The 54171-nt window shown below is 64.4% G+C and carries 57 protein-coding genes and 1 pseudogene (1 of these 58 running past the window's edge); 36 read left to right on the top strand and 22 right to left on the bottom strand.

All coding sequences use genetic code 11. The features are described from left to right. The 7 genes from FCK22_RS09575 to FCK22_RS09545 all read left to right on the top strand — a co-directional run. Nucleotides 1–621, top strand: partial view of a S49 family peptidase gene (locus FCK22_RS09575; RefSeq protein WP_067265546.1) — the 3' portion only. Its footprint begins 177 nt before the window's first position; 621 of the gene's 798 nt are visible here — the last part of the coding sequence; its start codon lies off the left edge, out of view; its stop codon occupies nucleotides 619–621. Between the two features lie 167 nt (nucleotides 622–788). After that, nucleotides 789–1748, top strand: a complete 960-nt coding sequence (locus tag FCK22_RS09570; RefSeq protein WP_231886374.1) for a calcium/sodium antiporter — start codon at nucleotides 789–791, stop codon at nucleotides 1746–1748. Nucleotides 1749–1760: 12 nt separating this feature from the next. Further along, nucleotides 1761–2540: an SDR family oxidoreductase gene (locus tag FCK22_RS09565; RefSeq protein WP_067265548.1), complete on the top strand. Its 780-nt coding sequence runs from the start codon at nucleotides 1761–1763 to the stop codon at nucleotides 2538–2540. 285 nt (nucleotides 2541–2825) lie between these two features. Continuing rightward, nucleotides 2826–4694 (top strand): excinuclease ABC subunit UvrC, encoded by a 1869-nt coding sequence (gene uvrC / locus FCK22_RS09560; protein WP_067265551.1) that lies wholly within the window; start codon nucleotides 2826–2828, stop codon nucleotides 4692–4694. Nucleotides 4695–4779: 85 nt separating this feature from the next. Further along, nucleotides 4780–5445, top strand: coding sequence for a CDP-diacylglycerol--glycerol-3-phosphate 3-phosphatidyltransferase (gene pgsA, locus FCK22_RS09555; RefSeq protein ID WP_067265553.1), 666 nt, complete (start codon nucleotides 4780–4782; stop codon nucleotides 5443–5445). Further along, entirely contained in the window at nucleotides 5445–5690 is a 246-nt protein-coding gene (gene moaD / locus FCK22_RS09550) for a molybdopterin converting factor subunit 1 (RefSeq protein WP_067265555.1), read from the top strand. Before pgsA ends, moaD begins: the two co-directional genes overlap by 1 nt. 3 nt (nucleotides 5691–5693) lie before the next feature. Continuing rightward, nucleotides 5694–6137, top strand: a complete 444-nt coding sequence (locus tag FCK22_RS09545) for a molybdenum cofactor biosynthesis protein MoaE (RefSeq protein WP_067265558.1) — start codon at nucleotides 5694–5696, stop codon at nucleotides 6135–6137. Nucleotides 6138–6146: 9 nt separating this feature from the next. Here the strand turns inward: FCK22_RS09545 and FCK22_RS09540 are convergent, their stop codons facing one another. The 4 genes from FCK22_RS09540 to ubiA are packed head-to-tail and all read right to left on the bottom strand — an operon-like array spanning nucleotide 6147 to nucleotide 9835. Continuing rightward, on the bottom strand, nucleotides 6147–6542 hold the full coding sequence (locus tag FCK22_RS09540; protein ID WP_067265561.1) for a VOC family protein: 396 nt from the start codon (nucleotides 6540–6542) through the stop codon (nucleotides 6147–6149). Between the two features lie 23 nt (nucleotides 6543–6565). Next, nucleotides 6566–6889, bottom strand: a complete 324-nt coding sequence (locus tag FCK22_RS09535) for a hypothetical protein (protein ID WP_007118939.1) — start codon at nucleotides 6887–6889, stop codon at nucleotides 6566–6568. Then, nucleotides 6876–8801, bottom strand: a complete 1926-nt coding sequence (locus FCK22_RS09530; protein WP_067265563.1) for an OmpA family protein — start codon at nucleotides 8799–8801, stop codon at nucleotides 6876–6878. The genes FCK22_RS09535 and FCK22_RS09530 overlap by 14 nt, the downstream gene beginning before the upstream one ends. A gap of 59 nt (nucleotides 8802–8860) precedes the next feature. Then, nucleotides 8861–9835 carry a 4-hydroxybenzoate octaprenyltransferase gene (gene ubiA / locus FCK22_RS09525; RefSeq protein WP_067265566.1) on the bottom strand — a complete coding sequence of 325 codons (975 nt, stop codon included), beginning with the start codon at nucleotides 9833–9835 and terminating at the stop codon, nucleotides 8861–8863. A 12-nt stretch (nucleotides 9836–9847) separates the two neighbouring features. Between ubiA and FCK22_RS09520 the strand changes: the two genes are divergently transcribed. The 3 genes and pseudogenes from FCK22_RS09520 (at nucleotide 9848) to FCK22_RS09510 (ending at nucleotide 12580) form a co-directional block, all read left to right on the top strand. Continuing rightward, entirely contained in the window at nucleotides 9848–10567 is a 720-nt protein-coding gene (locus tag FCK22_RS09520) for a 16S rRNA (uracil(1498)-N(3))-methyltransferase (protein WP_067265568.1), read from the top strand. A gap of 16 nt (nucleotides 10568–10583) precedes the next feature. After that, on the top strand, nucleotides 10584–11114 hold the full coding sequence (locus FCK22_RS09515) for a hypothetical protein (RefSeq protein ID WP_067265571.1): 531 nt from the start codon (nucleotides 10584–10586) through the stop codon (nucleotides 11112–11114). Nucleotides 11115–11210: 96 nt separating this feature from the next. Beyond that, nucleotides 11211–12580 (top strand): annotated as a pseudogene (locus FCK22_RS09510) (glutamate--cysteine ligase). 34 nt (nucleotides 12581–12614) lie between these two features. On the opposite strand, the gene plsY reads toward FCK22_RS09510, so the two are convergent. The 4 genes from plsY to FCK22_RS09490 all read right to left on the bottom strand — a co-directional run bounded on the left by plsY (nucleotide 12615) and on the right by FCK22_RS09490 (nucleotide 16293). Beyond that, a complete protein-coding gene (plsY, locus tag FCK22_RS09505; RefSeq protein ID WP_067265575.1) occupies nucleotides 12615–13223 on the bottom strand; it encodes a glycerol-3-phosphate 1-O-acyltransferase PlsY in 609 nt (202 codons plus the stop codon). Then, complete coding sequence (pyrC, locus tag FCK22_RS09500) at nucleotides 13223–14503, bottom strand: dihydroorotase (protein ID WP_067265578.1); 1281 nt, start codon at nucleotides 14501–14503, stop codon at nucleotides 13223–13225. The genes plsY and pyrC overlap by 1 nt, the downstream gene beginning before the upstream one ends. Before the next feature lie 252 nt (nucleotides 14504–14755). Beyond that, the gene (locus FCK22_RS09495; RefSeq protein ID WP_067265581.1) at nucleotides 14756–15289 is read right to left on the bottom strand and encodes a hypothetical protein; all 534 of its coding nucleotides are present in this window, start codon (nucleotides 15287–15289) and stop codon (nucleotides 14756–14758) included. Between the two features lie 56 nt (nucleotides 15290–15345). Next, complete coding sequence (locus FCK22_RS09490; RefSeq protein WP_067265620.1) at nucleotides 15346–16293, bottom strand: aspartate carbamoyltransferase catalytic subunit; 948 nt, start codon at nucleotides 16291–16293, stop codon at nucleotides 15346–15348. Between the two features lie 109 nt (nucleotides 16294–16402). On the opposite strand from FCK22_RS09490, the gene FCK22_RS09485 reads away from it, so the two are divergent. The 3 genes from FCK22_RS09485 to moaB are packed head-to-tail and all read left to right on the top strand — an operon-like array spanning nucleotide 16403 to nucleotide 18313. Continuing rightward, complete coding sequence (locus tag FCK22_RS09485) at nucleotides 16403–17167, top strand: uracil-DNA glycosylase (protein ID WP_067265582.1); 765 nt, start codon at nucleotides 16403–16405, stop codon at nucleotides 17165–17167. Continuing rightward, nucleotides 17160–17774: a LysE family translocator gene (locus FCK22_RS09480; RefSeq protein WP_067265585.1), complete on the top strand. Its 615-nt coding sequence runs from the start codon at nucleotides 17160–17162 to the stop codon at nucleotides 17772–17774. The genes FCK22_RS09485 and FCK22_RS09480 overlap by 8 nt, the downstream gene beginning before the upstream one ends. Next, nucleotides 17771–18313: a molybdenum cofactor biosynthesis protein B gene (gene moaB, locus FCK22_RS09475; protein ID WP_067265589.1), complete on the top strand. Its 543-nt coding sequence runs from the start codon at nucleotides 17771–17773 to the stop codon at nucleotides 18311–18313. The genes FCK22_RS09480 and moaB overlap by 4 nt, the downstream gene beginning before the upstream one ends. Nucleotides 18314–18322: 9 nt before the next feature. Here moaB and FCK22_RS09470 read toward each other — a convergent pair whose 3' ends face one another. Beyond that, nucleotides 18323–19135, bottom strand: coding sequence for a protein-disulfide reductase DsbD domain-containing protein (locus tag FCK22_RS09470; protein ID WP_067265592.1), 813 nt, complete (start codon nucleotides 19133–19135; stop codon nucleotides 18323–18325). A gap of 164 nt (nucleotides 19136–19299) precedes the next feature. Between FCK22_RS09470 and FCK22_RS09465 the strand changes: the two genes are divergently transcribed. Continuing rightward, entirely contained in the window at nucleotides 19300–19854 is a 555-nt protein-coding gene (locus FCK22_RS09465; protein WP_067265595.1) for a YqgE/AlgH family protein, read from the top strand. Here FCK22_RS09465 and FCK22_RS09460 read toward each other — a convergent pair. Continuing rightward, entirely contained in the window at nucleotides 19851–20792 is a 942-nt protein-coding gene (locus FCK22_RS09460; protein ID WP_067265597.1) for an L-threonylcarbamoyladenylate synthase, read from the bottom strand. The genes FCK22_RS09465 and FCK22_RS09460 overlap by 4 nt on opposite strands. A 158-nt stretch (nucleotides 20793–20950) precedes the next feature. On the opposite strand from FCK22_RS09460, the gene FCK22_RS09455 reads away from it, so the two are divergent. From FCK22_RS09455 to FCK22_RS09435, 5 genes are all read left to right on the top strand, one after another. Then, nucleotides 20951–22678 (top strand): acyl-CoA dehydrogenase, encoded by a 1728-nt coding sequence (locus FCK22_RS09455; protein ID WP_067265600.1) that lies wholly within the window; start codon nucleotides 20951–20953, stop codon nucleotides 22676–22678. Further along, complete coding sequence (locus FCK22_RS09450) at nucleotides 22678–23754, top strand: MBL fold metallo-hydrolase (RefSeq protein ID WP_067265603.1); 1077 nt, start codon at nucleotides 22678–22680, stop codon at nucleotides 23752–23754. The genes FCK22_RS09455 and FCK22_RS09450 overlap by 1 nt, the downstream gene beginning before the upstream one ends. A gap of 3 nt (nucleotides 23755–23757) precedes the next feature. Then, complete coding sequence (locus FCK22_RS09445) at nucleotides 23758–24222, top strand: DUF6173 family protein (protein ID WP_067265605.1); 465 nt, start codon at nucleotides 23758–23760, stop codon at nucleotides 24220–24222. Between the two features lie 150 nt (nucleotides 24223–24372). Then, nucleotides 24373–24507 (top strand): aa3-type cytochrome c oxidase subunit IV, encoded by a 135-nt coding sequence (locus tag FCK22_RS09440; protein WP_067265607.1) that lies wholly within the window; start codon nucleotides 24373–24375, stop codon nucleotides 24505–24507. 33 nt (nucleotides 24508–24540) lie between these two features. Further along, complete coding sequence (locus tag FCK22_RS09435) at nucleotides 24541–25149, top strand: hypothetical protein (RefSeq protein ID WP_067265609.1); 609 nt, start codon at nucleotides 24541–24543, stop codon at nucleotides 25147–25149. A 9-nt stretch (nucleotides 25150–25158) separates the two neighbouring features. Here the strand turns inward: FCK22_RS09435 and FCK22_RS09430 are convergent, their stop codons facing one another. Beyond that, nucleotides 25159–25485, bottom strand: a complete 327-nt coding sequence (locus FCK22_RS09430) for an AzlD domain-containing protein (RefSeq protein ID WP_067265610.1) — start codon at nucleotides 25483–25485, stop codon at nucleotides 25159–25161. Further along, entirely contained in the window at nucleotides 25482–26207 is a 726-nt protein-coding gene (locus FCK22_RS09425) for an AzlC family ABC transporter permease (protein ID WP_067265612.1), read from the bottom strand. The genes FCK22_RS09430 and FCK22_RS09425 overlap by 4 nt, the downstream gene beginning before the upstream one ends. A gap of 49 nt (nucleotides 26208–26256) precedes the next feature. Here FCK22_RS09425 and FCK22_RS09420 point away from each other — a divergent pair, with 49 nt between their 5' ends. From FCK22_RS09420 to FCK22_RS09410, 3 genes are read left to right on the top strand one after another with little or no spacing between them, the layout of a single operon-like run. Beyond that, nucleotides 26257–27147: a formate dehydrogenase accessory sulfurtransferase FdhD gene (locus FCK22_RS09420; protein WP_067265613.1), complete on the top strand. Its 891-nt coding sequence runs from the start codon at nucleotides 26257–26259 to the stop codon at nucleotides 27145–27147. Nucleotides 27148–27151: 4 nt separating this feature from the next. Beyond that, entirely contained in the window at nucleotides 27152–27712 is a 561-nt protein-coding gene (mobA, locus tag FCK22_RS09415; RefSeq protein ID WP_169306072.1) for a molybdenum cofactor guanylyltransferase, read from the top strand. A 37-nt stretch (nucleotides 27713–27749) separates the two neighbouring features. After that, a complete protein-coding gene (locus tag FCK22_RS09410) occupies nucleotides 27750–29513 on the top strand; it encodes a bifunctional molybdopterin-guanine dinucleotide biosynthesis adaptor protein MobB/molybdopterin molybdotransferase MoeA (protein WP_136720394.1) in 1764 nt (587 codons plus the stop codon). Between the two features lie 9 nt (nucleotides 29514–29522). On the opposite strand, the gene FCK22_RS09405 is transcribed toward FCK22_RS09410, so the two are convergent. Together FCK22_RS09405 and greA are read right to left on the bottom strand one after the other, a co-directional pair. Then, nucleotides 29523–30506, bottom strand: a complete 984-nt coding sequence (locus FCK22_RS09405) for a hypothetical protein (protein ID WP_067268549.1) — start codon at nucleotides 30504–30506, stop codon at nucleotides 29523–29525. Nucleotides 30507–30604: 98 nt separating this feature from the next. Continuing rightward, nucleotides 30605–31075, bottom strand: coding sequence for a transcription elongation factor GreA (gene greA / locus FCK22_RS09400; RefSeq protein ID WP_136720393.1), 471 nt, complete (start codon nucleotides 31073–31075; stop codon nucleotides 30605–30607). A gap of 365 nt (nucleotides 31076–31440) precedes the next feature. On the opposite strand from greA, the gene FCK22_RS09395 reads away from it, so the two are divergent. The 3 genes from FCK22_RS09395 (at nucleotide 31441) to FCK22_RS09385 (ending at nucleotide 35835) form a co-directional block, all read left to right on the top strand. Then, complete coding sequence (locus tag FCK22_RS09395) at nucleotides 31441–33093, top strand: electron transfer flavoprotein-ubiquinone oxidoreductase (RefSeq protein WP_067268539.1); 1653 nt, start codon at nucleotides 31441–31443, stop codon at nucleotides 33091–33093. A gap of 163 nt (nucleotides 33094–33256) precedes the next feature. Beyond that, the gene (locus FCK22_RS09390) at nucleotides 33257–34966 is read left to right on the top strand and encodes a tetratricopeptide repeat protein (protein WP_067268541.1); all 1710 of its coding nucleotides are present in this window, start codon (nucleotides 33257–33259) and stop codon (nucleotides 34964–34966) included. After that, nucleotides 34963–35835: a 4-(cytidine 5'-diphospho)-2-C-methyl-D-erythritol kinase gene (locus tag FCK22_RS09385; protein WP_067268543.1), complete on the top strand. Its 873-nt coding sequence runs from the start codon at nucleotides 34963–34965 to the stop codon at nucleotides 35833–35835. The genes FCK22_RS09390 and FCK22_RS09385 overlap by 4 nt, the downstream gene beginning before the upstream one ends. On the opposite strand, the gene FCK22_RS09380 is transcribed toward FCK22_RS09385, so the two are convergent. Then, nucleotides 35832–36830, bottom strand: a complete 999-nt coding sequence (locus FCK22_RS09380; protein ID WP_067268550.1) for a polyprenyl synthetase family protein — start codon at nucleotides 36828–36830, stop codon at nucleotides 35832–35834. The two genes, FCK22_RS09385 and FCK22_RS09380, sit on opposite strands and share 4 nt — an antisense overlap. A gap of 55 nt (nucleotides 36831–36885) precedes the next feature. On the opposite strand from FCK22_RS09380, the gene FCK22_RS09375 reads away from it, so the two are divergent. The 3 genes from FCK22_RS09375 (at nucleotide 36886) to FCK22_RS09365 (ending at nucleotide 38130) form a co-directional block, all read left to right on the top strand. Next, nucleotides 36886–37101 (top strand): DUF2007 domain-containing protein, encoded by a 216-nt coding sequence (locus FCK22_RS09375; RefSeq protein WP_040700850.1) that lies wholly within the window; start codon nucleotides 36886–36888, stop codon nucleotides 37099–37101. Further along, nucleotides 37098–37865, top strand: a complete 768-nt coding sequence (locus tag FCK22_RS09370) for a methyltransferase domain-containing protein (protein ID WP_067268544.1) — start codon at nucleotides 37098–37100, stop codon at nucleotides 37863–37865. Before FCK22_RS09375 ends, FCK22_RS09370 begins: the two co-directional genes overlap by 4 nt. Nucleotides 37866–37965: 100 nt before the next feature. Beyond that, entirely contained in the window at nucleotides 37966–38130 is a 165-nt protein-coding gene (locus tag FCK22_RS09365; protein WP_082852182.1) for a DUF465 domain-containing protein, read from the top strand. Nucleotides 38131–38298: 168 nt separating this feature from the next. On the opposite strand, the gene phbB is transcribed toward FCK22_RS09365, so the two are convergent. From phbB to FCK22_RS09350, 3 genes are all read right to left on the bottom strand, one after another. Beyond that, the gene (phbB, locus tag FCK22_RS09360) at nucleotides 38299–39021 is read right to left on the bottom strand and encodes an acetoacetyl-CoA reductase (protein WP_067268545.1); all 723 of its coding nucleotides are present in this window, start codon (nucleotides 39019–39021) and stop codon (nucleotides 38299–38301) included. 75 nt (nucleotides 39022–39096) lie between these two features. Beyond that, the gene (locus tag FCK22_RS09355; protein WP_067268551.1) at nucleotides 39097–40272 is read right to left on the bottom strand and encodes an acetyl-CoA C-acetyltransferase; all 1176 of its coding nucleotides are present in this window, start codon (nucleotides 40270–40272) and stop codon (nucleotides 39097–39099) included. A 163-nt stretch (nucleotides 40273–40435) separates the two neighbouring features. Further along, nucleotides 40436–41206, bottom strand: coding sequence for an EAL domain-containing protein (locus FCK22_RS09350; protein ID WP_231886461.1), 771 nt, complete (start codon nucleotides 41204–41206; stop codon nucleotides 40436–40438). Nucleotides 41207–41383: 177 nt separating this feature from the next. Here FCK22_RS09350 and FCK22_RS09345 point away from each other — a divergent pair, with 177 nt between their 5' ends. The 5 genes from FCK22_RS09345 to FCK22_RS09325 all read left to right on the top strand — a co-directional run bounded on the left by FCK22_RS09345 (nucleotide 41384) and on the right by FCK22_RS09325 (nucleotide 45720). After that, nucleotides 41384–41953, top strand: a complete 570-nt coding sequence (locus FCK22_RS09345) for a DNA-3-methyladenine glycosylase I (protein ID WP_067268548.1) — start codon at nucleotides 41384–41386, stop codon at nucleotides 41951–41953. Nucleotides 41954–42123: 170 nt separating this feature from the next. Next, nucleotides 42124–42744 (top strand): 30S ribosomal protein S4, encoded by a 621-nt coding sequence (rpsD, locus tag FCK22_RS09340; RefSeq protein ID WP_067262232.1) that lies wholly within the window; start codon nucleotides 42124–42126, stop codon nucleotides 42742–42744. A 182-nt stretch (nucleotides 42745–42926) separates the two neighbouring features. After that, nucleotides 42927–44009 carry a histidinol-phosphate transaminase gene (gene hisC, locus FCK22_RS09335; protein WP_067262230.1) on the top strand — a complete coding sequence of 361 codons (1083 nt, stop codon included), beginning with the start codon at nucleotides 42927–42929 and terminating at the stop codon, nucleotides 44007–44009. Then, nucleotides 44009–44929, top strand: coding sequence for a prephenate/arogenate dehydrogenase family protein (locus tag FCK22_RS09330; protein ID WP_067262228.1), 921 nt, complete (start codon nucleotides 44009–44011; stop codon nucleotides 44927–44929). Before hisC ends, FCK22_RS09330 begins: the two co-directional genes overlap by 1 nt. 26 nt (nucleotides 44930–44955) lie before the next feature. After that, entirely contained in the window at nucleotides 44956–45720 is a 765-nt protein-coding gene (locus FCK22_RS09325; protein ID WP_067262227.1) for an extensin family protein, read from the top strand. A 7-nt stretch (nucleotides 45721–45727) separates the two neighbouring features. Here the strand turns inward: FCK22_RS09325 and FCK22_RS09320 are convergent, their stop codons facing one another. Then, nucleotides 45728–46735: a DUF2125 domain-containing protein gene (locus FCK22_RS09320; protein WP_067262226.1), complete on the bottom strand. Its 1008-nt coding sequence runs from the start codon at nucleotides 46733–46735 to the stop codon at nucleotides 45728–45730. Between the two features lie 66 nt (nucleotides 46736–46801). Between FCK22_RS09320 and FCK22_RS09315 the strand changes: the two genes are divergently transcribed. From FCK22_RS09315 to FCK22_RS09305, 3 genes are all read left to right on the top strand, one after another. Further along, on the top strand, nucleotides 46802–47332 hold the full coding sequence (locus tag FCK22_RS09315) for a gamma-glutamylcyclotransferase (protein WP_067262222.1): 531 nt from the start codon (nucleotides 46802–46804) through the stop codon (nucleotides 47330–47332). Nucleotides 47333–47403: 71 nt separating this feature from the next. After that, the gene (locus FCK22_RS09310) at nucleotides 47404–48603 is read left to right on the top strand and encodes a biopolymer transporter ExbB (RefSeq protein ID WP_067262221.1); all 1200 of its coding nucleotides are present in this window, start codon (nucleotides 47404–47406) and stop codon (nucleotides 48601–48603) included. Next, nucleotides 48603–50540: a peptidoglycan -binding protein gene (locus tag FCK22_RS09305; RefSeq protein WP_067262220.1), complete on the top strand. Its 1938-nt coding sequence runs from the start codon at nucleotides 48603–48605 to the stop codon at nucleotides 50538–50540. Before FCK22_RS09310 ends, FCK22_RS09305 begins: the two co-directional genes overlap by 1 nt. 15 nt (nucleotides 50541–50555) lie before the next feature. Here FCK22_RS09305 and FCK22_RS09300 read toward each other — a convergent pair whose 3' ends face one another. The 3 genes from FCK22_RS09300 to FCK22_RS09290 all read right to left on the bottom strand — a co-directional run. Next, entirely contained in the window at nucleotides 50556–51509 is a 954-nt protein-coding gene (locus tag FCK22_RS09300) for a M23 family metallopeptidase (RefSeq protein ID WP_067262219.1), read from the bottom strand. Further along, nucleotides 51506–53827, bottom strand: coding sequence for an ATP-dependent Clp protease ATP-binding subunit ClpA (gene clpA, locus FCK22_RS09295; protein ID WP_067262217.1), 2322 nt, complete (start codon nucleotides 53825–53827; stop codon nucleotides 51506–51508). The genes FCK22_RS09300 and clpA overlap by 4 nt, the downstream gene beginning before the upstream one ends. 175 nt (nucleotides 53828–54002) lie before the next feature. Further along, on the bottom strand, nucleotides 54003–54171 hold a 169-nt coding region (locus FCK22_RS09290), incomplete at its 5' end, for a hydroxyacylglutathione hydrolase C-terminal domain-containing protein (RefSeq protein ID WP_282705403.1).

The following is a 54171-nucleotide window of genomic DNA, read 5'->3' as shown; positions in this document are numbered from 1 at the left end:
GGTGGCAGCCCGGTGCAATCGTCGTTGATCGGCGCGCGCATCCGGCGGCTATCCGAAGAAAAGAACATTCCCGTCATCGCCTTCGTCGAAGATGTGGCCGCCTCGGGCGGCTATTGGCTGGCGGCAGCGGCAGATGAGATCTACGCGGACCCAAGCTCGGTCGTCGGCTCCATCGGGGTGATCTCGGCCTCCTTCGGGGTGCATGAGTTCATCCGCGAGCATGGGGTCGAGCGGCGCGTTTATACGGCAGGGCAGAGCAAATCGATGCTCGACCCGTTCCGCCCCGAAAACCCCGAAGATGTCGCGCGGCTGAAGGTGCTGCTCGAAGACATCCATGAGAACTTCATCGACCATGTGAAGACCCGCCGCGCAGGCAAGCTGCCTGAGGGGCAAGACCTGTTTACCGGGGAAATCTGGCTGGCGAAACGCGCCGCCCAACTGGGGTTGATTGACGGGATCGGTCATCTGAAACCGCTGCTGAAAGACCGCTTTGGCGACAAGGTCAGGCTGCGCCGCTATGGCGTGAAACGCGGGCTGTTGTCGCGTTTTGGCGTGCAGATGATGCAGGACGCGGTTCAGGGCATAGAGGAACGCGCGGCCTTCGCGCGGTTTGGACTCTAGCCCATGGTTTTCAAGATCGTCCTGCTGTTTCTGGTGGCCATGGGCCTGATGGCTTGGTTTGGAAAAATGCATTGGCTGGGGGGCAAACGCCTGACCCGGTCTAAATGCCGTGACTGCGGACGTTACCGCATTGGCAAAGGCGATTGTGCCTGTAAGGGAGGGCGTTGATGCTGATGCCGTGGCTACTTTCGGGGCTTGGCCTCGTGATCCTGCTGTTTGCGGGGGATGCGCTGGTGAAAGGGGCGGTGAACCTGTCGCTGCGCCTTGGCGTGCCTGCGTTGATCGTCAGCCTGACCATCGTGGCCTTTGGCACTTCGGCGCCGGAGTTGTTGATCTCGGTCAAGGCGATCTTGGACGGGGTGCCGGGGCTGGCGCTTGGCAATGTGGTGGGGTCGAATACGGCCAATATCCTGATGGTGCTGGGCATTCCGGCACTATTGGCGACGATGCACACCTCGGAATGCAGCACCCGCAAGACCTATAACCAGATGATCGCGGCCTCGCTGTTGTTTATCGCGCTGGCCTTCCGCGGCATCTTTGACTGGATCGCAGGGCTGATCCTGCTCGCCGGTCTGGCCTATATGCTTTACGACGCTTTTCGCGATGCCAAGGATCACCGCCACGCCTGCCGCAGCGGCGCGGCAGAGGATGAGGAAGAGCCCGAAGGCGCGGACCCCGATATGGCGGGCTGGCAGATCGCGATGTTCCTGATCCTCGGGCTGATCGGCCTGCCCTTGGGGGCGAGCCTTTTGGTGGATAACGCGACGATCATCGCCCAGACCTATGGGGTCAGTGATACGGTGATCGGCCTGACGCTGGTGGCCGTGGGCACGTCGCTGCCTGAGCTTGCGACCACGGTGATGGCGGCGCTGCGCCGTCAGGCGGATGTGGCGCTTGGCAATGTGATCGGCTCCAACATGTTCAACCTGCTGGCGATCATCGGCATTGCGAGCCTTGTCGGTCCGATCTCGGTCGACGAAGCCTTCTTGCGGATCGACCTTTGGGTGATGTTGGGCGCGTCGCTCTTGCTGATCCCCTTCGTCTATCTGGGGCGCGATATCACCCGGCTATGGGGCGTGGTGCTCAGCGCGCTTTACGGGCTTTATTTGTTTATCATCCTGATCTGAGGAGGGCGGCAGATGCGGCGGGCATTGGTGACCGGAGCCGGGCAACGTCTGGGCCGTGCCATGGCGCTCTATCTTGGGCAGCGGGGCTTTGACGTGGCGGTGCATTATGCCACTTCGCAAAGCGGAGCCGAGGCGACCGCCGCCGAGATCACCGCCATGGGCCGCCGCGCCGTGGCTCTGCAAGCCGACCTTCTCGACGACACCGCAGCAGAGGCGCTTTTGCCTCGCGCGGCCAAAGCGCTCGGCGGGCCGATCACCTGCCTTGTGAACAACGCCTCGATTTTCGAGCGGGACGATATCGCCAGCGCCACGCGCGAAAGCTGGGACCGCCATATGGGCAGCAACCTGCGCGCGCCTTTCGTTTTGACGCAGGCGATGGCGGGGCAGGGGCTGACCCCCGATACCGACGCCGAGGGAGAGCCGCGTGCCAGCGGTTTGATCGTCAATATGCTGGACCAGCGGGTGCGCAACCTGACGCCGGAATTCACCACCTATACGATCGCCAAGATGGGCCTTTGGGCGATGACGCGCACCAGTGCGCAGGCGCTGGCCCCCGCGATCCGCGTGAATGGCATCGGGCCCGGCCCGACCCTGCAAGGCCCGCATCAAGACCCCGATGACTTTGCCGCGCAGCGCCGCGGCACGGTTCTGGGACGCGGCGCGAATCCTGCGGATATCACGGCGGCACTGGGGTATTTCATCGATTCGCCGGGGGTCACGGGGCAGCTTATCTGCACCGATGGCGGAGAGCATTTGCAATGGGAAACAAGCCCTAAATGCCCCCGAAACTGACGCGCATGCGGGAAGTTTTGCACGTCCTTAACCTATGTAACCAAAGTGTTACCGAAACCCTTTTGTTTTCAGAGGCTTGTTTCATGGTAAACAAAAGAATGAACAAAATCAGGATATTATGGGTGCGCCTAAAAAATAGGCAAATCAGCGAACCATGTTAAAAACAAAGAGAAATCCAAGATGCCCAGAAGTTATCGGCAGAGTTATCCACATGTTTGGTGGACATGTTAAAGCTTGCCCCCATTGCCGTCCTATTGCAGCGAAGCACGAGAATCAGCGCCTGAGATGACCACGCCCAACGACAGCCCTCCGCCGCAAGGCCGCAAGGTGATTCAAGCCTATCTGAAGTCGCTCGATTCCTCGCCGGGCGTCTATCGGATGCTCGATTCGGAAAGCCGCGTGCTCTATGTCGGCAAGGCGCGGAACCTGCGGGCGCGGGTGTCATCCTACGCGCGGCCCACGGGGCATTCGGCGCGTATCTCGCGAATGATCGCCAATACCGCCTCGATGATGTTTCTGACGACCAAGACCGAGACCGAGGCGCTGCTGCTCGAACAGAACCTGATCAAGCAGCTCAAGCCCAAGTTCAACGTGCTGCTGCGCGATGACAAGAGCTTTCCCAATATCCTTGTCACCGCCGATCACGACTACCCGCAGATCAAGAAACACCGCGGCGCGAAAAAGGAGAAGGGCAGCTATTATGGGCCCTTTGCCAGCGCGGGCGCGGTGAACCGGACGCTGAACCAACTGCAACGGGTCTTCCTGTTGCGGGACTGTTCCAATGCGATGTTCGACAGCCGCACGCGGCCCTGTTTGCAGCATCAGATCAAACGCTGCTCCGCGCCCTGCGTCGGCAAAATCTCGGCCGAGGATTATCGCGAGACCGTGCGCGATGCCGAGCGGTTTCTAAGTGGCAAATCGACGGATATTCAGGGCCGTTTGGCGCGGGACATGGAAGAGGCGTCAGAGGCGATGGAGTTCGAACGCGCCGCCGCCCTGCGCGACCGGATCAAGGCGCTGACGCAGGTTCAGACCGCTCAAGGCATCAACCCGCAGGGGGTGAACGAGGCCGACATTATCGCTCTGCATATGGAAAGCGGGCAGGCCTGCGTGCAGGTCTTCTTCATCCGCGCCAACCAGAACTGGGGCAACCATGACTACTACCCTCGGATCGGGAGCGAGATCGACGCCGCCGAGGTGCTGGAGGCCTTCATCGGCCAGTTCTACGACACCCGCGAGCCGCCCCGGCAGTTGATCCTCAGCAATGAGATCGAGAACCCCGATCTGATGGCCGAGGCGCTGAGCGGCAAGTTGGGCCGTAAGGTCGAACTGCTGGTGCCGAAACGGGGTGAGAAGGCCGAATTGGTCGACGGGGCCCTGCGCAATGCGCGCGAAAGCCTTGCCCGCAAGATGGCCGAGACGGCGACCCAGACCAAACTCTTGCAAGGGCTGGCGGATGCCTTTGACCTGCCCAAGCCGCCCGAGCGGATCGAGGTTTACGACAACTCGCATATCCAAGGCACCAATGCCGTCGGCGCGATGATCGTGGCGGGGCCGGAAGGCATGATGAAAAACCAGTACCGTAAGTTCAACATTCGCGGTGATGACCTGACGCCCGGCGATGACTTCGGCATGATGAAAGAGGTGCTGCACCGCCGGTTCAAACGGCTCATCAAAGAGGACCCGGACCGCAGCCGCGGCCTTTGGCCTGATCTGCTGCTGATCGACGGCGGCGCGGGGCAGGTGAGCGCCGTGGCCTCTATCATGGCGCAGCATGGGGTCGAGGATATCCCCATGGTGGGCGTGGCCAAGGGCATCGACCGCGACGCGGGGAAGGAAGAGTTCCACCGCGTCGGCAAGCGCCCCATGGCCCTGCGCCACAACGATCCAGTGCTTTATTTCGTGCAACGCTTGCGGGATGAGGCGCACCGTTTCGCTATCGGCACCCACCGTGCCAAACGGGCCAAAGGGGTCAGCGCCACACCGCTCGACGATGTGCCGGGCGTCGGCGCTGCGCGCAAGCGTGCGCTGCTGGCGCATTTCGGTTCGGCCAAGGCGGTAAGCCGCGCGAACCTCAGCGATCTCAAGGCGGTCGAGGGCGTGTCGGATGCACTGGCCGAGACGATCTACGGCTATTTCCATGAAAAAGGCTAGGGCGGGCGGCCCCGTGGTGGCGACGGCCCGCAGGCGGGGCGGTTTCGTCCTTTCAGCCACGAACGGCGCAAGATAGGATAACGTCATGAAATGGAATTTGCCCAATATCCTGACCCTGCTCAGGCTGGTCGCGGCCCCCGGTGTGGCGGTCATGTTTCTCTATTTTACGCGCCCCTATGCCGATTGGTTCGCCCTGCTGCTCTTTGTCGGGGCGGCAGTGACGGATTGGTTCGATGGCTACCTTGCCCGCGCTTGGGCGCAGGAAACCAAACTCGGCGCCATGCTTGACCCGATTGCCGACAAGGCGATGGTCGTGATCGCGCTCATGGTAATCGTCGCCTTCTCAAGCTGGTCGCCGTGGTTGGTGTTGCCCGCCACGTTGATCCTGTTTCGCGAGGTCTTTGTCTCGGGCCTGCGGGAGTATCTGGGCGATGTCGCCGGCACGTTGAAGGTGACTCAACTGGCCAAATGGAAGACGACATTGCAAATGATCGCTATCGCCGTGCTCTTCTCGCAAGGCGTGTTCGAGCATTACCTGGGGATGAGCGTTTTCGGGATGGACCAGCAGATGATCGAAGCGATCCTTGATGGCGAGGTCGAAGATCATCTGGGGCTGGGCTGGAAACTCGCCGGGATGGAATGGGCCGGGCTGCTGGGGTTGGCGCTCTTGTGGGTCGCCGCCGTGCTGACCGCCATCACCGGCTTTGACTATCTGCGCAAGGCGCTGCCGCATCTGAAGGAGCCACGCTAATGGATGTTTTGTATTTCGCATGGGTCCGCGAACGCATCGGCCTGCCCCGTGAGCGGGTCGAGAGCCAAGCCGCCACGGTGGCCGAATTGGTCGAAGAATTGCGGGGCCGAGAGGAGCGCTACGAAGTGGCCTTTTCCGACCTTTCCACGCTGCGGGTTGCCGTGGATCAGGAACTGACCGATTTCGACGCCCCGCTGCAAGGCGCGCGCGAGGTGGCCTTCTTCCCCCCAATGACCGGGGGCTGAGCGATGCGCGTTTTGGTGCAGGAAGCGCCCTTTGATTTGGGTGAGGAGGCCGCGCGCTTTGCCAAGGGCGAGGGGAGCAGCGGCGCGATCGTGACCTTTACAGGCGTGGTGCGCGACAATGACGCGGGCACGCTGAGCGCGATGGAAATTGAGCATTACCCGGGGATGACCGAAAAGGCCTTGCGCGAGATTGCGCAGCAAGCAATGGCGCGGTTCGATCTGCAGGAGGCGCTGGTGATCCATCGCTACGGGCGTTTGGTGCCGGGGGAGCAGATCATGATGGTCGCCACAGCCGCGCGACACCGCCGGCATGCCTTTGAAGCAGCGGAGTTCTTGATGGATTACCTCAAATCCCGCGCGCCCTTTTGGAAGCGCGAGATCACGGCAGAGGGTGACGCATGGGTCGCCGCAAAGGACGAAGACGAGGCCGCGCTGGAACGCTGGTGAGCTTCGGCGTCAGGCGAAGCGGCCACCTTTTTCGATGACTTCGATCTGATAGCCATCGGGGTCTGCCACGAAAAAGAACTTCGCCACGGTCTCTCCGGCGGGGCGGAAATCAACGATCTCGCGCGGGGTGGCACCGGCCTTGATCGCGGTCTCGCGCGCTGCGTCAAGGTCGTCGACCACAAAGGCCAGATGGCCATAGCCGTCGCCCAGATCGTAAGGGGTCTCGCGGTCCTTGTTGACGGTCAATTCCAGCTCGAAGGCGCCCGTGGCGTCGCGCAGGTAGATCAGAGTGAAACTGTCGAAATCCAGACGGTCCGCGATTTTCAGCCCGAACACGTCTTCGTAGAATTTCACCGATGCCGCCTCATCAAAGACGCGGATCATGGAATGGGCGAGATTGGCCATGGCAGGGCTCCGAAGGTCTGGGGTTAGGCTTTCTGACGTTCGATATAGGCGCGCATTTCCTCGGCCTCATGGCGGGCGTCGCGCAGCCCGTCCATCGCGGCGCGCAGCTCGGCCTCGGTCTGGGCCAGTTGGTTGGTCAACTCGGCCTCGCGCTGTTGCAGATAGGTGATCGCCTGATCGCGGGTTTCCTCGGCTTCGTGCAGCTCTTGGCTCATCCGGTCCAGCTGGGCCACATCATCGGCGGCCACGCGGGTAAAGCGATTCAGCAGCCAATTGGCGAACCATCCCATGCAGAAGGCCACGAAAAGAATGATGGCTGTTGCCAGGACAAACTCAGTTCTGCTCATCACCGCTGCCTTCTTCGGTTTCGTCGGATTCCCCGATCTCTTCTGCCGTGGTATCGCCCGTTTCTTCAGCAGATTCCAGCGCTGTTTCGTCCTCGGGGGTCTCGGCCTCGGGCTGGATCAGGCGGAATTCGATGCGGCGGTTGGCTTCGCGGCCCTCTTCGGTCTTGTTGTCTGCGATGGGGTTTTCCTCGCCATAGCCTTTGGCCACGAAGGAGGAGGTCAGCACCCGGCGGGCGCGCAATTCGTTCAGCACCGATTCCGCGCGGCTTTGCGACAGCGACAGGTTCATCGATTCGCGGCCCTGACTGTCGGTGTAGCCCTGAATCTCCAGCCGGATGTCGCCGCAGTTTTTCAGCACCTCGGCGATATCGTCCATCGTCCCAAGCGCGGAGGCGTCAATCGTGGCGCTGCCCGGCTCAAAGGTGATCTTGCCGATCTTCAGGATTTCGCGAATTTCGGCTTCGCATTCTTGGGGTGTCGGCAGGCCCGCGATCGGGTCGAGCTTTTCTTGATAGGTGATGTCGATGCTGTAATCCGCCCCTTCGCCCAGCTTATCGGCCAAGAGCGAGGCGACGGTGGTGTTGGCGTCCTTGTTGCCGGTGTTGCCCATCACCTCAAGCCGGTCAGGGGTGACTTTGACAGAGCCGTTGGCGAGAGAGGCCATGGCCTCCAGCCCGGTCAGGACGCGGGTGGCCCAATCCCCCGGCAGGGCCTCGTCCAGCCGCGCGGCGGTATAGACGTTGTCCGAGCCGAAATGCGATTTCGCGTAGCTGTCGGCCAGATCGCGCAGCCCCTCGTTTGAGAGCCGCCCGCGCAGTTGCACCTGCCCCTCGGGCGAGAGGGTCGCGGTGAACTCGGGCGGGCCTGCATCTGGGTCTTCGACCTCGGGCAGTTTCGCGGTTAGGGCAAAGACATCGGGAAGCGCGTTTTCCAATTCGCCCACCACGCGGTCGAATGTGGTGGACTCGGTGCCCGGTGCGGCCAGCAGGGTGATGTCCGCATCGGCGAAAGTGATGCTGCCTTGGCCCAAACGGCGCAGCGCGTCGATGGTCAGCGCCACGGCGCGGCCCCAGTTCGGGCTGGGCACGCCCAAACCGATGGTGCAATCGGCGCTCTCAGGCGCGCCGGCGGTGATGCCCGCTTTCAAGATACGGTCGGCGGCGGCTTCGGTATCGGCAGAGCAGGCATCGAAACGCGCGCCCTCAGCGTCGATCTCAAACCGCAAGGTAAAGGGGGTGATCACTGGGCGCGGGGCCGCGATGTCCAGCCGCAGCCGCAAGCTGGGCGGGGCGGCGCGTTGCAGCTTGCGTTCCATCTGCGCCTTGGCGGCGGCGCTGTCGGCGATGGCGGTGATGGTCACGCGCCCCGCATCAACCGAGGCTTTGGCCCGGGGCAGGTCGGCCATCGCCTGCACGGCAAAGCTCAGCGCGTCTTCCCAGCCTTCGGGCGCAGGATAATCCGCAGATTCCAGAAGATCGGTGACCGAGGCGTCGCCCGCCATGTCGCCAAAGGCGTCAATCACCGCCTCGCGGTCGGTGCTGGTGGGTATCAGGCCAATGATCGAGATGCCCGCGTCATTGCGCAGCACCTCGGCAGAGAAACGCGGCGGGGCGATGCCGGACTGGGCCTCGACTTCCATCTCGTCGATGACGCGGGCGGCGTCGACCACGGTGCCTGCGGTCGACAGGGCGCGAAAGCGCACGGCCTCGGTCGGCGCGATCCCGGCGAGGGTGACCTGCAAGCCATCGGCCTGCACTTCGGCCCATGTCATGCCCTGCGCGTCCAGCGCGTCACGGACGCCGATTTCCGAGGTGTCTTCGATCAGTTGCACCGAAAAGCTCGCCGCGACCAGAGAGACCACCGCTGCGGCTGCAAAGGTCAGGGCGATCGTGAAAATGGCGGAGAGGCGCATGGGCGGACTTCTGATTGTTAAGCTTGCGACTTGATACGCGCGTCCTGCCGGGGGTGCAATCAGGCCAGCAAGCTTGCCGCGAAAAACAACAGCGGGATCATGCCGGTATCGCGGTTGGCCCGGAAGAGCTGCAAAAGCTTGGCGTTGTCCTTGGTATCCAACCCGCGCAGCTGCCACGCCATATGCCATCCCATCGCCCAAGGCCCGCCAAGGGCCAGCGCCAGCGCCAGCACCGAGGCTTGGGGCAGCCCGGCATAGATCACGGCAATCCCCATCAGCCCCACCGTGGCCATCAGGAAGCGCCGCAGCCATTTGCCGGAATTCTCACCGAAGAGCCGGGCGGTGGATTTCACACCGATCAGCGCGTCATCCTCGGCATCTTGATGGGCATAGATCGTGTCATAGAACAGCGTCCAAGCGATGCCCGCGAGGTAGAGCACCACGGCAGGCGCATGCAGCGTGCCCGCATGGGCCGTCCAAGCCAGCATGGCGCCCCAGTTAAAGGCGAGGCCCAGAAAGACCTGCGGCCACCAAGTGAAGCGTTTGGCAAAGGGGTAGACCGCCACCGGCAAAAGCGCCAGCACGCCCATGGCGATGGCCGCTTGGTTGAAGGACAGCAGGATCAGCAGCGCCAGCAGCATCTGCCCCACCATCCATGCCAGCGCCTGTTTCACCGATACCGCGCCCGAGGGGATGGGCCGCAGCCGGGTGCGGGCGACCTTGCCGTCGATATGCCGGTCGGTGATGTCGTTCCACGTGCAACCCGCGCCGCGCATCAGGAACGCGCCGATGCCGCAGCCAGCGAAGATCCACAGATCCGCCCACCGCGGCGACTGGTCGAAGAGGATCGCAAGGCTCAGCCCCCACCAGCAGGGCAGCAGCAGCAGCCATGTGCCAATGGGCCGATCCGCGCGGCTCAGCCGCAGGTAGGGGCGCAGCCCCGCCGGGGCGTGACGGTCGACCCAATTGTCGGCCACCGCATCAGCAACAGGCGCATCGGGCGTAGCATCTGGCGAAGGCGGCTGGTTGTGCATATATCTGGCCCTATGAACGCGAAAATCAGATTGTATGTAGATCAGCCCTTGGGGCAGGGGCAAACGGTTCCTTTGGCGCGCGAGCAGGCGCATTACCTCTTTGGGGTGATGCGGCTCACGGCCGGGGCCGGGGTGCTTTTGTTCAACGGGCGCGATGGCGAATGGCTGGCCGAGGTCGCCGAGGCGGGCAAGCGCGGCGGGGTGCTGACCTGTGTTGAGCAGACCCGGCCTCTGCAAATGCCGCCGGACCTGTGGCTGCTCTTTGCCCCGATCAAAAAGACCCGCACCGATTTCATTGTCGAAAAAGCGGCTGAGATGGGGGCCGCGCGCATCGTGCCGGTCATGACCGAATTTACCAACGCAGGCCGTGTGCAGCAGCCGCGCCTTCAGGCCCATGCGGTTGAGGCGGCAGAGCAATGCGGCGGCACCTATGTGCCGGAAGTGGCCGAGGCCGAGAAGCTGGGGCGGCTGCTGGATCAGTGGGACAGCAGCCGTCAGATCATGTTCTGCGATGAGGCTCTGGCCGGGGAGAGCGGCGCCCTGCCGCCGGATGCGCAGGGGCCATGGGCCATCCTGATCGGCCCCGAAGGCGGCTTTTCCGAGGGCGAGCGCAAACGGCTGCACGGTTTCGATCACGCCCATGCGGTCACGCTCGGCCCGCGCATCCTGCGGGCCGATACGGCGGCCGTGGCGGCGATGACCATGTGGCAGCAGGCTTTGGGAGATTGGTGATGCAAAGGGTGGCCCGATGAGTTTCCTGCGCCAAGGCGCCCGCGACCAGCTTTGGCGCTGGCGCGAGGCGATCGTCGGCGGCGGGCTGATGGGCCTTGGCCTTTGGCTGGTCGCGGGCCCCGGTTTCTTGCTGGCGGTTCCAGGCTATGCGGCGCTGGCGGGCGGTGCCGCGCTGATCTGGCTTGGCGTGCAACGCGCGCGTTTTCGCGGGCAGGGCGATGGCGCGGGCGCGGTGCAGGTCGTCGAAGGGCAGATCACTTATTTCGGCCCGCTGACCGGCGGCACGGTCGCTCTGCGCGAGTTGCAGCGGCTCAGTCTCGACCGGCAGATGTTTCCGGCCCATTGGCGGCTTGAGCCGCGCGACGATGAGACGCCCCTGTTGATCCCGGTGAACGCCGCAGGATCCGAGGCGCTGTTTGATGCTTTCGCCGCCCTGCCGGGGCTGCGTACCGAGAGGATGCTCTTTGAGCTACGCAAGACCCGCCATGACGCCGTTGTGATCTGGGAGCGCGCGCCGCTGCGGCCGGCGCATGTCTTGCTGCATTGACAGCCCCGGCAAATCCGCCCATCCCTGCTAGACGCGACGCCACGTCGACAACTTAGAAGACACCCAAGACGATCCTTCAAAACGGAGCCCTCGCATATGTCCATTCCTCAATCCGGCGGCGGCCCGATCGAACATCACGACCAGATGGCGCAGTATCTAGCGGACGGCTGCAAGCCGCGCGAGCAGTGGCGCATCGGCACCGAGCATGAGAAGTTCGGCTATTGCAAGGACACGCTCAAACCGCTCCCCTATGAGGGGGAACGCTCGATCCGGGTGATGCTGGAAGGGCTGCGCGACCGCCACAATTGGTCCCCTGTCGAAGAGGGTGGCGAGCTGATCGGGCTTGAGAAAGACGGGGCCAACATCAGCCTTGAGCCGGGCGGCCAGTTGGAACTCTCGGGCGCCCCGGTCGAGACCATTCACGAGACCTGCGACGAGGTGAACACCCACCTGCGCGAGGTGAAAGACGTGGCCGATGAGATCGGCGTCGGTTTCATCGGTCTGGGCGCCGCGCCCGAATGGTCGCATGAGCAGATGGACCTGATGCCCAAGGGCCGTTACAAGCTGATGGACGGCTATATGCAAAAGGTCGGCACCATGGGCACCACCATGATGCGCCGCACCTGTACCGTTCAGGTCAACCTCGACTTCGCGACTGAGGCCGACATGGTGCAGAAGATGCGCGTCGCCGTGGCGATGCAGCCCATCGCCAATGCGCTTTTCGCCAATTCGCCCTTCCTCGACGGCAAGCCCAACGGCGTGAAATCCACCCGCGGTCTGGTCTGGCGCCATCTCGATGACGCGCGCACGGGCATGATCCCCTTCGTTTTCGATGAGGGCTTCGGCTTTGAGGCTTGGGTGCAATACGCGCTCGATGTGCCGATGTATTTCGTCTACCGCGACGGCAAGTATATCGACGCGCTTGGCCAGTCCTTCCGCGACTTTTTGAAAGGCGAGTTGCCCGCGCTGCCCGGCGAGAAGCCGACGCTGAGCGATTGGGCCGATCACCTCACCACGCTCTTCCCCGAGGCACGGGTCAAGAAGTTCATCGAGATGCGCGGCGCTGATGGCGGCCCGTGGCGGCGGCTCTGCGCGTTGCCGGCCTTCTGGGTCGGGCTGATGTATGACCAAAGCGCGCTGGATGGCGCGTGGGATTTGGTCAAAGGCTGGGATGCCGAGACACGGGAAGAATTGCGCATCGCCGCCTCCACCCACGGCCTTCAGGCGAGGTGGGCGGGCTCAAGATGCATGATCTGGCGCGGGAGGCCGTGGCCCTGTCAGAGGCGGGGCTGAGAGCCCGCGCCCGTCCCGGTGCCGGTGGGCTGGTGCCGGATGAGACGCATTTCCTCAACGCCCTGCGCGACAGCATCGAGACGGGCCGCGTGCCCGCCGACGATCTGTTGGCGGATTACCACGGGCCTTGGAACGGCGATCTGAGCCGTATCTACGCGGAATATTCCTACTGAACGGGAAAGGGGCTGATGCCGCCCTCGGGCGGTGTCAGCCTTTCTGTCCGATGCGCGATTCCGTGCCTGCGCGGATCCGGCGGATATTGTCGCGGTGCCGCCAAAAGATCAGCAAAGTCAGGGCGATGCCCAAAAGCAGCATTTCCCCGTAGCCAAGGAAGACCAGCAGGAAGGTCGAGCTTGCCGCCGCCGCCAGTGCGGACAGCGACGAAATGCGCGAGAGTGCCGCCGTCGCCAGCCAGACCGCACAGCAGGCCAGCCCGACGGGCCAAGCGAGCGCCAGCATGAGGCCCAGAAAGGTCGCCACACCCTTGCCGCCGCGAAAGCCCAGCCAGACCGGGTAGCAATGGCCGATCATCGCGCCAAGCGCCGCCGCCTGCGCCGCATCCTCGCCCGCGAAGGCGCGGGCCAGCAGCACCGCCACGGCCCCCTTGGCCCCGTCCAGCAACAGCGTCAGCGCCGCCGCCTTCTTGTTGCCGGTGCGCAGAACATTGGTCGCGCCGATGTTGCCCGATCCGATATCGCGCAGGTTGCCCAACCCCATCAACCGCGCCAGCAACATGCCAAAGGCGATGGAGCCGATGACATAGCCTGCCACCGCCCAGAAAAGGATCAATTCAACGGAAGTCTCGATAGGGGGCATCAATTCGCCTCGTAAACGCAGGAACCTGCTACATAAGTTGCCACGACCTTACCCTGCATCCGCATCCCGTCAAAGGGCGTGTTGCGGGATTTCGACCGCAGGGTCGCGCGGTCCAGAGCGAAGGGCGCATCGGGGTTGAACAGCACCATATCCGCAGGCGCCCCCACGGCAATCCGCCCGCCGGGCAGGCCGAGGCGTTTGGCCGGGTTCAGCGACAGCGCGCGCCAGAGCGTGGGCAGGTCCATCATCTCGGCATGGACCAAACGCATCGCGGCGGGCAGCAGCGTCTCCAGCCCCACCGCGCCGCTGGCGGCCTCCTCGAAGGGCAGGCGTTTGCTTTCTTCGTCCTGCGGGGTGTGCATGGAACAGATGATGTCGATCAGGCCACTGGCCACGGCTTCTACCACGGCAAGGCGGTCTTCCTCATCGCGCAGTGGCGGCTTCACTTTGAAGAAGGTGCGGTAGTCGGCCACGTCGAGCGCGTTCAGCGTCAGGTGGTGAATGCCGACACCAGCGGTGATGTCGAGCCCGTTGCGCTTGGCGCGTTCCAGCGCGGGCAGGGCGCGGGCGGTGGTGATCTGATCCGCGTGGTAGCGCGCGCCGGTCATCTCAATGAGGGCGATGTCGCGGTCCAGCCCCATCCGCTCGGCCATGGGTGAGACGGCAGGCAAGCCGCGCAGTGAGGCGAATTTGCCAGAGGTGACGGTCGCCCCCTTGCTCAGCCCCGGATCCTGCGGGTGGGCGATGACCAGCGCGCCGAGGCTGCGGGCATAAGTGAGCGCGCGGGAGAAGACCTTGGTATCCGTCACCACGCGGTCACAATCGGTGAAGGCAGCGGCCCCGGCGTCCATCAGGAAGCCAATCTCGGTCATTTCGCGCCCTTCGCGGCCTTTGGTGAGCGCGGCCATCGGGACCACATTCACCGGGGCGGCTTCATTGGCGCGGCGGGTGACAAATTCCAGCGTCTCGGGGCTGTCGATGGCCGGATCGGTGTCGGGGCGCGTGACCATGGTGGTCACCCCGCCCGCCGCTGCCGCCAGCCCGGCAGAGCGGTAGCTTTCCTTGTGCCGCTCGCCCGGTTCGCAAACTTTGACGCCGATGTCGATGATACCGGGGGCGAGGATATGGCCACCGCAATCGACCAGTTCCGCGCCCTCGGGCGTTGTTGCCCCATCGTCCAAAACTTCGGCAATCACCCCGTTGCGGACCAGAACCGTAGCAGGCTCAAGCGTGCCAGCCTGAGGGTCGAGAAGGCGCAGATTGGTGAAGAACTGGGTCATGGGCGGGCCTTTGGTGCGATAGCGGATGCGCCGCTGTCATGCCCCAAATCGCCCCCCAAACCAAGCGGTCTTTTGGGCGCAAGCGTGGCGCACGCGCCGCTAGCCGCCAATCCAAATCATCAGCCCGACCACGCCAAAGGCCACCAGAAGGGCGACCATCGCAATACGGCCAGACATCTTGGGATCGTGTTCAGGTTCTTGCATGGGCCAGATGTAGCCCGCTGGCCCCGAGGGTGCCAGCGGTTTTCGCGCTTAGGCTAGCAGCCACCAAATGATCAGCAGGATCAGCACTGCCACGGCGACAATCACCATGGTCTTGCCGCCGCCCCCCTTGGCGGGCTCGGACGGGGCGACGCGGGGGATGCCGGTGTAGGGCTGCGCGGCCTCGGCCTCCATCGCCTGCACGGGCGTATCGGGGCCGCCTTCGGTATAGGTGCCGATATGGGTCAGCGCCGGGATCGGGGCCAGTTGCAGCGACTGCCCGGCGAAGACGCGGGAGTAGACGATCATCACCCAACCGTCGAGCGCGGCAAGCTTGCTGCGGTCCGTCTCGATCTGCTCGGGGTTTACGCCATTGCCGTCGCGCAGATAGCCTGCAAGCCCCAGTTGATCGAGGTCGGCCACCCGGAAGACCTCTGTATAGGCCGCGTCGATTCGCTCAACCCCGAGGGCTGCGGCCTGTGCTGTTTCATCATCGCGCATCGCCCGCGCCTCGGCATCCGAGAGCGAAAGGGCATAGACGCGGACCTTGCCGGCTTCTTGGGGGGCGACTTCTGTATGGGGCATGACGGCTTCCTTTGACTGTTCTCAGGAAAACGCCGCGCGGCCCGTCGGGGTTCCGGTCAGGCCGCGCCGGGTTGGGCGGCGATGTGGTTGCGCGCCAGCAGGTCCATCGCGGCCATGCGCACGGCGACGCCCATCTCGACCTGATCTTGAATGACGGAACGGTTGATGTCGTCGGCCAAGGTGCCGTCAATCTCCACCCCGCGGTTCATCGGGCCGGGGTGCATGACGATGGCGTCGGGGCTGGCATGGGCGAGCTTTTCGGCATCCAGCCCGTAACGGTGGTAATACTCACGCTCCGACGGGATAAAGCCGCCGTCCATCCGCTCTTTCTGAAGCCGCAGCATCATCACCACGTCGACGCCTTCGAGCCCCTTTTTCATGTCGTCGAAGACCTCGACGCCGAACTGGTCGATCTGGCTGGGCATCAGGGTCGGTGGGCCGACAAGGCGGATGCGGTTCTCCATCTTGCCCAAAAGCAGGATGTTTGACCGTGCCACGCGGCTGTGGGCGATGTCACCGCAGATCGCGATGCTGAGCCGGTGCAGCCGCCCCTTGGCGCGGCGGATCGTCAGCGCGTCCAAGAGCGCCTGCGTGGGATGCTCGTGCCGCCCGTCGCCCGCGTTCAGCACGGCGCAGTTCACCTTTTGGGCCAGCAGGTCCACCGCGCCGGATTGCGGGTGGCGCACGACCAGAAGATCGGGGTGCATGGCATTCAGCGTCATCGCAGTGTCGATCAGCGTCTCGCCCTTTTTGATCGAGCTGGCCTGCATCGCCATATTCATCACATCCGCGCCAAGGCGTTTGCCCGCGATCTCGAAACTCGCCTGCGTGCGGGTGGAGTTCTCAAAGAACATGTTGATCTGGGTCAGCCCGCGCAGCGCGTCGGAATGTTTGTTCGGCTGGCGGTTCCGGTCGGCATAGGTGTCGGCCAAATCCAGAAGGGTGGTAATGTCGGATTGCGAGAGCTGCTCGATGCCAAGCAGGTGGCGATGGGCGAATGACATGGTGGCGATCCCTTCTGCTGTTGCCGCCTTATAGGCGCGGGGGGCTTGGCGCGTAAAGCGCAGCGATAGGGCATTTCGCCCCCCGTCCTCAGGGCGTAAGCTGCGGGTCATGGAATCATTCGATTATCATCAGGCGGCAGAGATGCTGGCGTGGCAGGTCGAGCTTGGCGCGACCGAGGCGATCTGCGATGCGCCGGTCAACCGCTATGAGGTGCCCGCAAGCGCGCCCAAGGCCAGCGCCAAGGCGACCAAGGGGCCGCAGCCCCTGCAAGCGGCAGAGACGCCCGACCCCGTGGCACTGGCCCGCCGCGCCGCGCAGTCCGCGCAGACATTGGAAGAGCTGCGCGCCGCGATCCAAGGGTTCGAGCATTGCGAGCTGCACAAGGGCGCGCGCAATCTGGTCTTTGCCGATGGGGTGCCTGGCGCGCCGTTGATGATCTTGGGCGAATCCCCCGACCGGGACGAAGACCGCGCGGGCAAGCCTTTCGCGGGGCGTGCGGGGCAGATGCTCGATCGGATGCTGGCGGCGATCGACATGGGGCGCGACCGCAATGTCTATCTGTCGAACATCCTGCCGTGGCGCACGCCGCAGGGGCGCGACCCGAAGCCAGATGAGATCGCGATGATGCGCCCCTTTGTACAGCGTCATATCGAATTGGCCAAGCCCAAGGTGCTGGTGCTCTTTGGCAATTGGTCTTGCCAGTCGCTTTTGGAAAAACGCAGCATCATGCGCCTGCGCGGCAATTGGACCAAGGCCGCCGATCTTTCTTGCATGCCGATGGTGCATCCCGGCTACCTGCTGCGCAATCCCGAGGCCAAGCGCGAGGCTTGGGCCGATCTGCTCAGCGTTCAGGCCAAGCTGCGCGATGGTTGATGCGCTGACCCTTCTGGCCTTCGTGCCCGCCGCCTTGGCGCTGAACCTCACGCCGGGGGCGGATATGATGTTCTGCCTCGGGCAGGGGCTGCGCTCGGGCCCGCGGGCTGCATTGGCGGCGAGCGCGGGGATTTCGGCGGGCGTGCTGGTGCATGTGGCCTTGGCCGGGTTGGGGCTTGGCGCGGTCGTCGCGGCGCTGCCTTGGGCGCTGGACATGATCCGCTGGCTCGGCGTGGCCTATCTGCTCTGGCTTGCGGTGCAAACGCTGCGGCAGGCCGGAAAGCCGCGCGATACGACGCCCGGCATGGGCGGCTGGCGCGCTTTCAACACTGGTTTTGCCGTCAATCTGACAAACCCCAAGGTGATCCTTTTCGTGCTGGCCTTCCTGCCGCAATTCGTGGTGCCCGAGGCCGGGCCGGTCTTGGCGCAGTTCCTGACCTTCGGTGCGGTGCTGGCTCTGGGCGGTTTCGTCATCAACGGCGCGGTGGGGGTCTTTGCTGCCGGGATCGGGCGGCGTTTGGCGGGTGGCGGGCGGCTGCTGGGCTGGATCAGCAGCGGTATTTTCGTGGCTTTGGCCGCGCGTTTGGCAATGATGGAGCGGACATGAACAGGATCGACGACAGCCGGGAGTTCATCCCCGTAAGAATTGCTGTGCTGACAGTCTCGGACAGCCGCAGCTTGGCCGAGGACCGTTCGGGCGATGTGCTGGTCGCGCGGATCGAAGCGGCGGGCCATGTGCTGGCCGCGCGCGAGATCGTGACCGACGACCGTCCCGCCATCGCAGCGCTTCTGCGCGACTGGTGCGCGGACCCCGAGGTCGACGTGGTGATCAGCACCGGCGGCACCGGCCTCACCGGGCGCGACGTGACGGTCGAGGCGCACCGCGATGTCTATGAAAAAGAGATCGACGCTTTCGGCACGGTCTTCACCCTGATCTCGATGGAGAAAATCGGCACCAGCGCAGTGCAAAGCCGCGCGACGGGCGGCGTAGCGCAGGGGACGTATCTGTTCGCGCTGCCGGGCAGTCCGGGTGCCTGTAAGGACGCGTGGGACGGCATCCTGCTGAAACAGTTGGACTACCGCCACATGCCCTGCAACTTCGTTGAGATCATGCCCCGGCTGGACGAGCATCAGCGCCGCAAGTAGCGCGCGGGTTTAGCTTGACGTGCAGCCCGTCACCTCGACCGCGTGGTTCTTGCCGATCACCGTGATCCGAATGGCGGAACGGTCGAGCGCCAGCGCGGTGCCATTCTCGGCGATCATCTCACCGCTGGCGACAAGCGTATTGCCCGACCGCTGGCTCACGGTCTCGCTCATCCACATGTTGGGATTGCCGGGTTCGATCACCACGGTCTCCTTACCCCCGGCAGAGGGCAGGGCCAGCCGGGTTTCGATCTCCAGCCCCCGCGCGGTGGGGCGCAGACTACAATGGGCGCTTTTCAGACCAGCTTCGGCCCCGGAATAGGGCCGCGCGGCAAAGGCGGCGGCGATGGCCGGGGTGGGCTTGCTGTCGCGGGTGTCGAGCAGGGCGCGCAGGTGGATGGTCTGTGGCAGGCAGATGTCGCTGCACACGCCAAGGTCGATGCTGGTGTCCAATGTGACTGGCGCACCGGGGCGGTGCGGGGTGATGGTCAGCGGCAGGATCACCTCGCGGGCATAGCCGATGGAGTTCACCCCGCCTTGGTCAAAGACCTTGGGCGCGGGCCATGTGATCTGCACATCGCGCAGGTTGTCCGAGCCGGACCAATCGAACTCCGGCGGAATGCCCGCGTCACCGGGGCTGCGCCAATAGGTCTTCCAACCCGGTGCCATGCGCAGCCGGATCGCCGCCACCCGCCGCCCGTCAGACTGTTGCCAACCAGTGAGCAGATCACCCTGCAAGGGCGTGCCGACAGCATCCTGCGCCGCGGCGGGCAGGGCGAGGGCGAGACAGGAGAGAAGGGCGGAAAAGAAGCGCGATATGGTCATGCGGACTTGATGCGGTATCCTTTCGCGCCTGCCAAGTCACATTTGCATCATCCATGTTTCGCCGATGCGGCGGGCGGTGGGGCGCCTCTCTTGTTTTGTGGGGCGCAAGCGGCCATGTTCAAAGAAAGGTTACCTTCAGGAGGTGGGCGTTGACGGGGCAGACGATGGAACTGACGGGCAAACTGCTGGTCGCGATGCCGGGCATGGGCGATCCGCGTTTCGCGCATTCGGTGATCTATCTTTCCGCGCATTCCGAACAGGGGGCGATGGGGTTGATCGTCAACAAACCTGCCCCGGAACTGCGCCTGTCGGATGTGCTGGATCAACTGGTCGAAGACACGCCGCCGCAGGCCAAATCGCTGGCCGTGCATTTCGGCGGACCGGTCGAGACGGGGCGCGGCTTCGTGTTGCATTCCGACGAATACCGCTCGGCCATCGAGACGCTGCGCGTGGGCGATGGCATCGCCCTGACCACCACCCGCGACATCCTCGAAGACATCGCCACCGGCAAGGGCCCGGCGCAGGCGCAGTTGATGCTGGGCTATGCAGGCTGGGGGCCGGGGCAGTTGGAGGGCGAGATCGCCCAGAACGGATGGCTAACCTGCGAAGCCTCGCCCGAGGTGATCTTCGACCTGCCGGATCCCGAGAAATGGGGCGCGGCGCTTAAGACGCTGGGGATCGACCCCTTGGGGCTGTCGGCCTCAGCCGGGCACGCCTAACGCGGTGCGGCGGCGCGGGCCAATCGGTCGTTGATCGCACGGCCCAGCCCGTGATTGGGGATCGGCGCCACGGCGATGGTCTGACCGGTGGCGTCCAACTGGTGCAGGTGGTCGAACAGTTTCGCCGCCGCCTCGGTCAGATCGCCGGAGGGGGAGAGGTTGAGGTCGCAGATCATCTCGCCAAACCCGAGCAGCACTTCACCCGGCCCCGCCGTTCGCGCATTCAGCCGCACCGCCGCACCGGGCGCGTAATGCGAGGCGAGCTGCCCCGGCGCGATGATCTCGGCCCCATCCACGACCTCCAGCGTCTGGCCAAGCGCGGCCTCGATCGCCTCGCTCGGCAGGCCGCCTGCGCGCAGCAGGGCAGGGCGGGGGCCGGTCAGGCCGATGATCGTGCTTTCCAACCCAACGGGGCAGGCACCGTCGTCCAGCACCGCCGCGATCTTACCGTCGAGGCCCGCCCGCACATGATCCGCCGTGGTCGCGCTGATTTTGCCCGAGGGGTTGGCCGAGGGCGCGGCGACGGGCCCACCGAGTTCCTGCAAGACCTGCCGCATGGCGGGGTGGGCGGGCACCCGCACCGCAAGGCTCGGCAGCCCCGCCGTGACCAGCGACGACAGCCCGCTGTCGGGCTTCAGCGGCAGGACCAGCGTGAGCGCGCCGGGCCAGAAGGCCTGCGCCAGCCGGTCGGCCTCCTCGGTCCAGTCGACATAGCGTTTGGCGGTGTCGATATCCGGCAGATGCACGATCAGCGGGTTGAAACTGGGTCGCCCCTTGGCGGCATAGATGCCCGCGACAGCCTCGCCATTGCGGGCGTCCGCGCCAAGGCCGTAAACCGTCTCCGTCGGCAGGGCGACCAGCGCGCCGTCTTGCAGCAGGCGTGCCGCGCGGGCGATGCCTTGGGGCGTGGCGGTCAGGGTCTCGGTCGGCTGGGTCATCGGGTGTTTCGGCCTGTCGGATCATGCAGCATCCCGTGACGCCGCGTTTGGGTTGCGGGGGGCGGCCGGGCATTTCATGCTGGCGGCAACATAAACCAGCCTTTATCAGGGCCATGTCAGGCTTGCCAGAACAAGCGCGCCTTTCAGGAGGATATGATATGCCGTACCGCGCCGCCGTGGATGACTACCGTTTTCTGATCGAGGACGTGTTGGATTTCGCAACGCTTCGCAGCACCGACCGTTTCGCTGAGGCCAGTGAAGACGTCACCGGCGCGATCCTGTCAGAGGCCGGACGGCTTTGCGATGACGTGCTGGCGCCGCTGCAACGGGGTGGGGATTTGCACCCTGCAAAGCTGGAAAACGGCGTCGTGCGCACCTCTCCCGGCTTTGCCGAAGGTTTCGCCGCGATTGCGGAAGGCGGCTGGATCGGCATGTCGGCGGACCCGGAGTTTGGCGGCATGGGCCTGCCGATGACCCTGACCAGCGCGGTCAACGAGATGATGAGCGGCGCTTGCCTGTCGCTGCAACTCGCCCCCCTGATGAGCCAAGGCCAGATCGAAGCGTTGGAGCACCACGCGAGCGACGCGATCAAGGAATTGTACCTGCCCAAGCTGATCTCGGGCGAATGGACCGGCACGATGAACCTGACCGAGCCGCAGGCGGGTTCGGACGTGGGCGCGCTCAGCAGCCGGGCCGAAGACAATGGCGACGGGACTTATGCGGTCTCTGGCCAAAAGATCTACATTTCTTGGGGTGACAATGATTTCGCGGGCAATGTCTGCCATCTGGTTCTTGCGCGCCTGCCGGGGGCTCCGGCGGGGACCAAGGGGATCAGCCTTTTCCTCGTACCGAAGTTCATCCCCGATGAGAATGGCGCGCCGGGCCAGCGCAATGGTGTGAATGTGGTCAGCCTTGAGCATAAGATGGGCCTGCACGGATCGCCCACCGCGGTGATGCAATACGACAAGGCCACCGGCTGGCTGGTGGGCCGCGAGGGCGGCGGCATGGCGGCGATGTTCACCATGATGAACAACGCGCGCCTTGGTGTCGGCGAACAGGGCATCGGGGCTGCCGAAGGGGCCTATCAACTGGCGCTGGACTACGCGCTGGAGCGCAAGCAGGGCCGTTCCCCCGTCGAAGGCGGCACCGGCACCATCGTGGACCACGCCGATGTGCGCCGGATGCTTTTGAGCATGAAGGCCGATATCTTTGCCTCCCGCGCGATTGCGCTGAGCTGTGCCTATGCCAGCGATATGGCGCGCGCCGGGCAGGGGGATGAATGGGCCGCGCGGGCCGCGTTCCTCACCCCGATCACCAAGGCATTCGGCACCGATGTGGGCATCAGCGTCGCCGAGATGGGCGTGCAGGTGCATGGCGGCATGGGCTTTATCGAAGAAACCGGCGCGGCGCAGTTCAGCCGCGATGTGCGCGTGACCGCGATCTACGAGGGTACAAACGGCATTCAGGCGATGGACCTTGTGGGCCGCAAGATGATGGACGCCGGCGAGGCGGCGAACCGGCTCTTGGATGAGATCGAAGCCCATGCCGAATCCGCCCGCGGCCCTTTCCCGCGCATGGCCGATGCGGTCTGGCAGGCCAGCGAGACCCTGCGCGAGACGACCGAGTGGATGACCGCGCAGAAGGACATGAACGCGCGGTTCGCCGGTGCCGTCCCCTATCTGCGCGCCTTCGCCCGCGTGATGGGCGGGCATCTGCATCTGCAAGCCGCCATGGCCGAGAAGGCCGCCGGCGCGGGCGATGCGCGGGCCAAGCTGGGGCGGTTCTATATCCAACGTCTCTTGCCTGAGCATCAGGGCCTGTTGGCCCATGCACAGGCCGGGGTAGAAGACCTCTATGCGCTTGATGTCGAAGACCTGAGAAGCTGATGACAGAGCAGGCCACCCTCTCCACCGCTTCGCCAAAAACCCCCAAGGGGCTGCGCTATCCTTGGGAGGTGCCGCCCGCCGAAGGGGAGGCGATTGAGGTGGCGCCGGGGGTGCTTTGGTTTCGCCTGCCACTGCCGATGAAGCTGGATCACGTCAACGTCTATGCCTTGGACGAGGGCGATAGCTGGACGGTGATCGACACGGGCTTCGCCTCGCGCCGGGCCAAGGAGATTTGGCGTGGGCTGATGGCGGGGCCGCTTGGCGGCAAGCCGATCTCGCGCGTGGTCGTCACCCATCACCACCCCGATCACATCGGCCTTGCCGGGTGGTTGCAGACCGAGTTCGGGGCGGAACTGGTCACCACGCGCACCGCGTGGTTGACCGCGCGGATGCTGACGCTCGATGTCCAAGAGGTGCCGGTCGCCGAAGCCCTTGCGTTCTACCGCAAAGCGGGGATGGCCGCGGCGCACTATGACAAACGCGCCAATGAGCGGCCCTTCAATTTCGCCGATGTGGTGGCCCCGCTGCCGCTGGGGTTCACCCGCATCCGGCAGGGCGATGTGATCCGCATGGGTGGCCGCGATTGGGAAGTGCATATCGGCAATGGCCACGCCCCCGAACACGCGACCTTTTGGAGCCGCGGCGACAATCTGGTGATCGCGGGGGATCAGATTCTGCCCTCCATCAGCCCCAACATCGGCGTCTACCCGACCGAGCCGATGGCCGACCCCATCGGCGAATGGCTGGAGGCTTGCGAGCGTTTCGTGCCCTTGGCGCGGGAGGATCATCTGGTGCTTGGCGGCCACAAGCTGCCCTTCACCGGCCTGCCGACGCGGCTGAAGCAGTTGATCGAAAACCACCACAGCGCCCTGCGCAGGCTTCTGGCCTATATCGACACGCCGAAATCAGCCTCGGAATGTTTCGCGCCGCTGTTCAAACGCAATATCGGTGAGGCGGAATATGGCCTCGCGCTGGTTGAAGCCGTCGCCCATCTGAGCCACCTTTACCAAGCCGGAGAGGCCACGCGCAGCTTGCGCGCGGCGGATGGCGCATGGGTGTATCAGCGTAAGGGGTGAGCGATGGGCGATGAGGTGAGAACGGCAGCCGAGGCCTATGAGGCTGCGGCATTACCGCGCATGCATGAGGTGCATACAGGCGCGGACCAGCCCAAGTCGGGCGATCGACCCCTGCCCAAATCGGTGACCGACAAGCCGGTGAAACAGAAATCCCCCGCGCAATGGGCCTATGAGCGAGTCGTGCTTTACCTCAAGAATTTCGAGGAAAAGCTCGACAATGATCATGAGGCGGCGATTGGCTTTGCCGGAGGCGATGCCGGGGTGCTGCGGATCGAAGGCATGGGGTATTTCGACCCCGATATCATCACCTTTTACGGCGTCGATCCGGCAGGGGCGCGGGCGCAGTTGGTGCAGCATGTGGGGCAGCTAAACGTGATGCTGCGGGCCTTGCCGAAAAAGGTGCCGGAGGCCGCGCCACAACGGATCGGCTTTCGTCTGGTCGCCGATCTGGAAGACGGCGAAGTCTGAGAGACTCTATAGCGTGCGGGGAAGTGTGGGATTCCCCTATAGCGCGTAATGCGGCGCAAAGCTAGTATGGTTTTCTGCGCATCATCCCCCCGTGACAGGGTGATGCGAATAGGTTAATCAGCGCCAACAAATTGTCTTAGGGAGACGAAAATGGCTGAACATGAACACGGCAGCATGAATTACGAAGAGCAGCAAAAGACCTTTGACGGGTTCATGTCCTTCGTGACACGCGGCACCGTCGTCATCCTCGTGATTCTTGTTCTGCTGGCGATCTTTGCCGGTTGATCACGTCCTACCCCTAGGCGCGAGGGTAACGGTTTGAGAACTCTCTTAGCGTCGATTGCACTTGTTGGCGTTCTGGCTGGCTGCTCGGTGGATCAAAGCCCCGATAGCCCGCCCGACGTTGTGGCGCGTGCAGCCTACCGCGCGCCCGAGCCGCCCTCCCTCACATTGATGACCATGGTGAACAACCGCACCGGCAGCGGCGGCCATAGCGCGCTGATGGTGAACGGCTCGGAACGGGTGATCTTTGACCCCGCGGGGTCGTTTCGGGATGCGCGGATGGCCGAGCGGGGCGATGTGCTCTACGGGGTGACGCCTGCGTGGTTGCAGGCCTATAAATCCGCCCACGCCCGCAGCACCTTTCATGTGGTCAGTCAGGAAATCCCGGTCAGCCCCGAGGTGGCCGAACGCGCGCTTGAACTGGTGACCGCCAATGGCGCGGTGCCCGGTGCCTTTTGCGCCAATGCCACCAGCGGCATTCTCAGCCAGTTGCCGGGGTTTCAAAGCGTGGGGTCGACCTACTATCCCGTCAAGCTGCAAGAGCGGTTCGAGGCCCTGCCGGGTGTCACCACGACGAAATATTACGAAGACGATGAGGGCGATGTGATCGACGCCCTGCGCGCGGCGCAACTGGCCCGACAGTAGCGCCCGCGCTTACCCCACCAGATAGAGCATCCCATAAAGCGCCGCGGCCCCTGACAGGATCGCGGCGAGGACGTTCTTGGTCACCAGCCCCACGCCCAATGTCACCGCCGCCGCGGTGACGCGCGGCAGGTCGAACTGCCCCCCGGTGGCCGAAGGCCAGATCACCTGAGGTGCCACCAACGCGGGCAGAATCGCCACGGCAGTATAGCGCAGATGCCGCAAGAGCCATGCGGGCATCTGTTTGTTGCCAACCAAGCCGGTAAAGACAAAGCGCAGGAAAAAGCTGCCCAGCCCGAGGCCGATGATCACGACCCAAAGTGCGGTTCTATCGATCATCGTGCCGTGCTCCCCGGTTTGCGCCGTTCCATCCATGCCTCGACCTGCGCGCCGGTGATCATGCCCGCGAGCCCCGCGATGATCAGCCCAAGCGCATAGGGCACCTCGACAGCGAAAAGGCTCACGACGACCGCGACCACCGCCGCCGCCACATGGGCCAGTGTGCGGAACATCGGCGCGATCATGGCCAGAAAGGTGATCGGAATGGCGAAGTCCAGCGCCCAGCTATCCGGCACGCTGGCTCCCACCATCGCGCCGATCAGCGTGAAGATATACCAAAGCGGCACAACCGGTGTCACGGTCCCAAAGAAATAGGCCATGCGCTGCGGCACCGTCATCTCAGGGTCGCGCTCATATTGCGTCATCGCGGCGACATAGGATTGATCGACCGTCATATAGGCCGCCAACGCCCGCTGCCACAGCGGCGCGCCGCCAATCCACGGGGTGAGAGAGGCCGAATACATCGCCATGCGCAAGTTCACCGCCAGCGCCGAGGCCAGCACGATGGCCGTGGGCACGTCTTCTCGCAGCAGTTGCAGCGCCGTGAACTGCGCGGCCCCGGCGATCACCACGATCGAAAAGGTCAGCGTTTCGAACACGTTCAACCCGGCCTCGGTCGCCAATAGGCCAAAGAGGGAGGCGAAGGGGATGATCACCAGCACGAAGGGCAGTGCGTCGACGATCCCTTTGCGATAGGCGGATTTGGTGGTGGTGATGGCCATGGCGAACTCTTAAATATAATGTCAAAGGCTTAGACCTAACCGCAGGGGGATACAATTGGCCCGAGACAATGAACTTAGCAATTATCTGATCGCCCCGGATCCGACTGCTGTTCGGCTGACCCGCAGCGTCTCTGGCGTGGATCACACCGGGGCCGAGGTGGCGATCAATGTGGTCGAAGAGCGCCCCCTGACGATATTCCTCAACCGGCAAGAGATCGTGACCGCCATGACCATCGGCGATTACCCGGCCTATCTGGCGCTTGGGTTTCTGCGCAATCAGGGGATGCTGCGCCCGGATGAAGAGATCACCGGCGTCGATTATGACGAAGAGCTTGAGACTGTCGTCGTCCGTACCAAACGGGCCACCGATTACGAAGACAAGATGCAGCGCAAGACCCGCACCAGCGGCTGCGCCGTGGGCACGGTCTTTGGCGATATGATGGAGGGGCTGGCGGAGGTGAGCCTGCCCGAGACGCCGGTGCGCACATCGGACCTCTACGCGCTGGCGGCCAAGATCAACCGCACGCCGAGCCTCTATCTGGAGGCCGGGGCGATCCACGGCACGGTGCTTTGCCAAGGCGATCGGCCCTTGGTCTATATGGAGGATGTGGGCCGTCACAACGCGGTCGACAAGATCGCGGGTTGGATGCTTTCCGAAGGGGTCGGGGCCGAGGATAAGGTGCTTTATACCACCGGGCGGCTGACCTCTGAGATGGTGATCAAGACGGCGATGATGGGCATTCCGGTGCTGGCGTCCCGTTCGGGCTTCACCGCTTGGGGGGTGGAGATCGCGCAGCAGGTGAACCTGACTCTGATCGGGCGGATGCGCGGGCAGCGCTTTACCTGTCTGGCCGGGGAGGGGCGGCTCATCCGCGATGCGGATCCGGCCAGCGTGGCCGAAGAGCCGCGCAAAAGCGCGCGCAAGGGCGCGAAGGATTGACCACATGAAACAACCACTTGGCGTCATTCTGGCGGGCGGGCAAGCGACCCGTATGGGCGGCGGCGACAAGGGCCTGCTGCCGCTGGGGCAGGGCACGCTCCTGTCATCGGTGATCGACCGGCTGGAGCCGCAGGTCGCGGGGCTGGCGCTCAACGCCAATGGCGATGCGGCGCGGTTTGCCGACCTCGGTCTGCCGGTGCTGGCCGATAGTATCGAGGGCTTCGCCGGGCCGCTGGCGGGGGTGCTTGCTGGGCTGGACTGGGCCGCCGAACAGGGGGCCGAGAGCATCGTGACCGCTGCCGCCGATACGCCTTTCTTCCCCTGCGATCTGGTGCCGCGTCTGCTGCTGGCTGCCGATGGCATGGCCCATCCGCTGGCCTCGCCGCCACGCCGGACGCGAAACGCGGCACGGCGCGGCATCCGACCTTTGGCCTCTGGCCCGTGGCGCTGCGCGACGATCTGCGCAGCGCTTTGGCGGGCGGGCTGCGCAAGGTGGTGCTCTGGACGGAACGCCACAACGGGCGCGAGGCACTCTTCCCCGATGAGGCGGCCTTCTTCAACGTGAACACGCCCGAAGATCTGGCGAAAGCAGAGGCGATGGTATGAGGGTTTACGGCGTCGTCGGTTGGAAAAACGCAGGCAAGACCGGGCTGATGGAGCGGCTGGTGGCCGAGATCACGGGCCGCGGCTTCACCGTCTCAACCGTCAAGCACGCGCATCACACTTTCGACGTGGATCACCCCGGCAAAGACAGCCACCGCCACCGCATCGCGGGCGCGCGGGAGGTGCTCTTGGCCTCGGGCGCGCGTTTCGCCCTGATGCATGAGCTGCGCGGGGCCGATGAACCGCCGCTGGAGGCGCATCTGGCACGGCTCTCGCCCGTCGATCTGGTGCTGATCGAAGGCTACAAACGCGACGGCCATCCGAAGGTCGAAGCGCATCGGGCCGAGACCGGAAACCCGTTGATCGCGCCGGATGACCCGACAGTGCGGGCACTGGCCAGCGATGTGCCGCTTGAGGTGGATCGGCCCGTTTTCGATCTGAACGACACCGCCGCCATTGCCGATTTCATCCTGCGCGACGTGGGGCTGATCGCCGCCCCGGCGGCCGCCGCCACGCCCGCGCCGCCGCCCCTGCGCAACGACTGTTTCGCCCTGCCGCCCGGCGTGCATTGGACCCCCGTGAATGAGGCGCTGGACCTGCTGCGCGCGCGGCTTCACGTGGTGACAGAGGCCGAGCCATGGCCCGCCGCCGATGCCGGGGGGCGCATCTTGGCCGAAGATGTGACCGCCATCCGCGCCAACCCGCCGCTGCCCAATACGGCGGTCGATGGCTATGGCTTTGCCGGAGGACGGGGCGAAGGGCTGCAGGAAATGCCGCTGGTGCCGGGCCGCGCGGCGGCGGGCGACCGCCCCGGTGCGGTGCCTGCGGGGCAAGCGATCCGCGTGCTGACCGGCGCGGCGCTGCCCGAAGGCGTCGATACCGTCATCTTGCAAGAGGATGTGACCGCTGAGGGCGGCGTGCTGCGCTTTCACGGGCCGGTCAAACAGGGGGCCAACACCCGCAAGGCCGGGGAGGATGTGCAGGCGGGCGATGTGATCCTCGCTGCGGGCACGCGCATCGGCCCGGCGGAACTGGCGCTTCTGGCTGCCGCCGGTGTGGCGGAGGTGTCTTTGCGCAAAAGGCTCAAGGTTGGTGTGATCTCAACCGGGGACGAATTGGTCGAGATGGGCGCGGCGGCCCGCGCCGGTCAGATTTACGACGCCAACCGCCCAATGCTGCTGCAACTCGCCACCGATTTTGGCCATGAGGCGGTCGATCTGGGCCGCGTGGCCGACGACCGCGCCGCGCTGCGCGCGCGGCTTGATGCGGCGGCAGGGCAGGTCGATGTGATCCTCACCAGTGGCGGCGCATCGGCGGGGGACGAAGACCACGTCTCGGCTCTGTTGAGCGAAGCGGGGGCGATGCAGCTTTGGCGGATCGCGGTGAAGCCGGGGCGGCCCTTGGCGCTTGGGATGTGGCAGGGGGTGCCGGTCTTCGGCCTACCGGGCAATCCGGTGGCGGCGATGGTCTGTTCGCTGATCTTCGCCCGGCCCGCCATGGCGCTGTTGGCCGGGTGCGGCTGGCAAGAGCCGCAGGGTTTCGACGTGCCTGCCGCCTTCGAGAAGCGCAAAAAGGCCGGGCGGCGGGAATACCTGCGCGCGCGGATGCGCGATGGCCGGGCCGAGGTCTTTGCCTCCGAAGGGTCGGGGCGCATCAGCGGGCTCAGCTGGGCCGAAGGGCTGGTCGAATTGGACGAGGCCGCCCGCGACATCACGCCGGGCGATACCGTCCGTTTCATCCCCTACGGCAGTTTTACCGGCTAGACCCGCGCGTCAATCGAAGGTGCCCGCGCAGCGGCCCAACAGCATGAAGGCGCGGGCGGTGCGGGTGTCGGCCAGCATCGAGATTTCCTCATCCGTGGCCTGTTTCTCGAACTCCGCAAAGGTCCGGTCAAAGCGGCGCAGGAAGTGATGCGCGGCGTCGCGGAAGATCGGGTCTTGCCGCATCCGCGCATTGGCCAGCGCCAGCGAGGAGCGATCCCGAATGCCGCCCAAAGGCGCGATGGTCCGGCCCCGCGCGCCGCTGGCGAATTGCCGCCAGACTTCGGGACGCGCGCGGTCGGGGCGCAGGTCGTCCATATAGATGCCGTCTTGGCTCAGCAGGGTCAGCACATCCTGCGCGGCCTGTACAAGCTGCGCGGCGGACCGGTCTTTCAACGCGCGGCGCAGGGCGTCGAAACCGGCCTGATCCTCCGCCGTTTCGGGGAAGTTGAGGGCGCGGGTGAAATCCTCGGCAGAGAGCGGCTGTGCGCTGTCGCCCGCCTGCGTGCCAAGGGCCAGCGTCGGCTGGTCTTCGGCGGCGGGCGGTGTGGGCGCGGGGGCCGGATCGACGGGGCGCGACGGCGCATCGCGGCCCTGAAGCCCGGCCAGCGCGATTTCGGTCTTGCGGGCACTGGCGGCGAGTTCATCAAGCTTGCGGGCGATGCTGCCCTCGCCCGCCGGTTTGTTGCCCTGCTGTTGCGAGATATAGGAGTGCCGGATCGCGTCGATCGCGGCTTGCAGACGTTGGCTTTCCTCACGCATGACCCGCCCGGCGCGGGCGGCGGTGGCCCCGACCCAGATCATCGCGACGGGCATGACCACCACCAGCAGGATCAACAGCCCGCGCAGCCCGCTGTCGGGCGTGCCCTCGGGCACCTCGGCGGCGATGAAGGTGAAATAGATCGCCGTGCCAAGCAGCCAGAGCGCCGAAAGGGCGCCTGCGATGATCTCGATCTCGGTGATGCTATTGGCCTTGGGCCGGTCGTAGATGCCCATCGGCGTGGGCCGTGCCGCGCCGGTCCCGCCGCGCGGGGCGCGGGGGGCTTGCTCTGCGGATGCGGAAGCGTCGGGCTCTGCCATGTCAGCCTTCCCGTTCAAGCGTAGACGATCTTGAGAACCTCATAGGATTTCTGCCCGCCGGGGGTGCGCACCTCGACGGAATCACCCTCTTCCTTGCCGATCAGCGCGCGCGCGATGGGGGATTTGATGTTCAAAAGACCCTTTTCGATATTGGCCTCATATTCGCCAACGATCTGATAGGTTTTCTCTTCGTCCGTGTCCTCATCGACCAGCGTGACCGTGGCGCCGAATTTGATCGAGCCCGACAGTTTCTTGGGGTCGATCACATCGGCGAGGGAGATCACGCCCTCAAGCTCTTTGATGCGGCCTTCGATGAAAGACTGCTTTTCCTTGGCCGAGTGATATTCGGCGTTTTCCGACAGGTCACCATGTTCGCGCGCCTCGGCGATGGCCTTGATGATGGCAGGGCGTTCAACCGTTTTAAGCTGCTTGAGTTCGCCTTCGAGCGCGGTGTGACCGTCGCGGGTCATCGGGATTTTTTCCATGGCGGTGTGCCTACATAATGAGGGCCGCACCCGGGTTTTCGCCGGGGGGCGGCCAATTGCGTGTTAACTTGGCAGATACCTGACCCAAACTGCCCGCCAATTGCAAGGGGCTAACGGCGCTGAGATCGGCGGTTGACTGCCGTCAATCCGGTCCCGTTTTCGCCGTGCGGGCCGCGGCGCTTGGGTGGTGAAACCGGGCGCGGCAGCACTATCTCAAGGGGGAAGAGCTGGCGATCCGCAAGGTCGCGCGTCATGTTATGTCGTGGAGCCCACGTTTTGCGCAATAAACGCAGGGTCGCGATTGCATTGCGCGCGGCGGTGGTTTAGCCAAATCCAAACCGAATTTGCCGTGAGGGAGCACCAAAATGGCCGAGATTGAACGCGAAGCGATGGAATATGACGTTGTGATCGTCGGCGCCGGGCCTGCTGGCCTGTCGGCTGCGATCCGGCTCAAGCAGTTGGACGCCGATTGCAATGTTGTGGTGCTTGAAAAGGGCTCGGAAGTGGGCGCGCATATCCTGTCGGGCGCGGTGCTTGACCCCTGCGGGCTGGACGCGCTGATCCCCGATTGGAAGGAAAAAGGCGCGCCGCTGAACGTGCCGGTGAAGGAAGACAACTTTTACCTGCTGGGCGAGGCGGGCAAGCTGCGTGTTCCGGAATTCCCCATGCCGCCGCTGATGAAGAACCACGGCAACTACATCGTCTCACTGGGCAATGTCTGCCGCTGGATGGCCGAACAGGCCGAGGAACTGGGCGTCGAGATTTTCCCCGGCATGGCCTGCTCCGAACTCGTCTTTGGCGAGAACGGCGAAGTCAAAGGCGTTGTCGCCGGTGAGATGGGCAAAAATGCCGACGGCACCCCCGGCCCGAGCTATGAGCCGGGGATGGAACTGCACGGCAAATATGTCTTCCTCTCCGAAGGCGTGCGCGGCAGCCTGAGCAAACAGGTCATCGCCAAATACGGGCTGGATGAGGGCAAAGAGCCGCAGAAGTACGGTCTTGGCATGAAAGAGATTTGGGAGATCGACCCCGCCAAGCACCGCGAGGGCACCGTCACCCACACAATGGGCTGGCCGCTCAACAGCAATGCGGGCGGCGGGTCCTTCATCTACCACCTTGAGAACAATCAGGTTTACGTCGGCTTCGTCGTCCACCTCGGCTACAAGAACCCGCATGTTTTCCCTTACATGGAATTTCAGCGCTTCAAGCATCACCCGATGGTGGCCGAACTGCTCAAGGGCGGCAAACGCGTCGCCTACGGCGCGCGGGCGATCACCGAGGGCGGCTATCAGTCGATGCCCAAGATGGTGGCCCCCGGTGTGGCGCTGCTGGGCTGTTCGGTGGGCATGGTCAACGTGCCGCGCATTAAGGGCAACCACAACGCCATGCTCTCGGGCAAGGCGGCGGCAGAGGCGGCCTATGCGGCGATCCAAGCAGGCCGTGGCGGTGATGAGTTGACCGATTACGAGACCGATGTGCGCGAAGGGCCGATTGGGACCGACCTCAAGAAGGTTCGGAACCTCAAGCCGCTCTGGTCGAAATACGGGCTCACAGCCTCGCTGGCGATTGGGGGCTTCGATATGTGGACCAACACGCTCGGCTTCTCGCTCTTGGGCACGCTGAGCCACGGCAAATCGGATGCCGAGGCGACCGAGCCTGCGGATAAGCACAAGAAGATCGACTACCCCAAACCCGATGGCAAACTCAGCTTTGACCGTCTGACCAACGTGGCCTTCTCCTTTACCAATCACGAGGAGAGCCAGCCTGCGCATCTCAAGCTGAAAGACCCGAGTATTCCGGTCGAGGTGAACCTGCCGAAATACGCGGGCCCCTCGGCCCGCTATTGCCCGGCGGGGGTTTACGAGTTCGTCGAGGATGACAAAACCGGCGAGACGCGGTTCCAGATCAACTTCCAGAACTGCGTGCATTGCAAGACCTGCGACATCAAGGACCCGACACAGAACATCGTCTGGACCACCCCGCAGGGCGGCGACGGGCCGAACTACCCGAATATGTGAGCCATCGCCAAAGGCGCAATTAAAGGACCGGCACGCGCAGGCGTGTCGGTCTTTTTCGTCTTTTCGGCGAAAACCTGTCGGCCATGGGCGACATCACCGCCCCGCCATTGCGCCCCGGCACGAAGATGATAGCCTGCAAGCAAAGCGATATGAGGCGGTTTGCATGTTTCGGAATGTCCTAGGTTTCACCAGCGTTGCGGCGCTTTGCATCGGCCTGTCGGCGCCGCTGATGGCGCAATCGGTCGCAGGCCCCTATCTGGCGGGGCGTCATGCCGCCGTGAACAGCGACTACCCCGAGGCCGCGCGGTATTATACCGAGGCGCTGGCGCGGGACCCGAAGAACATCGAACTGATGGAAAGCGCGGTGCTGTCCTATCTTTCGCTCGGGCGGGTGGACAAGGCGCTGCCGCTGGCACGCAATATGATCACCCTCGGCACCAAGAGCCAGGTGGCCGAGATGACCCTTGTGGCCGCGTTGGCGAAAGAGGGCGATTACAAGGCCCTGCTTGAACGCGATACCTCGGCCATCGGCCCTTGGGTCGGCGGGCTGGTGCAGGCATGGGCGCATATGGGGGCGGGCGATGTCACCGCCGCGATAAAGGCTTTCGACAGCCTGAGCGAAGAGGCCGGGATGCAGGGCTTCGTGATGTATCACAAGGCCCTCGCGCTGGCGAGCGTCGGCGACTTCGAAGGGGCGGAGGCGATCTTTGCCAGTGGTGAGGCAGGGGCCGCAGGCCAGACCCGGCGCGGCGTGATGGCCCATGCCGAGATCCTTGGCCAATTGGGGCGCAGCGAGGATGCGCTGGCCGTGCTCTCGGACGGTTTTGGCGCGGATAGCGACCCCGAAATCGCGCGGCTGATCGAAGGTTTGCAGCAGGAAACGCCCGCGCCTTTCAGCCATATGCCCGACGCCCAAGCGGGCATGGCCGAGGTGTTTTTCACCTTCGCCGCCGTTCTGCGCAATGAGGCGGCGGGGGACTATTACGTTCTGCTCTATTCGCGCATCGCGCGTTATCTGCGACCGGACCATGTCGATGCGCTTTTGCTGACGGCAAGCCTGTTGGAGAACCTTGGCGAGCATGATCTGGCGATTGCCGAATATAAATCCCTGCCTGCCGACAGCCCGGCCTATCACGCCGCCGAACTGGGCCGCGCCGATGCGCTGCGCCGCTCGGGCAAGACCGCGCAGGCGATCGAAGTGCTGGAACAACTCGCGCGCAGCCATGGTGATCTGGCCGTGGTGCATTCCACGCTAGGCGATATGCTGCGGGCTGAAGAGGACTATGAGGCGGCCATCGCCTCCTACGATCAAGCGCTCGCGCTGACGCCCGAAACCGCCCGTGCCCGCTGGGTGCTGTTCTACGCCCGCGCCATCGCCAAGGAACGCAGCGGCGATTGGGAAGGCTCCGAAGCGGATTTCCGCTCGGCGCTTGAGTTGAACCCCGAGCAGCCGCAGGTGCTGAACTACCTCGGCTATTCGCTGGTCGAACAGCAGCGCAACTTGGACGAGGCGCTGGAGATGATCGAACGCGCTGTCGCGGCCAGCCCCGACAGCGGCTATATTGTCGATTCGCTGGGCTGGGTCTTCTACCGGCTGGACCGCTACGAAGAAGCGGTTGAGCAGATGGAACGCGCGGTCGAGCTGGAGCCGGTCGATCCGGTGGTGAACGATCACCTCGGGGATGTTTACTGGGCCGTGGGCCGCAAACGCGAGGCCGAGTTCCAGTGGCGTCGGGCGCTCTCTTTCGTTGACCTGACGGATGCGGATTCAGAGGCCGACCCCGAGCGGATGCGCCGCAAGCTGGAAGTCGGGCTCGATGCCGTACTGGCCGAAGAGGGCGCGGCCCCGCTTAAGGTTGCTGCGGACGAATGAGCTTTTCAAACGATGGGGCGCCCGCCGACCCCGGCGCTGCGGCGTCGCGGATGGCTTGGGCCAAGGTGAACCTGACCCTGCATTGCACCGGCCAGCGGGCAGACGGCTATCACCTGCTGGATTCGCTGGTGGTGCGGGCTGGCGTGGGCGATCGGCTGGATGTGGCTGCCGCGGATGATTTGACCCTGACGGTCAGCGGCCCGCGGGCCGAAGGGGTGCCGACCGATGCGCGCAACCTCGTCCTGCGCGCGGCAGAGATGCTGGACGCAGGCGCGGGCCGTGGCGCCGCACTGCATCTTGAGAAACACCTGCCCGCAGCGGCGGGGATCGGGGGCGGCTCTGCCGATGCGGCGGCGGCCTTGAACTTGCTTGCGGCGCATTGGGGCGTTCCGCTGCCCACAGAGACCGCGCAGCTCGGGGCGGATGTGCCGGTCTGTCTGACACGCGGCCCCCAGCGGATGCAGGGGGTGGGAGAGATCCTCACGCCGCTTTCCGCGCTGCCGCCTTGCCATATGGTGCTGGTGAACCCCGGCGTCGATGTGCTGACGCCCGCTGTCTTCTCGGCGCTCAGCGACAAGAACCAGCCGCCGATGCCCGAGGTGATCCCGAGCTTCGCGGGCTTTTCCGACTTCATCGATTTTCTGAGCGCACAGCGCAACGACCTTGCCGCGCCCGCCATCGCGCGGGAGCCGGTCATCGGGGGCTGTCTGGAGGCGTTGAGCGATGCGGCGCTGGCGCGGATGTCCGGCTCGGGCGCGACCTGTTTCGGCCTCTACGCCACGGTGGCGCAGGCCGAGGCCGCCGCCCATCGCATCGCCAGCGCGGCGCCGCGATGGTGGGTCGCCGCCGCGCCGATCTTGGCCGCTTAGCTGATCCGGGCGACGACGTAGTCGGCCAGATCGATCAACATGTCTTTCAACTCATGGTCGGGCAGGGGGGCAAGCGCCGCTTTGGCCTTCTCCGCCCAGTCACAGGCATCGCGCTGCGTCGCGGTGAGCGTGTCGTGTTTGGCCAAAAGCATCAGCGCATGGTCGAGGTCGCCCTCTTCCTGTTTGCCCTTCTCGATGGTGCGGGTCCAAAAGGCGCGCTCCTCCTCGTCGGCCTTGGCCACGGCTTTGATCACCGGCAGGGTCAGTTTGCGCTCGCGGAAATCGTCACCGACGTTCTTGCCCGTGGCCCCTGTGTCGCCCTGATAATCCAGCAGATCGTCGACGATCTGGAAGGCGATGCCAAGCGCGTCACCATAGTCATAGAGCGCCGTGACCTGATCCTCCGGCGCATCGGCGATCACGCCGCCCACCTCAGTCGCGGCTGAGAAGAGCGCCGCCGTCTTGCCGCGCACGACTTGCAGATAGACCTGTTCATCCGTGGCCAGATTCTGCGCCGCGGTCAGTTGCAGCACCTCGCCCTCCGCGATGGTCGCGGCGGCGTTCGACAGGATGCGCATCACCGGCATCGAGCCCGGCTCGGTCATCAACTGAAAGCTGCGGGCAAAGAGGTAGTCCCCCACCAGCACTGACGACTGGTTGTCCCACAGAAGGTTCGCCGTAGGCCGCCCGCGCCGTTGGGCGCTTTCGTCCACCACATCGTCGTGCAGCAGGGTCGCGGTGTGAATGAACTCAACCGTGGCGGCCAGATGGACGTGATAGGGGCCACCGTAGCCGCACATCCGGGCCGCGGCTAGCGTCAGCATCGGGCGCAGGCGCTTGCCTCCCGCTTCGACCAGATGGGCGGTGACCTCGGGGATACGGGGCGCGTGTTTCGACGCCATCCGCTCGCGGATCAGGGCGCTGACCGCCGCCATATCATCGCTTAGATAGGCCGCCATGCGGTCGTGCGGTTTGCCCGTTGCATCACTTTTCATCATCATTTCCCGCGTCCCGCTCGACATGCCGGTGATCCGGCTCTACATCTTTGATATGAAGGAACTTTTGCGCAGCACCGACATGACCATCATCGCCTTTGCCACCGCCCTTCTCAGGGGGGAGGATATAGACTGCTTTGAAATGGACGTAAACATGAGCGTGCTCGAAGGGGGCATTGGGATTTTCCCGCGCCGCCTGATGGTGCATCCTGATGATCATGACGCCGCCCTGCGGGTGATGCGCGACAATGAGATTCCGCTGGGGCTGTGACCCGTTTCACCGAAGACGACCTGACCTGCGACGCTTTTCTGGGCGGCAAGCTGCACCTCTGGCAGCCGCGCCGGGGGCGGGGCTATCGTGCCGGGGTGGACCCGGTTTTGCTGGCCGCGAGCATCGAGGCCAAGGCAGGGCAGAGCGTGCTGGAGCTTGGCTGCGGGGCCGGTGCGGCGGTGCTTTGTCTGGGGGCGCGGGTGCCGGGGCTGACGCTGACGGGTTGTGAGCTGCAACCCGCCTATGCCGAACTGGCGCGGCGCAATGGCGGCGCGGCGCTGGAGGTGGTGGAGGCCGATCTGACCGAGATGCCCCTGCATCTGCGCCAGCGACAATTTGACCACGTTCTTGCCAATCCGCCCTACTTCGACCGGGCCGCTTCGGTCCAGTCCCGAGATCCGGGGCGCGAGACGGCCTTGGGCGAGGCGACACCGCTGCGACAATGGGTCCGCACCGCCGCGCGGCGGATAAAGCCCAAGGGGCAGGCGCATTTTATCCATCGCGCCGAACGGCTGCCCGAGATTCTGGCGGCGCTGCCGCATGAGATGGGATCGGTCGAGGTGCTGCCGCTTGCGTCACGCGCGGGAAGGATGCCGGAGTTGATTCTCTTGCGTGCGCGCAAGAACGGACGCGGTGCTTTTCGGCTCTATCACAGCTTTGTCATGCACCGTGGCGCGCGGCATGAGGGGGACGGCGATAGCTATGTGCCGGAAATCGAAGCGGTCCTGCGCCGGGGGGCGCCGCTGGTCTATCCTACTTCTTAAGCGTTTCTTTACCAACTTCACCCCTATGCTGCGGTGCCGCGTGACTTGTGGGTCGCGCTGTGGTCCACTGAAATTCCACACACCAATCATGGAGGATTGTATGGCTTTGAACGCACATCTGGACACCCTGAAGCGCAAGCATCAGGCGATGAGTGAGGCGGTGGAAACCGCGCAACGCGCCCCCGGTATGGACGATTTGAAAGTGGCTTCCATGAAAAAGGAAAAACTGCGTTTGAAAGAGGAGATTAGCCGCCTGTCGAGCTGACCCTTACCGCGCAATGCGGCGTTTTTTTTTTTGATCGCTGTCGTTCCGCTTTGGCGGGGCGGCAGACTGGATGGCCAGTAAGTGCCGCATTCGGCTTTCATTTGTCGCATTAAAAAAGGCCAGTCTTGGGAAAAGACTGGCCCAATAAATTTCTAGAACATCCGCCCGTTAGACGACGAATTGCGCCCCATTGGCCGAGATCGTCGAGCCATTGATGAAACCGGCGTCGTCGGAGACGAGAAAGGCCACCGCACGGGCGATTTCTTCGGGCTCTCCCAAACGTCCGGCGGGGATCTGCGCGATGATGCTTTCACGGACCTTTTCGGGCACGGCCATGACCATATCGGTCGCGATATAGCCGGGGCAGATGGCATTGGCGGTGATGCCCGCGCGCGCGCCCTCTTGGGCCAATGACTTCACGATGCCCAGATCACCCGCCTTGGTCGCGGCATAGTTCACCTGCGCGAACTGCCCCTTTTGCCCGTTGATCGAAGAGATCACGACAACGCGGCCGAACTTGCGTTCGCGCATGCCGGGCCAGACCGGGTGGATCGTGTTGAAGACGCCGGTCAGATTGGTGGCGATGACTTCATTCCACTGGTCGGGGGTCATCTTGTGAAAGGGCGCGTCGCGGGTGATGCCCGCATTGGCGACCACCACCTCGATGGGGCCAAGCTCGGCTTCGACCTGTTCGATCCCCGCTTTGGAGGCGTCGTAATCTGCCACGTTCCATTTATAGGTCTTGATGCCGGTCTCTTCGGTGAATTTCGCGGCGGCTTCGTCATTGCCGGCATAGGTGGCGGCGACGGTATAGCCTTTGTTCTTCAGCGTGGTCGAAATGGCCGCGCCAATCCCGCGACTTCCCCCGGTGACCAAAGCGATGCGTGACATGTAATCCCTCCCTCAAGGTAATGTTCTTGCAAATGCATGTTTCGGCGCGCAAGAAAGTTGCGCGCCGATTTAGTCTTAGGGGCGCTCTAGGCACATGGCAACACCCATACCGCCGCCGATACACAGCGTCGCCAAACCTTTCTTGGCGTCACGGCGCTGCATTTCGAACAGCAGGGTGTTGAGCACCCGCGCGCCCGAGGCACCAATCGGGTGGCCAATGGCGATGGCACCGCCGTTGACGTTCACGATTTCCGGATCCCAGCCCATCTCCTTGTTCACGGCGCAGGCCTGCGCGGCGAAGGCTTCGTTGGCTTCCACCAGATCGAGGTCTTCGGGCGACCAACCGGCTTTCTCCAGCGCTTTGCGCGAGGCATAGACGGGGCCAACGCCCATGATCGACGGGTCGAGACCGGCGGCGGCATAGGAGGCGATCCGCGCGAGCGGCTGAATGCCGCGCTTTTCGGCCTCATCCGCGCTCATCAGCAGTGCACCCGCCGCACCGTCGTTGATGCCCGAGGCATTGGCCGCGGTGACGGAGCCGTCCTTGGTGAAGGCCGGGCGCAGCTTCTGCATCGCTTCGATATTGGCGCCGTGGCGGATGTATTCGTCCTGATCGACAACCGTCTCGCCCTTGCGGGTCTTGATGGTGAAGGGAACGATCTCATCGGCGAATTTGCCAGCCTTCTGCGCGGCTTCGGCCTTGTTCTGCGAGGCGACGGCGAATTCGTCTTGCTGGTCGCGGCTGATCTGCCATTTCTCGGCCACGTTCTCGGCGGTTTGGCCCATGTGGTAGCCGTTGAACGCATCCCACAGGCCGTCGCGGATCATCGTGTCGATGAACTGCAGATCGCCCATTTTCTGGCCCGCGCGGAGGTTCTGCGCATGGGGGCTGAGGGTCATGTTCTCTTGCCCGCCAGCGGCCACGATATTCGCGTCACCCAGTTGGATATGCTGGGCCGCCAACGCCACGGCGCGCAGGCCCGAGCCGCAGACCTGGTTGATGCCCCAAGCCGCGCTCTCTTTCGGCAGCCCTGCGTTGATATGCGCCTGACGCGCCGGGTTCTGACCTTGGGCGGCGGTCAGCACCTGCCCCAGAATGGTCTCGGAGACTTCGGACGGGTCCACCCCGGCGCGGGCCACCAGCTCTTTCAGAACGGCGGCACCAAGGTCATGGGCGGGCGTATTGGCGAACGCTCCGCCGAAACTGCCCACGGCGGTCCGGGCGGCGGATGCGATGACGACATTGGTCATGATGTGACTTTCCTCTACCTTGTTGGGCGGGGGCACACCGACACGCGCCATCGTCGGGCGTGGGCGCTCCCGTCCCTCTGAGGTAGTGATAGCGGATGCGCTGCAATGCGGCAACTGAGCAGGCAGCCCGCCGCCGCAGCCCCGGCGGCCTGTCCGCGCTGGCTTAGCCGGTGGCGCGCACCCGGTCGAAATTCAGCCACGGGGGCCGGGTGGTTGGCGCGGCGAAGTGGTAGCCTTGCAGGCAGTCGACGCCCATCTCGGTCAGCACCGCCGCATCGGCGGCGTTCTCGACGCATTCGGCCACGGTTAACATGTCGAAATGCGTGGCGATGGACATCAGCGCGGCGGTCAGGGCACGGTTGTCGGGGTTGGTGGCGATGCCGCGGATGAACTGCCCATCAAGCTTCAGGACATCAAAGTAGAAATCCTTGAAATAGCGGATCGCCGTTTGCCCCGCCCCGAAATCATCCATGGCAAAGCAGATGCCGTGGGGCTGCAATTGGTTCATGAAGCTTGTCACCAGTTCCGGCACCATCATGGCCGAGCTTTCCGTGATCTCAAGGATCAGCCGTTCGCCCAAGGTGGCATCGCGGGCCAGCCAGTGGCGCAAGACGCGAGTCCATTCCTGATACCCGATGGAGCGGGCGGACATATTGATCGACAGCCGCAGGCCGGGATGGTGGTGCAGCGCGTTCAGCCCAAGACGCAGGGCCAGAACATCCACCTGCCGCCCGGTATCCGTGTCCTCGATCGCGGGCATGAAATCCTTGGCCGGAATCACGCGGCCCGTGGGATCAAGCAGGCGGATCAGCCCCTCGTGAAAGGCAACATTTGTCGGATTGCTGGCCAGCATGACGGGCTGGAACGCCAGCAGCGTTTGGCGATGGGCCACGGCCTCGCGCACCATTTCAAGCGTTGCGGCATCGCGCTGCATCACCGCATGATTCAGCGGGCTGTCCCCACCGGGGGGAACGTCGGCGAAAGGGCGTTGGAATCGACGGGGCACGGCGGTACTCTCTTGCTGTCCTGCGATTGGTATGGGCGCAAAGGTGATAATACGGTCTTAATCAGCGGCGATTTCCGCGGTGGATCGCGCAGAGGGGGGCCGAAGATGCAGCGCTGTGACTGGGCCGGGGATGACCCGATTTACCAAGCTTACCATGACACCGAATGGGGCGTGCCCGAATACGACAGCCGCGCGCTTTGGGAGAAGCTGATCCTTGACGGGTTTCAGGCGGGGCTGAGCTGGATCACGATCCTTAAAAAACGCGATAATTTCCGTGCGGCCTTTGCCGGGTTCGATCCACACCAGATTGCTGAATGGGGCGAGGCGGATGTGCTGCGCCTGCTGGGTGATCCGGGCATCATCCGCCACCGGGGCAAGATCGAGGCCGCCATCACCAACGCCCGCGCATGGCAGGAGTTGGAGGTGCGCGAGGGGTTCGACGCCTTCATGTGGCGCTATGTTGATGGCAAACCGCTGCAAAACCGCTTTGCCACACAGGCCGAGGTGCCGCCGAAGACCGCCTTGTCCGAGCAGGTGAGCAAAGACCTGAAGAAAGCCGGTTTCAAATTCTGCGGGCCGACGATCACCTATGCCTGGATGGAGGCCTGCGGGCTGGTGAACGATCATATCCTGACCTGTCACCGCCACGCGCCCTGTGCTGCGATGGCACGGTAGGGGCGGGGCGGATCAAATTCGCCGAAAATCCCCCGTTGACTCCCCGCCATGGCCCCGTATAAGCGCCCCTTCATTGGTGTTGGTGGACCCCGCAAGGGGAAGCCTGTCGGGCTTCGGCCAAAGGACAACGCCCTTTACCGCCCCTCGGGGCCTTATAAAGGAGATCAGCCGTGACAAAACGCACAGCTGCCAAGCACAAACTAGACCGCCGTATGGGCGAAAACATCTGGGGTCGTCCGAAGTCCCCGGTGAACCGTCGTGAATACGGCCCCGGCCAGCACGGCCAGCGCCGCAAGGGCAAAATGTCGGACTTCGGCATTCAGCTGCGTGCCAAGCAGAAGCTCAAAGGCTACTACGGCGACCTGACCGAGAAGCAGTTCCGTCGCATCTTCGGCGAAGCCGAGCGCGTCAAGGGCGACACCGGTGAAAACCTGATCGGCCTGCTGGAGCGCCGTCTGGACGCCGTTGTTTACCGCGCCAAATTCGTGCCGACCGTTTTCGCCGCACGCCAGTTCGTGAACCACGGCCACGTCAAAGTGAACGGCCGCAAGGTCAACATCCCCTCCTACCGCGTGAAAGAGGGTGACGTGATCGAAGTGCGTGACCGTTCCAAGCAGCTGACCTCGGTTCTCGAAGCCGTGCAACTGCCCGAGCGTGACGTGCCGGACTACCTTGAGTGCGACCACTCAAAAATGACCGCGACTTTCGTGCGCACACCGAGCCTCGGCGACGTGCCGTATCCGGTTGTGATGGAGCCGAACCTCGTCGTGGAATTCTACGCGAAGAACTAAGCTTCTTCGCCTGTCGAATGCCAAAGGCCGCGTGGTGCAAACCGCGCGGCCTTTTCTTTTTGCGCAGAGGGGCGGGCAGCAGGGCAACAGCCTGTCCGCTGGCGCCGCGGATGCAGAATGATTCTGGCATCACCGCGACACCCCCGATAGAAGGGCGGCAGTAGCGTGAGGATGAGAGCGAGATGACACAGATCGCACCGCAACCGGGCATTATGGAGATCGACCTTTATCAAGGGGGTGCGGCGCATGTCGCGGGCCTTGAGAATGTGGTCAAGCTCAGCTCGAACGAGAACCCGCTAGGGCCCAGCCCCGCCGCCGTCGAAGCCTATCGCCGCGCGGCCTATGACCTGCATCGCTACCCATCCTCCGACCATAGCGCCCTGCGCGCCGCCATTGCCGAGGTTCTGGACCTCGATGCCGAGCGGATCATCTGCGGCGCGGGCTCGGATGAGATCATCGCCTTCCTCTGCCAAGCCTATGCCGGCCCGGGCACCGAGGTGGTGCACACCGAGCACGGCTTTGCCATGTACCGCATCTCGGCCCTCGCCGCGGGCGCGACGCCCGTCGAGGTGCCCGAGCGTGAGCGGGTGACCGATGTCGATGCCATCCTCGCCGCCTGCACCGAGGCGACGCGGCTGGTGTTCATCGCCAACCCCAACAACCCCACCGGCACGATGATCGGTCTGGCCGAGCTTGAACGTCTGGCCGAGGCGCTGCCGCCGCAGGCGCTTCTGGTGCTCGACGGGGCCTATGCCGAATATGTCGAGGGCTATGACGGTGGTGCCGCACTTGTCGACCGGCGCGACAATGTGGTGATGACGCGCACTTTCTCCAAGCTCTATGGGCTGGGCGGGCTGCGCATTGGCTGGGGTTATGGGCCGGGCCATGTGATCGACGTGCTGAACCGGGTACGCGGCCCGTTCAACCTGTCGCAGGCCGCGCTCAACGCCGCCGAGGCGGCGATGCGTGACCGCGCCTATACCGACCATTGCCGCGCCGAGAACGCCCGCTGGCGCACCTGGCTGGCCGATGCGCTGGCCGAGATCGGCGTGCCCTCGGACGTCTCGCTCGCCAATTTCGTGCTGGCCCGCTTCGCCAATCAGGCGGAGGCCGAGGCCTGCGACGACTACCTCAAGACCCAAGGGCTGATCGTGCGCCGGGTGGCGGGCTACAACCTGCCCAACTGTCTGCGCATCACCGTGGGCGATGAGAGCGCCTGCCGCCGCGTCGTCCATGCCGTGCGGCAGTTCAAAGGGGGTAACTGATGGCGCAGGTCTATGACAGGGTCGCCCTGATCGGGTTGGGGCTGATCGCCTCCTCGCTGTTCTGGGCGATGAAGCGCGGCGGTCTGGCGGGCGAAGTCACTGGCTATGCCCGCAGCGACGAGACCCGCGCCACGGCGCGTGAAATCGGGCTTTGCGACCGGGTCTGCGACAGTGCTGCTGAGGCCGTCGCGGGCGCCGATCTGGTGGTGCTCTGCGTGCCGGTGGGCGTCATGGGCGCCGTGGCCGCCGAGATCGCACCGCATTTGGCGCCGGGTGCCACGGTGACGGATGTGGGTTCGGTCAAGGCCGACGTGATCGCGCAGGTCGGGCCGTATCTGCCCGACGGTGTGCACTTCATCCCCGGCCACCCGCTGGCGGGGACCGAGCATTCCGGCCCGCGCAGCGGCTTTGCCGAGCTCTTCGACAACCGCTGGTGCCTGCTGGTCCCCGTGGAAGGCACCGACAAGGACGCCATCGCGCGGCTCCGCGCGCTCTGGGAAGGGGCGGGCGCCAATGTTGAGGAGATGGACGCCGAGCATCACGATCTGGTGCTGGCCGTCACCTCCCACGCGCCGCACCTCATCGCCTATACGATGGTGGGCGTGGCCGACGATCTGCGCCGGGTGACCGACAGCGAGGTGATCAAGTATTCCGCCGCCGGTTTCCGCGACTTCACCCGGATCGCGGCAAGTGACCCGACAATGTGGCGCGATGTCTTTCTGACCAACAAGGACGCGACGCTGGAAATCCTTGGCCGTTTCACCGAAGAGCTTTTCGCCCTGCAACGCGCCATTCGGACCGGCGACGGCGATCATCTGCACGCCTATTTCACCCGCACCCGCGCGATCCGGCGCGGCATTATCGAGGCGGGGCAGGATACCGACGCGCCCGATTTTGGCCGGGGCGCGCCCAAGTCGTGAGGGGCTGGGCTGTCCTGCCGCTGATCATGCTGGGGCAAATTGCCCTGGCTGCGGGGCCGGACAGTTCTGAGCGGCCCGTGGCGCGTCAGCAGGGGGATAGCTTGCGGGTGAGCGTCGCCCCCGGCGGCGCGATCGCCCCGCCCGAACGTGATCCCGTCGCCCGTGCCGCCGCCGAGGGCGGGCAGGGGATGAAAGCATCGCTCCGTCCCACCCTGCGCAGCGCCAAGGTCGAACAGGCCGCCCGTGCTCGCCAGCGGATGTTGGCCAAGGGCGCGGTCTGCGGTGATCTGGCAATTCAGGGCAAGCGGGTAGGCCGGGTGGCGGGCCGGATCAACGGTTGCGGGATTGAGGATGCGGTCAAAGTCCGCTCGGTCTCGGGCATCCGGCTTAGCACCGCGGCGGTGATGGATTGCACCACGGCAAAGGCGCTGAACACATGGGTGCGCCAATCGGCGGTGCCTGCTTTGGCGGGGCAGGGCGGCGGGCTGAAGGAGCTCAAGGTCGCCGCGCATTACGCCTGTCGGACGCGGAACAACCGCAAGGGCGGTAAGATTTCCGAACATGGCAAGGGCCGCGCGATCGACATTTCCGGGTTTGAACTGGCGGACGGCAGCACGATCAGCCTGCTGAAGGGCTGGCGCGCGCGGCGCAGCAGCGCGGCTTTGCGCCGGATGCATCGGGGTGCCTGCGGGCCGTTTGGCACGGTGCTGGGGCCAGAGGCGGACCGCTTTCACCAAGACCACTTTCACTTCGACACGGCGCGCTATCGCAGTGGTAGCTACTGCCGCTAAGCGGCCGTTAGGGCTGGATCAACCGCGGCGCGGGGCCAAGCGGGATCCCCGCCAGCATCATCTGACCATCCGTAAAGATCAGGTCGAGGTCCAATCCGCCCGGCGTGCCGCCCCGCGCTTCCAACAGCCGCAGCATGGTGTCGACCTGCCCGCGCATCGACGGTGGCAGAAAGCCCGCACGTTCGCCCGCGTCCAGCAGTTTGGTCCAATTGGTGACCCGCAGGCTCAGCACCCCATCGGGAATGCCCGCGGGGTCAAAGGTGAGCGCCCCCTCGGCGCCCAAAGCCACCTCGCCCCAAGCGGCATCCACATTCTCAACCGTCAGCGCGTCGATCTGCGGCAGGGTGCCTGCCATCGCGCTGTGCCGGTCCAGCGGGCGGGCAAAGGTTACGGCCATCCGCGCCGAGAGGATCGGCTGCCCACCGGGCTGGCCCGCGCCATCGCCCAAAACCTTGCGTAGCAAGGGGCCGGGGGTGATGCCGCCGGGCAGCAGCGCGATGGCATAATCCCGCGCCGCACTGCCCGATTGCGCGATCCGCATCCGCGGCTCTTCGGCCTCCAGCAGCAGCCCGTCGGGGCCGTCGACCTCAAGATGCGTGCTGCGAAGCGCCATCGCCTCCAGCTGAAGCGAGGTGCCGGGATGCAGTTCCAGATCGGCGCGCAGGTCGCGCATCTTTAGCGTTAGGGGTAGGGCGCCTGCGGGCAGGTCTGCAACTGCAACGGGCGCGCGGGCGGAGAGATCTCCGGGCCACCAGACCGGGGCGGAGAGATCAAGCTGCGGGGCTTCGAATGCCAGACCGCGGGCCGGGTCTGCCACGGCAAACCCGCTCAGCCGGTTTTGCAAGGACAGGGGAAAGCCCGCTTTGTCGATCTCTTTGAGCGTCACCTCCCAACCCGCCGCGCGGCGGGTGTCGAGCAGGCGGGTCAGGGTGCTTTGCATCTGCGTCGTGGCGGCAGCCCACCACGCACCCCAAAGTGCGGCGAGCACAATCAGCAGCCAAACCAATTTCCGCATTTCGATAGCCCTTCAAATCGTGCTTCAGATGCGGTTTACCGAAGGCCAGCAGAAAGGACCAGCAGGATGACAATGTGGGTATTTGGCTATGGCAGCCTCTTGTGGAACCCCGGTTTTGAGGTAGCGGAAAGCGTGATCGCGACGCTGCCGGGCTATGCCCGATCGTTCTGCATGCGCTCGATCCATCACCGGGGCACGGTCGAACAGCCGGGGCTGGTGCTGGCGCTTGACGAATCCGTCCGCTCGGCCTGCGAAGGGATGGCGATGCGGGTCGCCGCGGGGCAGGAGGCGCAGACGCTGGAGTACCTGCGCGAGCGTGAGCTGATCTCTTCGGCCTATGTCGAGAAAAACCTCACCGTGCATCTGACCGATGGCCGCGACGTGGAGGCGGTGACCTATGTGATCGACGCGGCGCATGAGCAATATTGCGGCGGGCTGCCCTTGGAAGAACAGGCGCAGATCATTGCCCGCGCCGTAGGCGGACGCGGACCAAATACCGAGTATTTGATCAACACCGCCGTGCATCTGTCCGAAGTGGGCTTGCATGACCCCGCGTTGGAGTGGTTGCATGATCGGGTGAAGGCGTTGACCTCATAAAAACTTGGCAACTCTTTGCCGTTTCAGTGTAAGCTGCGGCAAGAGCAGAACAAAGGGTCAGGAAAGGCCGCATGGCACAGCCAGACCGCAAAGCAAAACCGCAGTTTTCACAACCGGTGCGTCAGATTTCTCTGATGCTGATCGCGCTCGGCCTCACAGGGGCCGGGGTCTTTCTGGCGCTGCCACGGGTGCTGCCGATCTTTGCCGCGAACCCATGGCTGAATGGGGTCATCATCTTTGTCTTCATCGTCGGTGTGCTCGCCTGTTTCTATCAAGTGATGCAGCTTATCGGCTCGGTCCGCTGGATCGAGGATTTCGCCGCTGGCAATGCCGAACCCGACGCCAAGCCGCCGCAATTGCTTGCACCTTTGGCGTCGCTTTTGCGCCAACGCGGCGCGCGGATGCAGGTCAGCACGACCTCCACCCGGTCGATCCTCGATTCCGTCGCCTCGCGCATTGACGAAGTGCGCGAGATCACGCGCTATATTGTCAACATGTTGATTTTCCTCGGCCTTCTGGGGACGTTCTACGGGCTGGCCACGACCGTTCCGGCGGTGGTCGACACGATCCGCTCCCTCGCCCCCGGTGAGGGGGAGGCGGGCGTCGATGTCTTTGGCCGCTTGATGACCGGTCTTGAGGCGCAGTTGGGCGGCATGGGCGTGGCCTTCGGCTCCTCGCTTCTAGGGCTTGCGGGCTCTCTCGTCGTGGGGCTGTTGGAGCTTTTCGCGGGCCACGGGCAGAACCGTTTCTATCAAGAGCTGGAAGATTGGCTGAGTTCCATCACGCGGGTCGGGCTGACCTCGGGCGACGATGTGAGCGACCAGAACATCATGGCCAGCGTGATGGACCAGATGGTCGAACAGATGGCCGAGATGCAGCAGATGTTCACCCAATCCGACGTCAGCCGCGCCATGGTCGACGACAAGCTGGGCAAGCTGGCCGATGCCGTGGACCGGATGACCACGCGGATGGAACATGACACCACCACCACCAGCGCGCTGGAGCGGGTGGCCGATGGGCAAGACCGGTTGATCGCCACGCTCGAAGGTCAGGTCGCGGGCGAAGGGATCGACGCGGAAAGCCGGATGCGCCTACGCTCCATCGACGTGCAGATGCTGCGTATTTTGGAAGAGATTTCTGCCGGGCGGCAGGAAACCATGGCCGAATTGCGCAAGGATATCTCCTTGCTGGCCAAGGCGCTCTCCGGGCAACGCGCCCCTGAGGCCCGCCGCATGCGGGCCAGCGATATCCCCGGTGGCGGGGACCAGTAATGGCACTTTCCCGGCGGACAGGCGCACGGTTTCAGGGCTCCATCTGGCCGGGGTTCGTCGATGCGATGACCGGGCTCTTGCTAGTTTTGATGTTCGTGCTGACCATCTTCATGGTGGTGCAATTCGTCCTGACAGAGCGGATCAGCGGGCAGGAAAGCGAGCTTAACGAACTGGCCGGAGAGGTTGCGGCCCTTGCCCAAGCGCTTGGCGTCGAAGAGCGCACCACCGCGCGGCTGGAGGCGCGGCTTGGCGCGCTGAATGCCTCACTGAACGACGCGCGTGATGAGGTGTCGCGGCAAGAGGCGGTGATCGCCGGGCTGACCTCCGAACGCGACGCGCAAGCGGCTGCCTTGCAAGCGGCGGAGGCTGAGATCACCGGGTTTGAGGCGCGGGTGGCCGCGCTTTTGGCCTCGCAGGCGGAAGATCAGGCGCGGATCGGTGACTTGGAAGACCGCGAAGCCGCGCTGTTGGATGAGCAAGAGGCGCTGAACCTCGCGCTCAGCGCCGCGCGGGAGGAGATCGACGCGCAGGCGGAAACCGCCCGGCTCGCCGCCGCGAAACGCGAGGCGTTGGATGCGCTGGTGGCCGATCTGCGGGCGCAGAACGCCGAAGCCGAGGCCGAAGTCGCCGCCCTCAATGCCGAGGTGGCGGAGGCCGAAGAGGCGCTCAGCGCCGAGGAAGCCGCCCGTCTGGCCGAAGCCGCAGCGGCGCAGGCCCTGCGCGACCGGCTGGAGGATGCGGATGCGGAATTGACGGCCATGACCCTCTCGCTTGAGGCGCAGCGCAAGAAGGCCGAAGAGACGCTGACCCTTTTGGCCGCTGCCCGCGCGGCGCGCAGCGATCTCGACAGTGAGCTTGCCGCAGTACTGCTGCGGATGGAACGACTGGAGGAGAGCGGCGCGGGTCTGGAGGCCGAACGCGCCGCGCTGGCCGAAGAGTTGGAAGCCGCGGAAGGCACCGAAGAGGACCTGCGTGCGCGGCTGGCGCAGGCCGAGGCGACTGAGCAGGCCCTGAACGCCCGTCTGGCCGAGGCGCTGGCCCGTGTGCAGAGCCTTGAGGAAGAGGGCGAAGCGCTGAGCGGCACGCAGTCGGATCTGCGCGAACGTTTGGCGCAGGCGCTGGCGGCAAAACTCGCGGCGGAGACTTTGGCCGAGGATAAGACCACCGCCGCCGAACGCCGCGCCGCCCTTTTGGCCCAGGCCGAAGAAACGCTGGCCGAGGAGAAAGCCGTGAGCGCGGCGGCGCAGCGGCAGACCGAATTGCTGAACCAGCAAGTCGCGGAACTGCGCGCGCAATTGGGGAACCTACAGGCGCTGCTCGATGACGCGGTGGCGCGGGATGCGGCGAAATCGGTGGAATTGCAATCGCTTGGCTCCGAGTTGAACACCGCGCTGGCGCGGGTCGCGGCGGAGGAACGCCGCCGCGCCGAGTTGGAGGCGGCAGAGCGCAAGCGGCTTGAGGAAGAGAGCAAGAACCTCGCCCAGTACCGCTCGGAATTCTTTGGGCGGTTGCGTGATCTGCTGGGCAATCAGGAGGGAGTGCGGATCGAAGGCGACCGTTTCGTCTTCTCCTCCGAGGTGCTTTTCGCGCCGGGCAGCGCGGTGCTGAGCCAAGACGGGGAGGGTGAGATTGCCAAGGTGGCGGGCATCCTGCGCAGCGTGGTAGACGACATCCCGCCCGAGATCGATTGGGTGATCCGCGTCGATGGTCATACCGACAATGTGCCGCTTTCCGGCTTTGGAGAGTTTGCGGACAACTGGGAACTCAGCCAAGCGCGGGCGCTGTCGGTGGTCAAATATATGGTCAATTTCCTCGGCATCGCGCCGGATCGTTTGGCTGCCAATGGCTTTGGCCAGTATCAGCCCGTGGCCGAGGGCAATACCGAAGCCGCGCGGGCGCAGAACAGGCGGATCGAGTTGAAGTTTACTGAGAAGTAGGCAGGCAGCCCCGGCCTATCGCAGGGTCAGAACGCCAGTCTTTTCGTCAATCACACGGCCCTCGCGCAGCAGGGTGACTCTGCCCGTATAGCGCCCGGCTGGCCATGGCGCAGAAGCCGCGCGTTTGCCAATGGCGCGAAAGGCTTGTGCCTGCGGCTTCTCCATCAGCACATCCCTTTCGATGACCGTGCCTTTTGGCCCCGCGAGGCTGAGGCGCAGCACGTCATCCTTTCGCGTGCCATAGCTGTAGCCGTAGATGACCAAGGCAGACGCATCCTTTGGCAGGCTGTCGCGATTGGCTTCGCCCGCCTTGATCTCATCATAGCTGGGCACGCGGTCGGCAAAACCAAGGGCGATCAGCCCGCCGGGGCGGTAGGGCGGGGTGTCTTGCCAAAGGGTTTTGCGCGGTTCGATGTCACAACTATGGCCTTCGGGGGCAAATGGATCGACGGGCTTGCCGTGATGGCGCAGCGACAGGTGCAGATGCGGAAAGGCAGCTTTGCCGGACTGGCCAACGAGGCCGAGAGGCTCGCCAACCGCCACCTCCTGCCCTTCCTGCACGCGGAGCGAGCCGCGGCGGAGGTGGCAGTATTGCGTCTCCCAGCCGTCGCCGAGATCAATCACCACGCCGTTGCCGCATTCGCGCCCTTGGACCTCCGAAAGCGGCGCGCCATCTGGCATCCCGTCCCGCAGCCCTTTGACCACCCCCGCCGCTGCGGCGCGCACGGTCACGCCCGCGGCCATCGCCGCGCGGTCGGGCAGGGCGAAATCCGTGCCCTTGTGGCCGTCATAGGTCAGGCCGGAACAGCGGTAGTCCTCTGCGCCGCCGCTCGGGTCTCGGTCCATATATTGTTGGATGTGGCAGTCCTGCCCAAGGGTGCAATCCAGCGGGAAGGCCAATTGCAAATCCTCCGCCAGCGCAGGGCTGGCGGAGGAGAGGATCAGGGCCAGTACGGCCCGATAGATCATTCCGCGGTGAGCAGCGGGGGGCGGTCACCGGAAAGACGCTTGCTTTCGCTGCCCAAGACCTTGAGCGTCAACTCATCATCCTTGACGCCGACCTTGACGACACCGCCCTTGGCCAGCTTCCCAAAGAGCAGCTCCTCGGCCAGCGGCTTCTTGATGTGCTCTTGGATCACGCGGCCCAAGGGACGCGCGCCCATCTTGTCGTCGTAGCCCTTGTCGGCGAGCCATTCGGCGGCCTTCTTCGACAGTTCGATGGTCACGTTGCGGTCCATCAGCTGCGCTTCGAGTTGCAGCACGAACTTCTCGACCACCCGCAGGATCACCGATTTCGGCAGCGGTGCGAAGGAGATCACGGCGTCCAGACGGTTGCGGAACTCCGGCGTGAAGGTCCGCTCGATGGCGGCGGTATCCTCGCCCTCGCGGCGGTCGCGGCCAAAGCCCACTGCCGCTTTGGCCTGTTCGGAGGCACCCGCATTGGAGGTCATGATCAGCACCACATTGCGGAAATCCACCGTGCGGCCATTGTGGTCGGTCAGCTTGCCGTGGTCCATCACCTGCAACAGGATGTTGTAGACGTCCGGGTGCGCCTTTTCCATCTCGTCGAGCAGCAGCACGCAATGCGGATGCTGGTCCACGCCATCGGTGAGCATGCCGCCTTGGTCAAAACCGACATAGCCCGGAGGCGCGCCGATCAGACGGCTGACCGCGTGTTTCTCCATATATTCCGACATGTCGAAACGCAGCAGTTCCACGCCAAGGGTGTCGGCCAATTGCTTGGCGACCTCGGTTTTACCCACGCCAGTGGGGCCAGCGAAGAGGTAGTTGCCGATGGGCTTGTCCGGCTCACGCAGACCTGCGCGGGACAGTTTGATCGCCGAAGACAGCGCCACGATGGCGTCGTCCTGACCAAACACCACCCGCTTGAGAGAGCTTTCCAGATCTTTCAGCACCACCACATCGTCTTTGGAGACATTCTTCGGCGGGATGCGGGCGATCTTGGCCACCACGGCCTCGACCTCCTTGGTGCCGATGGTCTTGCGGCGCTTGGAGGCGGCGACGAGGTGCTGGGCGGCACCGGCTTCGTCGATCACGTCGATCGCGCTATCGGGCAGCTTGCGGTCGTTAATGTAGCGATGCGCCAGTTCGACGGAAGTCTTGATCGCGTCGGAGGTGTATTTGACGCTGTGATGCTCCTCGAAATAGGGCTTGAGCCCCTTGAGGATTTTGGTGGCGTCTTCGACCGAAGGCTCGCTCACGTCGATCTTTTGGAACCGGCGGCTCAGCGCGCGGTCCTTCTCGAAGTGCTGGCGGAACTCCTTATAGGTGGTGGAGCCCATGGTGCGCAACTTGCCGCCCTGAAGCGCGGGCTTCAGCAGGTTGGAGGCATCCATCGCGCCGCCCGAAGTAGCACCGGCACCAATTACGGTGTGAATTTCGTCGATGAACAACACGGCGTCCTTGTGATCCTCAAGCTCGGTCACCACGGCCTTGAGCCGCTCTTCGAAGTCACCGCGGTAGCGGGTGCCCGCCAAGAGCGCGCCCATGTCGAGCGAGTAGATCGTGGTATTGGCCAGCACCTCAGGCGTTTCACCGGCGACGATCTTGCGCGCCAGCCCTTCGGCAATGGCGGTCTTGCCGACACCCGGATCACCCACCAGAAGCGGGTTGTTCTTGCGACGGCGGCAAAGCACTTGAATGCAGCGCTCAACCTCGCCCTCCCGGCCGATCAGCGGGTCTATGTCGCCCTCGCGGGATTTGGCGTTGAGGTCCACGCAGTATTTCGCCAGCGCGGATTCCTTCTTGTCGCCGTCGGTGACGCCTTGGGCCTCTTCCTCGGTCTCGGGCGCGCCTGTGACGGGGCGGGATTCCCCATATGCCGGGTCTTTGGCGACACCATGGGCGATGAAGTTCACCGCGTCATAGCGGGTCATGTCCTGCTCTTGCAGGAAATAGGCGGCGTTGCTCTCACGCTCGGCAAAGATGGCGACCAGCACGTTGGCGCCCGTCACCTCGGTTCGGCCCGAGGATTGCACATGGATTGCGGCGCGCTGGATCACGCGCTGGAAAGCCGCCGTTGGCACCGCTTCGGAACCGTCGATGTCGGTGATCAGATTGCTGAGATCATCGTCGACGAATTCCACCAGCGTATCGCGCAGGTCAGAGACATCGACGGAACAGGCTTTCATGACCTGCACGGCATCGGGTTCATCGAGCAAGGCCAGCAACAGATGTTCAAGCGTTGCGAATTCGTGGCGGCGGGCATTGGCCAGCGCGAGGGCCGCGTGGATTGCCTGCTCAAGTGTAGTCGAGAATGAAGGCACGGGCGTGCTCCTTTTCGATCGGGGTCGGTGAGGTGCTGAGATGTCTCAGGCCCCGGTCCGACCATGGCCTCATAGTATTAGAGTTTGGTTGATCATCGCCCATCTTCAAGAAGATTCTGGTCCGAATCGGTCACATTTGCCGTGAGCGAGGACTTTGAGCCATGATTGCAGGCGCTCAGAACTGGTCTTTTCGCCTGCGGATTTCGGTGAACACTTCCGTGTCGGTGGCGTCTGGCATCCCCAAGGTCGCGCGGATGGCCGGGTCGGCGGGGCGCAGGAAGGGATTGGTTTCTAGTTCCAGTGAAAGCGACGAGGGGACGGTCGGCTGCCCCTTGGCGCGGGCG

The sequence above is a fragment of the Sulfitobacter sp. 15WGC genome (assembly GCF_005068605.1).
Taxonomy (GTDB): domain Bacteria; phylum Pseudomonadota; class Alphaproteobacteria; order Rhodobacterales; family Rhodobacteraceae; genus Sulfitobacter; species Sulfitobacter faviae.
Note: the sequence above shows the minus strand (reverse complement) of the source record. Positions and strands in the feature narration are given on the sequence as shown.

What these genes read in the sequence shown, in the direction of transcription:
- FCK22_RS09570 (WP_231886374.1), top strand. Translation starts at nt 789, where the DNA reads ATGCTGATGCCGTGGCTACTTTCGGGGCTTGGCCTCGTGATCCTGCTG.
- FCK22_RS09565 (WP_067265548.1), top strand. Translation starts at nt 1,761, where the DNA reads ATGCGGCGGGCATTGGTGACCGGAGCCGGGCAACGTCTGGGCCGTGCC.
- uvrC (WP_067265551.1), top strand. Translation starts at nt 2,826, where the DNA reads ATGACCACGCCCAACGACAGCCCTCCGCCGCAAGGCCGCAAGGTGATT.
- pgsA (WP_067265553.1), top strand. Translation starts at nt 4,780, where the DNA reads ATGAAATGGAATTTGCCCAATATCCTGACCCTGCTCAGGCTGGTCGCG.
- moaD (WP_067265555.1), top strand. Translation starts at nt 5,445, where the DNA reads ATGGATGTTTTGTATTTCGCATGGGTCCGCGAACGCATCGGCCTGCCC.
- FCK22_RS09545 (WP_067265558.1), top strand. Translation starts at nt 5,694, where the DNA reads ATGCGCGTTTTGGTGCAGGAAGCGCCCTTTGATTTGGGTGAGGAGGCC.
- FCK22_RS09540 (WP_067265561.1), bottom strand. Translation starts at nt 6,542, where the DNA reads ATGGCCAATCTCGCCCATTCCATGATCCGCGTCTTTGATGAGGCGGCA.
- FCK22_RS09535 (WP_007118939.1), bottom strand. Translation starts at nt 6,889, where the DNA reads ATGAGCAGAACTGAGTTTGTCCTGGCAACAGCCATCATTCTTTTCGTG.
- FCK22_RS09530 (WP_067265563.1), bottom strand. Translation starts at nt 8,801, where the DNA reads ATGCGCCTCTCCGCCATTTTCACGATCGCCCTGACCTTTGCAGCCGCA.
- ubiA (WP_067265566.1), bottom strand. Translation starts at nt 9,835, where the DNA reads ATGCACAACCAGCCGCCTTCGCCAGATGCTACGCCCGATGCGCCTGTT.
- FCK22_RS09520 (WP_067265568.1), top strand. Translation starts at nt 9,848, where the DNA reads ATGAACGCGAAAATCAGATTGTATGTAGATCAGCCCTTGGGGCAGGGG.
- FCK22_RS09515 (WP_067265571.1), top strand. Translation starts at nt 10,584, where the DNA reads ATGAGTTTCCTGCGCCAAGGCGCCCGCGACCAGCTTTGGCGCTGGCGC.
- plsY (WP_067265575.1), bottom strand. Translation starts at nt 13,223, where the DNA reads ATGCCCCCTATCGAGACTTCCGTTGAATTGATCCTTTTCTGGGCGGTG.
- pyrC (WP_067265578.1), bottom strand. Translation starts at nt 14,503, where the DNA reads ATGACCCAGTTCTTCACCAATCTGCGCCTTCTCGACCCTCAGGCTGGC.
- FCK22_RS09495 (WP_067265581.1), bottom strand. Translation starts at nt 15,289, where the DNA reads ATGCCCCATACAGAAGTCGCCCCCCAAGAAGCCGGCAAGGTCCGCGTC.
- FCK22_RS09490 (WP_067265620.1), bottom strand. Translation starts at nt 16,293, where the DNA reads ATGTCATTCGCCCATCGCCACCTGCTTGGCATCGAGCAGCTCTCGCAA.
- FCK22_RS09485 (WP_067265582.1), top strand. Translation starts at nt 16,403, where the DNA reads ATGGAATCATTCGATTATCATCAGGCGGCAGAGATGCTGGCGTGGCAG.
- FCK22_RS09480 (WP_067265585.1), top strand. Translation starts at nt 17,160, where the DNA reads ATGGTTGATGCGCTGACCCTTCTGGCCTTCGTGCCCGCCGCCTTGGCG.
- moaB (WP_067265589.1), top strand. Translation starts at nt 17,771, where the DNA reads ATGAACAGGATCGACGACAGCCGGGAGTTCATCCCCGTAAGAATTGCT.
- FCK22_RS09470 (WP_067265592.1), bottom strand. Translation starts at nt 19,135, where the DNA reads ATGACCATATCGCGCTTCTTTTCCGCCCTTCTCTCCTGTCTCGCCCTC.
- FCK22_RS09465 (WP_067265595.1), top strand. Translation starts at nt 19,300, where the DNA reads ATGGAACTGACGGGCAAACTGCTGGTCGCGATGCCGGGCATGGGCGAT.
- FCK22_RS09460 (WP_067265597.1), bottom strand. Translation starts at nt 20,792, where the DNA reads ATGACCCAGCCGACCGAGACCCTGACCGCCACGCCCCAAGGCATCGCC.
- FCK22_RS09455 (WP_067265600.1), top strand. Translation starts at nt 20,951, where the DNA reads ATGCCGTACCGCGCCGCCGTGGATGACTACCGTTTTCTGATCGAGGAC.
- FCK22_RS09450 (WP_067265603.1), top strand. Translation starts at nt 22,678, where the DNA reads ATGACAGAGCAGGCCACCCTCTCCACCGCTTCGCCAAAAACCCCCAAG.
- FCK22_RS09445 (WP_067265605.1), top strand. Translation starts at nt 23,758, where the DNA reads ATGGGCGATGAGGTGAGAACGGCAGCCGAGGCCTATGAGGCTGCGGCA.
- FCK22_RS09440 (WP_067265607.1), top strand. Translation starts at nt 24,373, where the DNA reads ATGGCTGAACATGAACACGGCAGCATGAATTACGAAGAGCAGCAAAAG.
- FCK22_RS09430 (WP_067265610.1), bottom strand. Translation starts at nt 25,485, where the DNA reads ATGATCGATAGAACCGCACTTTGGGTCGTGATCATCGGCCTCGGGCTG.
- FCK22_RS09425 (WP_067265612.1), bottom strand. Translation starts at nt 26,207, where the DNA reads ATGGCCATCACCACCACCAAATCCGCCTATCGCAAAGGGATCGTCGAC.
- mobA (WP_169306072.1), top strand. Translation starts at nt 27,152, where the DNA reads ATGAAACAACCACTTGGCGTCATTCTGGCGGGCGGGCAAGCGACCCGT.
- FCK22_RS09410 (WP_136720394.1), top strand. Translation starts at nt 27,750, where the DNA reads ATGAGGGTTTACGGCGTCGTCGGTTGGAAAAACGCAGGCAAGACCGGG.
- FCK22_RS09405 (WP_067268549.1), bottom strand. Translation starts at nt 30,506, where the DNA reads ATGGGCATCTACGACCGGCCCAAGGCCAATAGCATCACCGAGATCGAG.
- greA (WP_136720393.1), bottom strand. Translation starts at nt 31,075, where the DNA reads ATGGAAAAAATCCCGATGACCCGCGACGGTCACACCGCGCTCGAAGGC.
- FCK22_RS09395 (WP_067268539.1), top strand. Translation starts at nt 31,441, where the DNA reads ATGGCCGAGATTGAACGCGAAGCGATGGAATATGACGTTGTGATCGTC.
- FCK22_RS09390 (WP_067268541.1), top strand. Translation starts at nt 33,257, where the DNA reads ATGTTTCGGAATGTCCTAGGTTTCACCAGCGTTGCGGCGCTTTGCATC.
- FCK22_RS09385 (WP_067268543.1), top strand. Translation starts at nt 34,963, where the DNA reads ATGAGCTTTTCAAACGATGGGGCGCCCGCCGACCCCGGCGCTGCGGCG.
- FCK22_RS09380 (WP_067268550.1), bottom strand. Translation starts at nt 36,830, where the DNA reads ATGAAAAGTGATGCAACGGGCAAACCGCACGACCGCATGGCGGCCTAT.
- FCK22_RS09375 (WP_040700850.1), top strand. Translation starts at nt 36,886, where the DNA reads ATGAAGGAACTTTTGCGCAGCACCGACATGACCATCATCGCCTTTGCC.
- FCK22_RS09365 (WP_082852182.1), top strand. Translation starts at nt 37,966, where the DNA reads ATGGCTTTGAACGCACATCTGGACACCCTGAAGCGCAAGCATCAGGCG.
- phbB (WP_067268545.1), bottom strand. Translation starts at nt 39,021, where the DNA reads ATGTCACGCATCGCTTTGGTCACCGGGGGAAGTCGCGGGATTGGCGCG.
- FCK22_RS09355 (WP_067268551.1), bottom strand. Translation starts at nt 40,272, where the DNA reads ATGACCAATGTCGTCATCGCATCCGCCGCCCGGACCGCCGTGGGCAGT.
- FCK22_RS09350 (WP_231886461.1), bottom strand. Translation starts at nt 41,206, where the DNA reads ATGCAGCGCGATGCCGCAACGCTTGAAATGGTGCGCGAGGCCGTGGCC.
- FCK22_RS09345 (WP_067268548.1), top strand. Translation starts at nt 41,384, where the DNA reads ATGCAGCGCTGTGACTGGGCCGGGGATGACCCGATTTACCAAGCTTAC.
- hisC (WP_067262230.1), top strand. Translation starts at nt 42,927, where the DNA reads ATGACACAGATCGCACCGCAACCGGGCATTATGGAGATCGACCTTTAT.
- FCK22_RS09330 (WP_067262228.1), top strand. Translation starts at nt 44,009, where the DNA reads ATGGCGCAGGTCTATGACAGGGTCGCCCTGATCGGGTTGGGGCTGATC.
- FCK22_RS09325 (WP_067262227.1), top strand. Translation starts at nt 44,956, where the DNA reads ATGCTGGGGCAAATTGCCCTGGCTGCGGGGCCGGACAGTTCTGAGCGG.
- FCK22_RS09320 (WP_067262226.1), bottom strand. Translation starts at nt 46,735, where the DNA reads ATGCGGAAATTGGTTTGGCTGCTGATTGTGCTCGCCGCACTTTGGGGT.
- FCK22_RS09315 (WP_067262222.1), top strand. Translation starts at nt 46,802, where the DNA reads ATGACAATGTGGGTATTTGGCTATGGCAGCCTCTTGTGGAACCCCGGT.
- FCK22_RS09310 (WP_067262221.1), top strand. Translation starts at nt 47,404, where the DNA reads ATGGCACAGCCAGACCGCAAAGCAAAACCGCAGTTTTCACAACCGGTG.
- FCK22_RS09305 (WP_067262220.1), top strand. Translation starts at nt 48,603, where the DNA reads ATGGCACTTTCCCGGCGGACAGGCGCACGGTTTCAGGGCTCCATCTGG.
- FCK22_RS09300 (WP_067262219.1), bottom strand. Translation starts at nt 51,509, where the DNA reads ATGATCTATCGGGCCGTACTGGCCCTGATCCTCTCCTCCGCCAGCCCT.